General features: G+C 33.1%; 42 protein-coding genes and 1 rRNA gene (1 of these 43 only partly in view). 10 read left to right on the plus strand and 33 right to left on the minus strand.

Annotated features, from left to right (window positions below; all coding sequences use genetic code 11):
• Positions 1-271, plus strand: partial view of an HAD family hydrolase gene (locus AB9Q04_RS03695; protein WP_410024030.1) — the 3' portion only. It extends 389 nt beyond the left edge of the window; only the last 271 of its 660 coding nucleotides appear in the window; its start codon lies beyond the left edge, outside the window; its stop codon occupies positions 269-271.
• 104 nt (positions 272-375) lie between these two features.
• Here AB9Q04_RS03695 and AB9Q04_RS03700 read toward each other — a convergent pair whose 3' ends face one another.
• The 15 genes from AB9Q04_RS03700 to AB9Q04_RS03770 all read right to left on the minus strand — a co-directional run bounded on the left by AB9Q04_RS03700 (position 376) and on the right by AB9Q04_RS03770 (position 17,779).
• Positions 376-1,737 (minus strand): class II fumarate hydratase, encoded by a 1,362-nt coding sequence (locus AB9Q04_RS03700; protein ID WP_410024031.1) that lies wholly within the window; start codon positions 1,735-1,737, stop codon positions 376-378.
• 9 nt (positions 1,738-1,746) lie between these two features.
• Positions 1,747-3,159, minus strand: a complete 1,413-nt coding sequence (locus tag AB9Q04_RS03705) for an aspartate ammonia-lyase (RefSeq protein ID WP_410024032.1) — start codon at positions 3,157-3,159, stop codon at positions 1,747-1,749.
• Between the two features lie 132 nt (positions 3,160-3,291).
• Positions 3,292-4,269 (minus strand): metallophosphoesterase, encoded by a 978-nt coding sequence (locus AB9Q04_RS03710; RefSeq protein ID WP_410024033.1) that lies wholly within the window; start codon positions 4,267-4,269, stop codon positions 3,292-3,294.
• Positions 4,257-5,306, minus strand: coding sequence for an ABC transporter ATP-binding protein (locus AB9Q04_RS03715; RefSeq protein WP_410024034.1), 1,050 nt, complete (start codon positions 5,304-5,306; stop codon positions 4,257-4,259). The genes AB9Q04_RS03710 and AB9Q04_RS03715 overlap by 13 nt, the downstream gene beginning before the upstream one ends.
• The gene (locus AB9Q04_RS03720; RefSeq protein WP_410024035.1) at positions 5,306-6,097 is read right to left on the minus strand and encodes an ABC transporter permease; all 792 of its coding nucleotides are present in this window, start codon (positions 6,095-6,097) and stop codon (positions 5,306-5,308) included. The genes AB9Q04_RS03715 and AB9Q04_RS03720 overlap by 1 nt, the downstream gene beginning before the upstream one ends.
• Positions 6,097-6,948 (minus strand): ABC transporter permease, encoded by an 852-nt coding sequence (locus AB9Q04_RS03725; protein WP_410024036.1) that lies wholly within the window; start codon positions 6,946-6,948, stop codon positions 6,097-6,099. Before AB9Q04_RS03725 ends, AB9Q04_RS03720 begins: the two co-directional genes overlap by 1 nt.
• Positions 6,949-6,963: 15 nt before the next feature.
• Positions 6,964-8,082: an ABC transporter substrate-binding protein gene (locus AB9Q04_RS03730; protein ID WP_410024037.1), complete on the minus strand. Its 1,119-nt coding sequence runs from the start codon at positions 8,080-8,082 to the stop codon at positions 6,964-6,966.
• Positions 8,083-8,279: 197 nt separating this feature from the next.
• Complete coding sequence (locus tag AB9Q04_RS03735; protein WP_410024038.1) at positions 8,280-8,924, minus strand: hypothetical protein; 645 nt, start codon at positions 8,922-8,924, stop codon at positions 8,280-8,282.
• Positions 8,914-10,251, minus strand: a complete 1,338-nt coding sequence (locus AB9Q04_RS03740; RefSeq protein WP_410024039.1) for an MATE family efflux transporter — start codon at positions 10,249-10,251, stop codon at positions 8,914-8,916. Before AB9Q04_RS03740 ends, AB9Q04_RS03735 begins: the two co-directional genes overlap by 11 nt.
• Positions 10,238-11,116: a metallophosphoesterase family protein gene (locus AB9Q04_RS03745; protein ID WP_410024040.1), complete on the minus strand. Its 879-nt coding sequence runs from the start codon at positions 11,114-11,116 to the stop codon at positions 10,238-10,240. Before AB9Q04_RS03745 ends, AB9Q04_RS03740 begins: the two co-directional genes overlap by 14 nt.
• Before the next feature lies 1 nt (position 11,117).
• Entirely contained in the window at positions 11,118-12,023 is a 906-nt protein-coding gene (locus AB9Q04_RS03750; protein ID WP_410024041.1) for a carbohydrate ABC transporter permease, read from the minus strand.
• Positions 12,024-12,094: 71 nt separating this feature from the next.
• Positions 12,095-13,870 (minus strand): extracellular solute-binding protein, encoded by a 1,776-nt coding sequence (locus AB9Q04_RS03755; protein ID WP_410024042.1) that lies wholly within the window; start codon positions 13,868-13,870, stop codon positions 12,095-12,097.
• Positions 13,871-13,881: 11 nt separating this feature from the next.
• A complete protein-coding gene (locus tag AB9Q04_RS03760) occupies positions 13,882-14,880 on the minus strand; it encodes an ABC transporter permease (protein ID WP_410024043.1) in 999 nt (332 codons plus the stop codon).
• Positions 14,825-16,063 (minus strand): ABC transporter ATP-binding protein, encoded by a 1,239-nt coding sequence (locus tag AB9Q04_RS03765; protein ID WP_463049194.1) that lies wholly within the window; start codon positions 16,061-16,063, stop codon positions 14,825-14,827. The genes AB9Q04_RS03760 and AB9Q04_RS03765 overlap by 56 nt, the downstream gene beginning before the upstream one ends.
• Before the next feature lie 375 nt (positions 16,064-16,438).
• Positions 16,439-17,779 (minus strand): MATE family efflux transporter, encoded by a 1,341-nt coding sequence (locus AB9Q04_RS03770; protein WP_410024044.1) that lies wholly within the window; start codon positions 17,777-17,779, stop codon positions 16,439-16,441.
• A gap of 78 nt (positions 17,780-17,857) precedes the next feature.
• Between AB9Q04_RS03770 and AB9Q04_RS03775 the strand changes: the two genes are divergently transcribed.
• Complete coding sequence (locus AB9Q04_RS03775; protein WP_410024045.1) at positions 17,858-18,469, plus strand: sugar O-acetyltransferase; 612 nt, start codon at positions 17,858-17,860, stop codon at positions 18,467-18,469.
• 295 nt (positions 18,470-18,764) lie between these two features.
• Here the strand turns inward: AB9Q04_RS03775 and sdaAA are convergent, their stop codons facing one another.
• The 9 genes from sdaAA to AB9Q04_RS03820 form a co-directional block, all read right to left on the minus strand.
• Positions 18,765-19,643, minus strand: a complete 879-nt coding sequence (gene sdaAA, locus AB9Q04_RS03780) for an L-serine ammonia-lyase, iron-sulfur-dependent, subunit alpha (RefSeq protein WP_410024047.1) — start codon at positions 19,641-19,643, stop codon at positions 18,765-18,767.
• A gap of 9 nt (positions 19,644-19,652) precedes the next feature.
• Positions 19,653-20,315, minus strand: a complete 663-nt coding sequence (gene sdaAB, locus AB9Q04_RS03785; protein ID WP_410024048.1) for an L-serine ammonia-lyase, iron-sulfur-dependent subunit beta — start codon at positions 20,313-20,315, stop codon at positions 19,653-19,655.
• Positions 20,316-20,401: 86 nt separating this feature from the next.
• Positions 20,402-21,634 carry a dicarboxylate/amino acid:cation symporter gene (locus tag AB9Q04_RS03790; protein ID WP_410024049.1) on the minus strand — a complete coding sequence of 411 codons (1,233 nt, stop codon included), beginning with the start codon at positions 21,632-21,634 and terminating at the stop codon, positions 20,402-20,404.
• Positions 21,635-21,873: 239 nt separating this feature from the next.
• On the minus strand, positions 21,874-22,494 hold the full coding sequence (locus tag AB9Q04_RS03795) for a superoxide dismutase (RefSeq protein WP_410024050.1): 621 nt from the start codon (positions 22,492-22,494) through the stop codon (positions 21,874-21,876).
• Positions 22,495-22,612: 118 nt separating this feature from the next.
• Positions 22,613-23,338, minus strand: coding sequence for a TlpA family protein disulfide reductase (locus tag AB9Q04_RS03800; RefSeq protein WP_410024051.1), 726 nt, complete (start codon positions 23,336-23,338; stop codon positions 22,613-22,615).
• Positions 23,322-24,185, minus strand: a complete 864-nt coding sequence (locus AB9Q04_RS03805; RefSeq protein ID WP_410024052.1) for a 4Fe-4S binding protein — start codon at positions 24,183-24,185, stop codon at positions 23,322-23,324. The genes AB9Q04_RS03800 and AB9Q04_RS03805 overlap by 17 nt, the downstream gene beginning before the upstream one ends.
• Positions 24,178-24,324 (minus strand): CD1871A family CXXC motif-containing protein, encoded by a 147-nt coding sequence (locus tag AB9Q04_RS03810; protein WP_410024053.1) that lies wholly within the window; start codon positions 24,322-24,324, stop codon positions 24,178-24,180. The genes AB9Q04_RS03805 and AB9Q04_RS03810 overlap by 8 nt, the downstream gene beginning before the upstream one ends.
• Before the next feature lie 36 nt (positions 24,325-24,360).
• Entirely contained in the window at positions 24,361-25,476 is a 1,116-nt protein-coding gene (locus AB9Q04_RS03815; RefSeq protein WP_410024054.1) for a sensor histidine kinase, read from the minus strand.
• A complete protein-coding gene (locus AB9Q04_RS03820; RefSeq protein WP_410024055.1) occupies positions 25,466-26,137 on the minus strand; it encodes a response regulator transcription factor in 672 nt (223 codons plus the stop codon). The genes AB9Q04_RS03815 and AB9Q04_RS03820 overlap by 11 nt, the downstream gene beginning before the upstream one ends.
• Positions 26,138-26,509: 372 nt before the next feature.
• On the opposite strand from AB9Q04_RS03820, the gene AB9Q04_RS03825 reads away from it, so the two are divergent.
• Together AB9Q04_RS03825 and AB9Q04_RS03830 are read left to right on the plus strand one after the other, a co-directional pair.
• The gene (locus AB9Q04_RS03825; RefSeq protein WP_410024056.1) at positions 26,510-27,646 is read left to right on the plus strand and encodes a YkvI family membrane protein; all 1,137 of its coding nucleotides are present in this window, start codon (positions 26,510-26,512) and stop codon (positions 27,644-27,646) included.
• A 20-nt stretch (positions 27,647-27,666) separates the two neighbouring features.
• Positions 27,667-29,022 (plus strand): aspartate aminotransferase family protein, encoded by a 1,356-nt coding sequence (locus tag AB9Q04_RS03830; RefSeq protein ID WP_410024057.1) that lies wholly within the window; start codon positions 27,667-27,669, stop codon positions 29,020-29,022.
• Positions 29,023-29,146: 124 nt separating this feature from the next.
• Here AB9Q04_RS03830 and AB9Q04_RS03835 read toward each other — a convergent pair whose 3' ends face one another.
• The 7 genes from AB9Q04_RS03835 to AB9Q04_RS03865 all read right to left on the minus strand — a co-directional run bounded on the left by AB9Q04_RS03835 (position 29,147) and on the right by AB9Q04_RS03865 (position 36,240).
• Positions 29,147-29,866, minus strand: a complete 720-nt coding sequence (locus tag AB9Q04_RS03835) for a TIGR03915 family putative DNA repair protein (RefSeq protein ID WP_410024058.1) — start codon at positions 29,864-29,866, stop codon at positions 29,147-29,149.
• A 2-nt stretch (positions 29,867-29,868) separates the two neighbouring features.
• A complete protein-coding gene (locus AB9Q04_RS03840) occupies positions 29,869-31,110 on the minus strand; it encodes a putative DNA modification/repair radical SAM protein (protein WP_410024059.1) in 1,242 nt (413 codons plus the stop codon).
• 157 nt (positions 31,111-31,267) lie between these two features.
• Positions 31,268-32,038, minus strand: a complete 771-nt coding sequence (locus AB9Q04_RS03845; protein WP_410024060.1) for a sugar phosphate isomerase/epimerase family protein — start codon at positions 32,036-32,038, stop codon at positions 31,268-31,270.
• A gap of 1 nt (position 32,039) precedes the next feature.
• Complete coding sequence (locus AB9Q04_RS03850) at positions 32,040-33,122, minus strand: ABC transporter ATP-binding protein (protein WP_410024061.1); 1,083 nt, start codon at positions 33,120-33,122, stop codon at positions 32,040-32,042.
• Positions 33,123-33,941: a carbohydrate ABC transporter permease gene (locus tag AB9Q04_RS03855; RefSeq protein WP_410024063.1), complete on the minus strand. Its 819-nt coding sequence runs from the start codon at positions 33,939-33,941 to the stop codon at positions 33,123-33,125. It lies immediately after the preceding gene.
• On the minus strand, positions 33,931-34,803 hold the full coding sequence (locus AB9Q04_RS03860) for a carbohydrate ABC transporter permease (protein WP_410024064.1): 873 nt from the start codon (positions 34,801-34,803) through the stop codon (positions 33,931-33,933). The genes AB9Q04_RS03855 and AB9Q04_RS03860 overlap by 11 nt, the downstream gene beginning before the upstream one ends.
• Before the next feature lie 3 nt (positions 34,804-34,806).
• Positions 34,807-36,240: an ABC transporter substrate-binding protein gene (locus AB9Q04_RS03865; RefSeq protein ID WP_410024065.1), complete on the minus strand. Its 1,434-nt coding sequence runs from the start codon at positions 36,238-36,240 to the stop codon at positions 34,807-34,809.
• 266 nt (positions 36,241-36,506) lie between these two features.
• On the opposite strand from AB9Q04_RS03865, the gene AB9Q04_RS03870 reads away from it, so the two are divergent.
• The 6 genes from AB9Q04_RS03870 to AB9Q04_RS03895 all read left to right on the plus strand — a co-directional run bounded on the left by AB9Q04_RS03870 (position 36,507) and on the right by AB9Q04_RS03895 (position 39,594).
• A complete protein-coding gene (locus AB9Q04_RS03870; protein WP_410024066.1) occupies positions 36,507-37,058 on the plus strand; it encodes a hypothetical protein in 552 nt (183 codons plus the stop codon).
• Between the two features lie 47 nt (positions 37,059-37,105).
• Positions 37,106-37,468, plus strand: a complete 363-nt coding sequence (locus AB9Q04_RS03875) for a hypothetical protein (RefSeq protein ID WP_410024067.1) — start codon at positions 37,106-37,108, stop codon at positions 37,466-37,468.
• A gap of 21 nt (positions 37,469-37,489) precedes the next feature.
• On the plus strand, positions 37,490-37,720 hold the full coding sequence (locus tag AB9Q04_RS03880; RefSeq protein WP_410024068.1) for a hypothetical protein: 231 nt from the start codon (positions 37,490-37,492) through the stop codon (positions 37,718-37,720).
• Between the two features lie 63 nt (positions 37,721-37,783).
• Complete coding sequence (locus AB9Q04_RS03885; protein WP_410024069.1) at positions 37,784-38,494, plus strand: hypothetical protein; 711 nt, start codon at positions 37,784-37,786, stop codon at positions 38,492-38,494.
• A 193-nt stretch (positions 38,495-38,687) separates the two neighbouring features.
• Complete coding sequence (locus AB9Q04_RS03890) at positions 38,688-39,326, plus strand: hypothetical protein (RefSeq protein ID WP_410024070.1); 639 nt, start codon at positions 38,688-38,690, stop codon at positions 39,324-39,326.
• The gene (locus AB9Q04_RS03895) at positions 39,310-39,594 is read left to right on the plus strand and encodes a hypothetical protein (RefSeq protein WP_410024071.1); all 285 of its coding nucleotides are present in this window, start codon (positions 39,310-39,312) and stop codon (positions 39,592-39,594) included. Before AB9Q04_RS03890 ends, AB9Q04_RS03895 begins: the two co-directional genes overlap by 17 nt.
• Before the next feature lie 115 nt (positions 39,595-39,709).
• Here AB9Q04_RS03895 and AB9Q04_RS03900 read toward each other — a convergent pair whose 3' ends face one another.
• A complete protein-coding gene (locus AB9Q04_RS03900) occupies positions 39,710-40,357 on the minus strand; it encodes a hypothetical protein (protein WP_410024072.1) in 648 nt (215 codons plus the stop codon).
• A gap of 702 nt (positions 40,358-41,059) precedes the next feature.
• Positions 41,060-41,176 (minus strand): 5S ribosomal RNA (gene rrf, locus AB9Q04_RS03905).
• Positions 41,177-41,339 lie beyond the last annotated feature (163 nt).

A 41,339-nucleotide genomic window follows, 5' to 3' on the forward strand; every position in this document is an offset into this window, starting at 1 on the left:
CTTTTTAACCACACCTGATTTGACTGACTTCAAAAAATCAGACAAAGAATATTGGCAATACGCTATCGATCAGTTTGGAGTAGATGCAAGCGAAGTTATTTTATATGATGATGCCCTATACGCAATAAAGGCTGCAAATAACCTAGGCATTAATACCTGCGGAGTAAAAGATTTTCCATATAATGAAAATGAATGGGAAGATATAAAAGAAAATGCTAGCTTATACCTAGATGGTATTTGGGAAATAGATGCTGATAATCTGCTAGGATAAATAAAATTAAAAGATACCGGGTATTCGGTATCTTTTTTTTAATATTAATATAATTTTTAAACTTATCTTTTAGTAAGAGCATGGTTGAATAATAAAGATACATTCTAAACCATTTTAGAAGGGTCAATCAAGCTATCAAATTCATCTTCATCTAAAAACCCTAATTGCCCATTAGCTTCTTTTAAAGTAAGCCCCTTATCAAAGGCATATTTTGCAAGTTCACTGGCCTTATCATAGCCGATTTTTGGGGATAAGGCTGTAACAAGCATCAGAGAATTTTCTAGATTTTTTTCTATATTTTCTTTATTTACTCCTAGTCCTTCCAGTAAATTTTTATTAAAACTTCTTAAAGACTTGGCTAATAAATTTATAGATTGGTCCATATTATAAATTATTAGTGGCATGTAGGTATTTAACTGTAATTGTCCTTGGCTGTTAGCCATGGAAATTGCAAAATCATTGGCCATTACTTGGATACAAACCATGGTTAGTGACTCAATCTGAGTTGGATTAACCTTGCCCGGCATAATAGATGATCCAGGCTCATTAGCCGGAATATTAAGCTCGTTTATCCCACTTCTTGGTCCACAAGATAAAAATCTTATGTCATTTGCAATTTTATATAGGTCTGTCGCTAAGGTTTTGATATCTCCGTGGCTAGCTACTAGGATTGATTTACTAGATAATTGATAAAACATATTAGTATCAGCAATAAATTCTGTATCAAGTAAATTTGATAATTCCAAAGCTACATTTTCTCCAAATTTATTAGATGCATTTAATCCAGTCCCTACCGCAGTCCCGCCAATGGCTAGCTTTCTTAAGGAATTGCTAGTATTTTTTAATATATTATAATCATGTTCTAGCATTGCTCTCCAAGCAGAAATTTCTTGGGATTGTCTTATAGGGGTTGCATCTTGCAAGTGGGTACGCCCTGTTTTTATAATGTCAAATTCATCTTCTTTTTTGCATAAAGTTTCAATAGTTTCCTCTATGGCTGGGAATAAATTCTCTGTAATATTTAAAAAACTTGCTACATGCATGGCTGTTGGAAAAACATCATTGGATGACTGGCTCATGTTTACATGATCGTTTGGGTGGATGATATCTTCCCCTGCCTTTTTGTTGGCTATGTGAGCAATTACCTCATTTACATTCATATTTGTTTGGGTACCAGAACCTGTTTGCCACACAGTCAATGGGAACTGGTCATCATAATTGCCTAGTAAGATTTGATTGCAAGCATAGTTGATTAAATCTTTTTTCTTATCAGTAAGTTTGCCCTCATCATTATTTACCTTGGCTGCAGCCTTTTTGACATTTACTAGGGCCATTAATAATGATTTTGGTATGGTCTCACTTTCTTTCGGGAAATTTTCAATAGATCTTTGGGTTTGGGCACCCCATAGGGCATTAATTGGTACTTCAATTTCTCCTAGGGAATCTTTTTCAATTCTATTTTTCATTATTACCTCTTAAATTAAATCTTTTTCACCTAGTATTCCGGGTTCTATCATCTTTTTTAAGTCTAAAATATTATCTAATTCATCATCTGATAAAAGATTTTCATCTAGGACTATATCTCTTATATTTTCACCAGTTTTTAGGGCTCTTTTAGCAATCTTAGATGATCTCTCATAGCCTATATGAGGGGCAAGGGCCGTTACTAGTCCAACACTTTTTTCCACTTGATCCTTTAATTTTTCCTTATTAGCAATTATATTATCAATACAATTTACTCTTAGAGTATAGATAGCCCCCTTTAAAGTTTTTAAGGATTCAAATAATTTGTAAAAAATTACAGGTTCAAAGGCATTTAACTCTAGTTGTCCTGCCTCAACTGCCATGGTCACAGTAACATCATTGCCTATAACTAAAAAGGCAACTTGGTTTACCACTTCTGGGATGACAGGATTTACCTTGCCTGGCATTATAGATGATCCAGCTTGTTTGGCAGGTAATTTTATATCAAAAATCCCAGCTTGAGGACCAGAACTCATTAATCTTAAATCATTAGAAATTTTTGAAAGACTAGCTGCAAAGGTTTTTAAAACAGATGAGGCAAAAAGAATAGCGTCTAGATTTTGAGTACCATCCACCAAGTCCTCACTTTGTTTTAAATTAAGGCCAGTAACTTCAGCCAATACATCAACTACTTCATCCACATACTTCTTATCTGCATTTAAACTAGTCCCAATAGCAGTCCCACCTAGGTTTACAAAATATAAGTCCTCTACTACTCCTTCAAATCTTTTTACATCGCGGGATAGTACTTTGGCATAAGCGGCAAATTCTTGGCCTAGACTCATAGGGATAGCATCTTGTAATTGGGTCCTGCCCATTTTGTAGACATCTGAAAATTCGTCAGCTTTTTTGTTTAAAGAATCTATAAGTTGCTTAGTTTCTGCTATTAACTCTTTAAAATATCTAATTAAAGCAATTTTCCCGCTAGTAGGTATAACATCGTTGGTTGATTGGCCCTTATTTACATGGTCATTTGGATGAATTATCTTATATTCACCAAGCTTACCTCCAAGGCTTACTTCCGCTATGTTTGCAATAACTTCATTGGCATTCATATTAAAAGAAGTTCCAGCCCCACCTTGGATAGGGTCTACTATAAAGCTTTCTCGATTTTGACCAGCAAGAAGTTTTTGACTAGCTTTTACAATTGCATCAGCCTCTTTGTCTGATAAAAGCCCAATTTTCCCATTTTCTATAGCGCAGGCTTTTTTTACCTCAAGGATGGCATCTATAAATTTTTCATCCATGCCAAGGCCACTTATATTAAAATTCTCAAAAGCCCTTTGGCTATTAGCCCCATATAAGGCATTTTTTTCTATATTAATCTCACCTAGAGAATCATGTTCTATCCTATAATCAGTCATACTGAATACCTCCATAGGATAATTATATAATATAGGCCCAATCTTACAAGCAAGTGAGAAGAAGGTTTTTATTTAAAAAATAACAAAGAAAAAGAGCTGAGATAATATCACTCAACCCCTTTTTTAAAACACTTAAATTTTTTCAAAAAATATAATTTCCGTAGATATTTGATCGCTCTTAGCATCTAGATTTATTACCCTAGCACCCTTTTTGTTTCCATAAGAATTATATCCGCTTGATTGTCCATAAACTAAATGGATACCTTTGTAGATACTATCAAAGCTATTATCATGGTCATGACCAACAAACATTCCCCATGCATTTGATTTTAAGATTTCAGTAAAAAATCCACTGTTTAGTTCAGGAGAACAAACCCCGTATTCTGGTATAATCTTATTTTTAAGATCGGACGTAGGTTTACCATCTAAATCTTGACTTTTTTCCAACCACTCTAGATTTTGGGCAATGGATTCTTTAAATTCTCCAGAAATTATATTTTCACTTGCCTGCCAATATTCAGGTAAGGGTATATGTTGGAAAATTAAATCACTCTTGCTGCTTCCAGTGTGCCCATATTTTTTATTAACTTCATTAAACCATGATATCTGATCATGATTTATCCAAGCATAATAGCTATACTCAGGTTTTTCATAGTCACCCGAATCTATCATAAAAATTAGATTTTTAATATCATCATCTGCATCTTTTATTTCTATGACATAATTTTCTCTATCATTAATTAAGTAAATTTCATTTTTTTCTGCATGACAATTTAATTTTTCATCACACATGTTTCTTAAGTCATCTCGGCTTATCTGATCTTCGCTATCATGGTTACCAAATGTAATTGCTACTGGATATGCCAACTCATTTAAAAAATTTATAAAATATTCAAAACTTTCTTCTGGATTATTTACACCATATTTTTTTGAAGAATCAATAATGTCACCGCTGTATACAACTAAGTCAGGGCTTTCTTTATCAAGCGTTCTTTTAATATTTTCATAAGTTTTCTTATCATTATCATTAGAATTGACACCCGCCAAATGTAAATCGGTGAATTGAATTATTTTAAATTTATTATCTTGATTATATTTTAAGCTTGCCATTTATTACCCGCTTTGCTACTGGTAGTTTTTCCAACTAAAATTAGTTCGTCTTTATAAAGATAAATTTTAATGTTTTCTCCATCTTTGATTTTATTAGAAGTTTTATTTAACTGATCTGCTATTAGATGAGTTCCATTTACATCTAAATAGTATCTAATAATAGACCCATTCATAGATGATCTTAAAATTTTTGCATCAAACTCATAAAAAGGAGTATTAGTATCATAAATTTTTGTCATTATTGTCTCAGGTCTTATAGCAATTAAGTTATCTAATTCTAGTCTATCACCACTAATTCTTTCAAATTCTTCAGGCGTTAATAGGTTATGGTTGCCTACAAATCCTGCTACAAAGTTTGTGCTTGGAGATTCATAAATATCTATTGGTGAACCTTCTTGAACAACTTTACCTTTTTCCATTACAAAAATTTTCTCACTCATAACCATAGCTTCCTCTTGATCGTGAGTTACTAGAATTACTGTTATTTTTAATTCCTCTTGAAGTTCTTTAATAAGTTCTCTAAGTTCCACCCTAATTTTAGCATCTAGAGCTGATAGAGGTTCATCAAGAAATAAGGCTTTGGGCTCAGTCACTAAAGCTCTTGCAAGGGCAACCCTTTGTTGTTGTCCCCCTGATAGATTTTGAGGATAAGCATCTTCTTTACCTGCTAAACCAACCCTTTTAATCATTTCCCTAGACTTTTGTTTGGATGCTTCTTTATCATCACCTCTAATATCTAAACCAAAAGCTACATTCTCTAAAACAGTTAGATTAGGAAAAAGAGCATAATTTTGAAAAACCATACCTACATTTCTATCTTTTGTAGGTAAATTTGTAACATTTACCCCGTCTATATATATTTCGCCACCTTGGATATCTTCTAGTCCTGCAATAGACCTTAAAAGAGTAGATTTTCCTGATCCTGATGCCCCAAGTAGAGTATTTAAGGTTCCTTCCTCCATTCGGCAGCTTAAATCTGGAATTACTAAATTTTTACCATAGGCTTTTTTTAAGTTTTTAACTTCAATAAATGCCATTATACATTTTCCCCTTTTTTTCTTGTAACTTTATCAGATAAGTTTAAACCTATAATTGTCATTATTGTTACTATTACGAAGTAGCTTACTACAATTGCAGATGTATAATATCCATTTCTATTCATATTTTGCCTTAAGAACATCTGGATATTCGAAAATGAACCACCAACCAACAGGTTTAAAATACCAAATTCACCAAATAAGGTTGCAAATCTAAATAAAGAAGATGCAACAATTCCACTGGTTATATTTGGCAGAATTACCTTAAAAAATGATCTTGTCTTTGATGCACCTAAAATCTCTGATGATTCCATAAGAGTTCTAGCATTTATTGCTTTAAGGGAATTTCTCGTACCTATTTGAATCATAGGAAGGCCTCCTACTATGTAAGATCCTATTACAAATATAAGCATAGGAATTCCAGTTGATGAATAAGCACTCATCAAACTCATGGCAGAAATAATAGCTGGCACTGAAAAACTGAGTAAAACTAACATGTCTAATACCCATAAATATTTTTGGTAATATACGTATAATAAAAATACCGTTGGTACAACTAGTATTAAGGATCCTAATGTACCTATTGCTGCTAGGAATATTGTTCTTAGCATCGCGTTTACAAAGTTCTGGTCTGCAAATAATTCTTTATACCAATCTAGGGTAAGTGCTTTTGGCAAAACAGTAAAGGTCCACTCTGAAGAGAATGAATATAAAAATGTTCCTAGTAGAGGTATTAAAAGGAATAATAAAAGTATTGCAATTAATATCCTATCAATAAATTTTCTTCCCATTATGCCATTCTCCTAGTTCTTTGGGTGATTTTATTTCCTATAACCATATTAATTACTAATATTATTCCAAGTACAACAGATAAAGCTGATCCCACCTCTGGTAGGGCAAATATATCCCCAGATATAGTGTTTGCTATATTTATAGAAATCATATTTACACTTGAGCCTGTAAGAGCAATCGCTGTGTCATAGGTACCTATAGCATTTACAAACATTAGTACCAAAACATTTATGAAGCTAGGCATTAGAATTGGCAATCCTACCTTCTTCCAAAACTGAGCATTTGTAGCTCCTAAAACTGCTGCAGCTTCTCTCCAATTTTTATCAATTATATCGTAAACTGGCATGAGAAGAGTGATTCCTAAAGGGATTTGAAAGTATACAAATGCAATCAAAAGCCCTTTTATAGAGTACACACTAAAGTTATCCCAAAATCCCCAACCTAGATTTTGATCAAGAATTCTTAAAATACCAGCATTGCCTAGTAAAATAATTAAACCAAAAGCTAGAGGAACCCCAACATAGTTTGCAGTTAAGTTAGCCAGTGATAAAAACCAGTTTTTAAGCCTTGGAAAGTTAAAATATATTATAAATGTTGCAATTACAGTTATTAGTAAACCTAATAAACTTGAGTAAATAGAAAGTAAAATAGAGTTTTTAAACCCACTTATATATTGTCTTTCAGAAAATATCCTAGCATAGTTTCCTAAAGTAAAAGTTCCTGTAGAGTGGTCTGTAAAGCTTAGCTTTATCATAACTATTAGCGGATATATTAATATAGCTACAATTATCAAGGCAAAGATAGCTGCGATTACATAAAAGAAAGCTAGATCTTTGTTATTCTTTTTCATAGATACTCAATCATCCTACATCTTACTGATTACATTTTCTTGCCACATATTACCTAGATTTGGAAGCACTTCATTCCATGCATCGTGATCTTCTATTGGATAAACATTAGCATTTTCATATTCGCTATCAGGTAGTAGGGCAGCTTTTGCATCTTCATCAAGTTTTACATTTTCTCTAATTGGACGAGCATGGCCACGAGCAAGGTTATTTTGTCCTGCATCAGATAGAATATATTCTCTAGCTAGAGCTGCAGCATGGGGTCTTTTTGAATATGCGTTTAGTATTGTTGTATAACCAGACATTGTCGCACCATCTTGAGGGATTACTACTTTAAATCTATCTGATCCTAGCTCATCTTGGGCTGAAAGAGCGTTAAAGTCCCACATTGGAACCACAGCATGCTCTCCGGCTTGTAGTGTTGCTGTAGTAGACCCTTGTACATTTAGTTTTCCTTTTTCAGCTAATTTAGCAAAATAATCTAAACCTGGTTGTAAGTTTGTTTCATCCCCGCCGTAGGCAATAGCAGCTGATAAAAGAGCAAATTGATCTTGGTTACCACTCGATACATCCCCAATTGTTACTGCATAATTTCCTTCTAAAACTTCTTTCCAGCTTGTTGGTACTTCTCCTCCTGTAGCATCTGTATCTACAATAAAGGCCATTGTCCCTGTATAAGAAAGTAACCAGTATCCTTCTTTTTCTGGATCTTTTGCCCAGTCAGGAATCTCATCATAGTATGAAGTTTTGTATGGAAGTAATAATCCTCTATTTTTTGCTTCTGGACCAAAAGCTATACCAACATCACCGATGTCTGCCGATGCATTATCTTTTTCATTTTCAAATATAGCAAGCTCTTCTGCAGATGACATATCTGTATCCACATGTTTGATGCCATATTCACTATCTAAATCAGCCCAAGTTTCTTTCCAGTTTGCCCAAGAATCAGGCATACCAACCGAGTTTACCTCACCTTCTTCTTTAGCCTTTGCTGTAATTTCTTCAACAGACATTGAATTTAAATCTAGCTTTGCTTGTTCATTACCAGAATTATTAGCTTCACCACCACAAGCAGTCAGTGATAAGCCTAGCATACCAATTGTAAATAAATAAGATATTTTTTTTGTAATTTTCATATTAACTCCTTTAATTATATATATTTAAGTTTATCAAGTAGATGTAAACTCCCTGACAAAAGAAGGTAAAATAAAACTTAAGGAAAGTGTTTTCGTAAATTAATATTTAAAAAATATTTTACAAAGTTGGCATTTTGTAAATGTATTATAAAATTGATTAATAAAAAATTACTAGACGTATTGTCTAGTAATTTTTATTATTTTAAGTTGAAAAGTAAGTGAGTAATAGATTCTTTTCCTATGATTTTTTTATAAAATCTATAGGATAATTCTATGGCTATACCAGGTAAAAGTAGGACCAATAAGAGGCTTGAGATTTTATATAAGATTATAGCAATAGCTGCTAGAAAGGCATTTAAGACTAAAAAATCAATGGTATTTACTACTACAAGCGAGATAGAGTTTCTAATCACCTCTTTAAATCTCATCTCCTTATAATTTGCCATTATATAAAAACTAATGCCCATAGTATTTATAAGCACAAAGGCAAAGATTATATTTAAATAGAACATCCCTGTAAATAAAGGGTTAATTGATGTGGAAAAGTAAAATAAATCTATGGCTAAAATTAATATTAAACTTACATATAAGAGGCTAATTTTTATGTATTTAAGGGAGTAGCTTATTATATTTTCCTTAAAAAACTTAAATACTTTTATCTTTTCCTTGTATCTTTCACCGTCTATCTTTTTTACCAAATCAAAAAACATTACATGGCCCCCGGCAAAGGTTAAAAACCCTAAACCCATGACCATAGTAACTACAAATACTATGGAATAAGTCAAAAAATAATATATTTTTTCAAAAATTACGGAAATTACATTTCTTAATTTAGTATCCATCATCCACCTCATTTATTCTCATCCACTTACCAGATTTAAATCTTATGGTAAATAAAAGTCTTCTTAAAACTTCATCTAGGATAAATATTATCCAAACTGCCCTAAGCCCCATCCCCAGTTTACTTACAAATAGGTAAGAAAAAGGAATTACTAAGGCATAGGTCGTGATTATTCCGACTATTACTGGGAATTTTACATCTTTTAGTACATTTAAAGAATTTACCAAAATCTCATTTGCCACTCTCATAGGATCTAAAAGGATTTGGAAAAATAATAATTGGCTAACTATTGATGTAATTTCTGGATCTTTAGTAAAAATACCTACCAAAAATCTGCCAAAAAGGGCTAAAATCAAGTTTACCCCTGCCGCAATTAGACTTATCCTATTTGCATTTATGACTCCAAAATTTTTTATTTTTTGAAAATCCTTGTTTCTATAAAAATTACCAATAACAAGGTTGCTAGAAACACCTGCTGCCACCCCAATAGAAAATATAAAAGAGGTTATAGTTTGTGTATAAATTTTAGAACTTACAGCAATTGTTCCAAGGGAGGCAATTATTGCAGTAATTATTGTTTGGCTAAAATTATAGGATATCTGCTCCATAGCCGAAGGTATACCTAAAGACAATATTTCTTTTTTTAGGGGAATCTTTCTAAAACCACCTTTAAAATCAAATATTTCTGCTATATTTTTCTTTAAAGTAAAAAGGGTTAAAAGCATACCCAAAAGCCTAGAAACTAGAGTTGCAAGTGCAATATAGGATATGCCCCCTAGGTTAAAAATTACTATAAGAGAGTTTCCTAAAATCACTAAAAGAGTGTTAATTACAGAAACTTTTACTGCTACTTTTACAAAACCAAAGGCACGCAGAGCCCCTAGCATTAGCGAAGTCATAGCTAAAAATATAATTGAAACCGACACTATCCTTATATATATAGAAGTTTCATCTAAAAGTTCCCTTGGAGTTTGCATTAACATCAAAAGATCTCTATTAAATAAAAATACGGCTATAACTATTAAAATTGCTATAATCACATTTAAAATTATTGACTCTTTTAAAATCGATTTTACATAAGCTATCCTAGATTTTTCTGCATTTTGAATAATTAAAATACTTGCTCCAAGGACTACAATATTTGTAATCATAGCAAATATATTTAATAATTGGTCAGATATACCTATTGCCGCTACCATTTGATCGTTAAAAAGAGAGAATAAAAATACATTAAAATTTCCTATTAAGGTTAGGAAAATTTGCTCCACTAATAAGGGCCAAAACAGATCTTTATATTCTTTTGTAAAAAGTTTCTTATTTGTCTGCATCAATCTTAATATTTCTAATTTTTATTTCAAAGGGATCTTTTGTAATTTCAATAACTGTAGCTCCTTTTGGAAGATCTCCATAGGCTTGGTAGCCTGATGAATTTGCATAGGCTAAGTGGATGCCATGTAGGGTACTATCAAAATTATTTTCGTGGTCATGGCCTACTATCATCCCCCAAGTTTCACCATTTAAAAGCATATTTGCAAACAAGCCTGTATTTATTTTTGGAGCTGAGATCTCTTCGTTGGTTTCTTCCTGGACTCCTGATAAGATATTTTCCTTGCTTTGCCAATATTCTGGTACAGGAATATGTTGGAAAATTATATTGCGTTTTATACCATCATTTTTCTTATACTTAGCAGATGTTTTTCTAAACCACTCTACTTGTTCTGGTAAAACCCATTCATAGGTTCCAAAGCCTAATCTATCATCAGCACCAGAGTCAATAAAGTATAGATATAAAAGATCATCTCCATTTTCACTTAGAGGGATTAGATAATTTTCCTTATCATCTATGATAAAGCTATCTATTTTTTCTGGTTTGTTTGTGATTATTTTATCATAGATTTCTCTTAATTCTGAGCGTGTAATGCCTTCTTCGCTATCGTGGTTACCAAAGGTTATGGCAAGGGGTATATCGTATTTATTAAAATATTCCATTACAATTTGAAAAACTTTATCAGAATTCTTTACCCCGTCTGACCACATAATATCCCCTGTATGAACTATCAAATCTGGTTTTTCTTTTGTAAGAATATTATCAATCAAATTAAAAGTTCTGATATCATCTTCGTGGTGAGGTAGATTTCCAAAATGTGTATCGGTAAATTGTACTATCTTAAAAGTATTATTTTTAAATTCCATACTATTCCTTTACTGAACCTATAGTAATACCTTGGACAAAATATTTTTGTATGAAAGGATACATGATTACTATTGGCAAGATAACTACAATAATAGTTGCCATTTGTAGAGAGTCTCCTGTTACTTGGATCCTGTCAAGCTGTTGGTAGGCTGCTCCTGCATTTTTTGCTAAAATATCTGCTAGTCCCTGTTGGCGGGTTAGCATATCTTGTAAAATTGTTGCAAGCGGTTTTAACTTTTGATTTCTAACGTAAAAACTTCCTGCAAACCAGTCATTCCAGTGGCCTACTGCTGTAAAAAGAGTAACTGTAGCCAGTGTTGGCTTACTCATCGGTAGTACCATATCGGTAAAGATTCTAAATTCTTTCATCCCGTCTATTCTTGCAGCTTCTACAAGACTCATTGGCACTTGAGAAAAGGCAGATCTTAAAAGCAAAATATTTGTGACACTATATAAACCTGGCACAATATAAACCCAAATTGTATTGGTAAGGCCTAGTTGGCTTAAAACTAAATAATAAGGGATAGTTCCCCCACTAAATAGCATGGTGAAAAATATAAAAAATGTAATTTTCCCCCTACCTGGTAAATCTGGGATAGTAAGGGCCCAAGCTGCCATAGACATTAAAAATACACCGAGAACTGTACCAAGGACAGTTCTAAAAATAGAAATAAAAAATCCATTTATTAAATTGTCTTGCTTAAAAACTTCTTTAAAGTTTTCTAGGGTAAATTCTCTAGGAAAAAATGCTATACCTCCACGGGCCGCGTCTTGGCCTGAGTTGAAAGCTAGAGCTAAAATGTGCAAAAATGGCAAAATAATAGCAAGGGCCATTATTATTAAAATAATATAAAAAATAACTTGTGACCATCTACTAGTTTGGATGGCCTTATTTGATTTTTCCATAATCCTCCCTAAATAAAAACTCCTCCGAGAAAATTTAGTTTATCCTCGGAGAAGGATTTTTACTTAAAATATTAATAGAATATTGTATCTCCATCTTTTTCTTTTTGTTCTAAGAACTTGCAGAAACCTTCGATGTCAGCATCTTGTAATCTTTGACGAGCTTGGTCTAGGATTGCCTCTGCTTCTTCTTCACTAGTCGCGTAGTAAGCTTTAACTATTGCATCATCCCAGTCTTCTAGAGCTTGAGTAAGATTTCCATCTTCGCCTTCAAATTCGTATAGGTAAGCTTTTGGATATAGACCATCTATTACTTCTTTATCTTCAAATTTTTTATCAAAATTGTATTCTTCAAGAAGTTTTGCTGCCCCACTTGCTTCTTCTCCTCTCACACTATCTCCCCAAGATTCTTCACCAAAGTCTCCTAGATTGTCCATATCTGTGTAAGCAAAGTGTTCACCCCAGAATGCTCTAACGCCTCTGAAACCTTCTTTGATAGCTTCATCTGGGTTTTCATCTTGAAGTTTTACTAATTCTTTTTTAGGAACTGGTTTACCATCTACCATATCATAGTGCTTACCTTCTAAGCCGTAGAAATATAGTAGTTTTCCTTCTTCAGAAGCCATCCAGTCAGCAAATTTTACAACTTCTTCAGGATTTTCTGTTGTAGCTGGAACTGCCCAACCTGTGTATCCAGATTTGTATGGTTTTACCATATTGTCTGATCCATCTACTCTTTTTATATCACCTAATGGCATCCATTCTCCATTGGCAATTTCTGGTCTATAGTTATGAGAGTCAGATACGATAGCAAATGATTTATTTTGGATACCTTCTTGGGCACGAGTTTCTTCCATTGTATAGAATTCTGGGTGCATTAGCCCTTCTTCTAACCATTTACGAACTTTTGCAACTCTTTTTTCACCATAATCTGTCATAGATTCGTGTTTTACAGTATCTCCGTCTTTGGCAAATTTTTGTTCGCCTTCACCTTGCCACATTAAATCTCTATAAGGTCTTGGTCTTTCAGAACCACCCCATGATGTTGGACCTAGTGGAGTTACAGGGTTTCCGTTATTGTCTTTGTAATCACCCTTGGCAATTTTATCTAATAATTCTTCTAATTGATCGCTTGTTTTTATATCATCAGTTTTTACACCAAGATCTTCTGCAATATCACGTCTAATAAACATATTTCCAAATAATTTACGTCCTGGGTCTGCAGGATTTCTATTAATTGACATATGAACTAGATATGTTGCACCATCTTGGTCATCTCTCATCATAATATTTTCTTTTGTATCTGTTGGTAAATATCCTTCTTCGAAATATTTTCCATAGATTTTGCTTTCTTTTAAAGGCTCAGAGATATCAGCAAACATGCCTTCATTACTTGCTTTAAGTAGTAATGGAAATTCTGGTCTACCTGAGTTATCTAGGTAAAATGCAACTGCATCTGGAAGATCTCCTGATGATAGACCTGCTGCAAGAGCTTCATAAGAATCTTCATTTGATACTGATTCAATTGTTAATGTGATTCCTGTTTTATCTTTGATGTATTGAGCAATTTCTGGGCTCATAGTTCCTTCACCAGTATCTCCAGCTGATTCAAAAACTAAAAGTCTAATTTCTCTATCAGCAATCCATGAATCTGGTTTGTCAGTATTATCTTCTGCAGTCTTATTACCATCTTTTTTATCAGCATCTTCTGTTTTATTGTCTGCTGATTGAGTTGTTTCTGTCTTATTATCAGTTGTGGTAGTTGTTTCATTGTTATTTCCACAAGCTGTTAGGGCAACTAAGCTCATTGCCATTAGCATAGCCTTGCTAAAAGATTTTTTAATATTCATATTTTCTCCTCTTACCATAAAGAATTTTCGCCGTATTTATCGGCTGCTTTGTTAACTGCAACAGTAAGTCCAAGTCCTACTAGACCTTGGATAAGACCAACTGCTGTTGCTGGGCCATAACGAGCTTTTTCAAGCCCAGTTTTTACAACATAAGTATCAATTATTTCTGACACTTGGTAGTTACCTGGATTTTGCATCAAGTATACTTGGTCAAATCCAGCTGATAATATGCCACCTAGGGAGATGATAAATAAAATCATAATTGTTTTTGAAATCCCTGGTAGGGTGACATGACGGGTTTGCTTTAGTCTATTAGCTCCATCTATGGCTGCAGCTTCATAAAGAGATGGAGATATACCCATAATAGCTGCATAATAGATAATCGAATCCCAACCTACATTTTTCCATAAATAAGTTCCAAAGACTGCTGGATAGAAAAATTCATTTTCCATCATAAAAAACCTAGATCCATCACTGGCCCCTATATCTCTTAAAAGATTATTAATCAAACCCGTATTTGGGGCAAAAAGTTTATTTAACATACCAATTACAACTACCCATGAAATAAAATATGGTAAATAAGTGATAGATTGAAAAATAGATCTGTGTTTTGTATTTGATATTTCGTTAAATATTAATGCTAATATTATAGGGAACGGTAGGTAAATAAATAGTTTTATAGCTGATATTATAAGAGTATTTCTAATGTAAATAGGTGTTTGCCTATCAGCAAAAAACTCTTTAAAATATTGAAGGCCTACCCAACCAGTCCCATACATGCCGGAGTTAAAGGAAAATTTTCTAAAGGCTAGGATATTTCCTGTCATTGGCCAATAAGAAAATATTATAAAAAATAATATGGCTGGGGCAAGCATTAGATAGAAAGTTTTATACTTGGCCATTTTTTGCCACAAAGTTTTTTTAACCGGTTTAAAAAATGGGTCATAGCCATCGTTATTGTTTGGATGGTTGGTAAATGTGTGCTGAGCTATCGATGCTGTCTGACTCATCTGATCTCTCATATTGGAGTTCGGATTTTCCACTTACATCCCCCCTTTCTTTAACAACATTCTGATAATTTTTCTCATCATCAAGGACTATGCGCTCTGTAGTATCTTTATCAAAAAAGTTTGCAAAATCAAGGTCAAAGGCTAGGGTTAAATCTTGGTTTCTGCTAAATTCATCAAGTGTATTTACTTTAGCAATGATATTTTGATCGTCTACTAAAAAGTGGATTAAAGTTTCAGATCCCAGCATTTCCGCTAGGCGCACCTTGGTAGAAAATGGCACATAACGATTATTATCCTTATCCAAATCACCAGCTAAAATTATATTTTCTGGACGGATACCAAAAATTAAGTCTTTGTTCATATAGCCTTTAAGGGCTAATTGATTAAGGATACTTTCATTTAATTTTATAAGCCCATCTCGTGTTTTAAGGCCATTTTCTGTTAGGGTAACTGGGATAAAGTTCATGGCAGGAGAACCCATAAAACCTGCTACAAAGATATTATTTGGATATAAGTAAATATCTTTTGGTGTAGAAACTTGTTGGATGACCCCATCACGCATTAAAACAATCCTATCAGCCATGGTCATAGCTTCTACCTGGTCGTGGGTTACATAAATTGTAGTGTTACCAAATTCTTTTGAAATATTAGAGATTTCCGACCTAGTTTGTACTCTTAGTTTTGCATCAAGATTTGATAGAGGCTCATCCATTAAGAAAACTTTTGGGTTTCTTGAAATAGCTCGGCCTAGGGCTACCCTTTGGCGTTGGCCCCCAGATAATTCTTTTGGCAGCCTATCTAAGTATTCAGTTAATCCTATGATATCTGCTGTTCTTTTAACTGTTTTATCTATCTCACTTTGATTTTTATTTTGCATTTTTAGACCAAAACCCATATTTTCTGCCACAGTCATATGGGGATATAGGGCATAGTTTTGAAAAACCATTGCTATATCACGGTCTTTTGGGTGCACATCATTCATTAATTTATCCTCAAAATAAAGCTGTCCTGAAGTAATATCTTCAAGGCCCGCTATCATTCTAAGAGTGGTTGATTTTCCACACCCACTTGGTCCAACAAGCACGATAAATTCTCCATCTTTTATATCAAGATTAAAGTCTTTAACCACGTGTTGGCCTTCTATATAATCTTTGTAGATATGCGCAAGTTTTATATTGCTCATATATGCTCCTTCTAGTTATAATTGTAAAAATTTTGCTGGAAATTATTTAAATTTAACCATAATAAATATGCTCGCCAAAAACCAGCATTCATTTATAAATATAAGGTAGGTGTATTAAGAAAATATAAAACAAATGTAAAATCGCGTATTTATAAAGGTGTTTTAAAATTCGCATTTATTTGCATAATACTTTTTTATTTGTAAAAGTAGTTAATAAAACTTTAATAATTTGCTTGGTTTTGTAAAAGTTAAGTAAAATATTTGTAAAGAAATTTTTAGAATATTTGATAAAAGAAAAACCCAGCAAACACTGAAATTTGCCGGGTTAAAGCTATTTATTAAAAATTTATTTATAACTTATATTAAGTTATAGGACTAGTAGAGGTCTCTTTTTATTTTTCTTAGGATTAACCCCATATTAAAAGTTCCTTTTAAGATAGAAGTAAAGGTCATAGCAATCCATACTCCTGCTACCCCAAAAATTGGCATAAAAAGTTTAGAAAAAGGGATTCTTAGAGTATTAAAAATAATTGCAATTGTTGCAGGAGTTTTAGTATCTCCCATCCCATTAAAGGCACCATTTAGGCCAATTTCTACAGCCATAAATATTTGAGAAACTGATAAAATTGCAAGGTATAGGGCTCCAAGTTTTATAGTTTCTGGATCTTTTGGTACAAAAATCTTAATTAATGGATACCTAAAAATATAAAGGACAACCATAGAAATCGCCCCAATTACAAAGACAATTTGAAAAGACCTTCTAATAACTTTTCTAACCCTTTCAAAAAGCTTAGCCCCATAGTTTTGCCCCACCATGGCTGCAATTCCTATTTGTAAACCCTCCGTTGTATTCCAGGTTATAGATTCTAGCTGGCTACCAACAGAATAAGCTGCGACAGCTGCTTCACCAAAGCCTGCCATAAATTTATTTAAAATCATACTGACAACTGCCATATAAACATTCATAAGAGCTGCCGGAGTCCCTAATCTAAAAATTTGACTCATCCAATTTCTCTTATAATCAAAATGATTTATAGAGTTTTTAAGCAATTGATTTTTACTTAAAATTACAATCACAAAAATAATAGTAACAATTACTTGAGCTAAAACAGTAGCAAGTGCAGCTCCGCGCACTTCTAATCGGGGAAAGGGTCCAAGGCCAAAAATTAAAAGTGGATCTAGGATAATATTTGCCACAAGCCCTATAGAGTTTATTAAAAATGGTGTAAGCGAATTTCCAAGTGACTGGAAACTTTGGGATAAGACTGGATTTATAAAGAAAAATATAATTCCAAGGGCTAAAATATAGATATACTCTCGAGCATCAGTACTAGCAATCTCAGATAAATTAAAAAAGCTTACATAGATATTGCCAAAAATAAGCAAAAGCCCCATATAAATAAATCCTAAAATAAAGGTTAAAATATAGCCATTGTTTAAAATTCTTATGGTCTCATCAGCATTATCCCTACCAAAAGCTTGAGAAGCTAAAACCCCCATACCAATTTTTGGCACCAAAGTGATCGCATTAGCAATCCAAATTAAAAATCCTGCAAGACCAACTCCTGCCAAGGCATTTGAACCCAAGCGCCCAATAAAAAACATATCCACAAAACCATAGGTAATCTGGATAAGGACAGTCAGGGCTAGGGGTAAGGATAATTTTAAAAGAGACTTGGTAATATCTCCCTTAGTTAAATTAACATTTTGATTCATAACTTTCTCCTTTGATGGTAATACTTTACAACTTAATATTTATATTGTCATTGAAATTAGCTAGGGTATGGTTGTCATATGAAAACTCAAAAGCAAAGGATGATAGAAGGCAAGCTTTACATGGGTGATGAAGAACTTCGCCAAGATATGTATCAAGCCCGCCGTAAAATGCAAGATTTTAACAATTCCATAACAACCGAAGAAATTAGAGCTAAGGCTAAAAATATTTTTGGAAAGTTTGGTAAAGATTCTATGGTAACTCCCCCATTTAGATTTGACTATGGTTACAATATTTATATTGGCGAGCATTCATATCTAAACTTTAACGTCTCAATCCTCGATTGTGCGCCAGTTTACATAGGGGATAATGTACTAATCGGACCAGATTGTGCATTTTTAACACCAAATCACCCAAAAGATCCAGAAATCAGGAGAACCTTTATAGAATATGCCGAGCCAATCAAAATAGAAAATGACGTGTGGGTAGGAGGAAAAGTTCCAGTAATTGGAGGAGTAACAATAGGAGAAGGCTCAATAATAGGAGCAGGGTCTGTAGTAGTAAAAGATATACCAAAAGGAGTAATAGCAGCAGGCAATCCTTGTAAGGTTATTAGAAACATAGATGAAGGTGATGCTAGTTATTGGCAAGGGAAATATGGGGAGTATATAGAAGAGATGGGCGATAAATAGGCCTTTTTCATACTACTACTGTCGCAAAAAATTTATTATATGGTTTTGATTTAAGGGGCTAAGGTATTATGATACCTAAGGTCCCTTTTTACATTTTGGTAATTTTATTATTTTATATAATTTTTCTACGTTTTATAAGGTCTGACTCTACGATAGGTTTCTCGACTACGCTCAAGATTAAAATGAAGTATTTTCGTTATATTTTACTTTCTTAGATATTAATTATTAACTAAAGATTCCCTAACACCAAAGGTATTAGGGAAAATTTCAAAGTCTTTTTTTATTTGTTTTTTATCTAGTTTGTTCCATCAATATATTTTTCACGAAGTCTAAGTGCTGATGGGCATACTGCTATACCGCCTTCTCCTGTTTCACGAAGACCTGATGGTAGGCTATCTCCTACTCTCTTCATTGCATCTACTGCTTCATCAAAGGTTACAAATACTTTTACCCCTGCCATTGCCATATCTGCACTTGCTAGGGCATTCATAACTCCATTTGCATTTCTTATATTACATGGGAATTCTACCATACCACCTATTGGGTCACAAATAAGACCCATTACATTTAGTAGGGCGCATATTGCCGCGTTTTCTTGGATTTCTATATCATAGCCTCTTAGGTAGCAAACTGCTGCTGCTGCCATTGCAGATGCTGATCCTGTTTCTGCTTGGCAGCCACCTTCTGCTCCTGCAAAGGTTGCATTATCAAAGATTACTTGGCCCATTTGGGTTGCTACTAACATAGCTTCCATTAATTTTCTATCATCAAAGCCATATTTGTGGTACATGGTCATTAGTGTTGCTGGTAGGATTCCTGATGATCCTGCTGTTGGAGCTGCAACAATTTGTCCCATGGCTGCGTTTACTTCACTTGTAGAAAGTGCCATTGCCATAGCTTTTGCTGCGGTATCTCCTAAAACTGTATCTCCACTTAAAAAATAATCATTCATCACTTTCGCATTTCCGCCTGTCATACCTGTTACTGAAACTACTGGTACTTCAAGGGCTGCATGAGATGAATTTTTCATAACATCTAGGGTTCTTTGTAGTCTATCAAAGATCTCTTCTTCGCTCCTGCCTGTGTTTTCTATCTCATCTTTAACAGATAATTCCCAAAGGCTTGCATTTTCTTTTTTGCATCTTTCTTTTAATAATTCAAATTTAGTTATCATATCCTTATCCTAATCTATATATTTAATAAAGGTAAAGTCTTTACCATTTTTAATTTTTTCAAGGGCTTCTGGTATAAGTGGCTCATCTAGTTGGCAAACTAGCATTACATCATCGCCATCTTTTATTGTTTTCATCTCGTGGATATTGTAACCATTGCTATATAAAATACTTGAAACAAAGGCTATAACTCCTTTTTGCTCACCATATGCCATAAATAATGTAGGTCTTTGAGCATAGTATTCTATAGGATTACTATAGATTTTATTAATTACAATAGCTCCCCCACCTATTGATGATCCTTGGATATCAATTGGAGTTCTGCCATCAGGGTATTTAAATACCATCCTTACAGTATTTGGATGAACTTCACCTAGGTCTGTTTCTATAAACTTATAGCTAAGACCTGCTTCATCTGCATACTCAAAGGCATTTATTATTCTATCATCTTCTGGGCCATAGCCTAAAACTCCACCAACTAGGGCTCTGTTTGTACCATGGCCTTTATAAGTTTTTGCAAATGATCCATGTAAATAAAATTCTACTTCATTAAAACCTGGATCTACCATTTTTCTTGCTACATTTGCAATTTTTGCAGCTCCTGCTGTATGCGAAGAGCTTGGGCCTACCATAACTGGCCCTATAATATCAAATATTGAAGCATTTACTGCCATAATTACTCCTTATCTTTTTTAATAATATAAGCTAGCACAATTATATTATGCTAGCTTGGTTTAGCTTTTGCAAAGGTTATCTTTTATTATTTTGGGTTTTTTATAACTGGGATTGGTTTCCAGTTTTTGTTTTTTAATATTCTCTTATTATAAATTTTATCAACTGCATTTGCTATAGCCACATCTCCTGAGACATTTGCTGCTGTTCCAAATGAGTCTTGGGTCAAATAAAGAGATATTAGTAGTCCTGCCATAGCTGATTCTGGCGCTATACCTACCATCGGTAAAAATGGCAAAGCACTCATTACTGCTCCACCTGGCGCTCCAGGAGCTGCTACCATTGCAATACCTAAAGTCACAATCAATTTTATAATGATATCAAATGAGTGTGGCAAATTATACATATAAAGAATGGTAAATACACAACCTATTAAGGTTATCATAGAGCCTGGCAGATGGACTGTTGCTCCAAGCGGTACAACAAAGTCTGCTATTTCTCTACTAACTCCATTATTTGCCGCACATTGTAAGTTTACTGGAATTGTTGCCGCTGATGATTGGGTACCTACTGCTGTCATATATCCTTTTACTTCATTTTTTAGCATAGCAAAAGGGTTTTTACCTGTATAGCTTCCTGAAATCACAAACATAAATGTAACGTATATCAAGTGTAGGATGATAAGACATATAAATATCTTCCAGAATATTCCTAAAACAGCTTTTACTGATCCTAGGTAGCTCATCTCTGCAAAATTACCAAATATAAAAAATGGTAAGATTGGTATAATCGCTACTTCTAAGACTTTTACAATGATTGCATTAAACTCAGATACAGCCTTATATAAAACATCTCCACTATTATTTCCCTTTAGCCAAGAAATAGAAATTCCCATCATAAAGGCAAATATTAGTGCACTTGTTACATCAAAAAACGGTGTAAGTGGCACTGTAAAATATGGCTCTAATTTGTCTGCATTTGAAGATACTATTGCATCTATTTGCTCACTACTGATAAATTTCGGAAAAATATTACTTGCCATTATGTAAGATAGGCTACCTGCTATAAGTGTTGATAGGTAGGAAATCAAAACTGTAATACCTAAAAGCTTCCCTGCTCCCTCACCCAAATCAGAAATCCCCTTTGTAACAAAGGCTAAAATCATCAATGGAATAATAAAGGATAAAAACGAACCAAAAATCTTTGAAAACGTAACTGCTACTCTAATAATACCAACAGGTAAATTTGATCCTGCAAGGACCCCTAAGGCAATTGCAATAAGTAATTTTGGTATAAGACCAATGCTTTTAATACGCCCCATAAATTTCTCCTAATAAATATATTTAATATAATTAAATTATATTAGAATATATCATATCACTTTTACGTGCAAAAGGAAATACGTTTTCAAAGTTTTTATTTATCTTATCATAGATTTAAGTATTTTCCAAATATTTTTTCATCTTTTAACATCAGTGTAATACTATGATAAATTTATACCAAATTAAAGTATAAAAAAACTACTGTCATCACCAGTAGTTTTCTAGTTATAAGACTTGATTATTTGCAAGTACCGCCTTTTTGGAATCTTTCTTCAATAACATCCCAGTTTACTACTTTCCACCATTCTTCTAGGTATTTTGGTCTAGCATTTTGGTAGTCTAAGTAGTAGGCGTGTTCCCAAACATCATTGCCTAGGATAGCTTGTTTACCTTCTAGGATTGGGTTATCTTGGTTTTTTGTAGAAATTACTTCTAGTTCTCCATCATTTAGAACTAACCATGCCCAACCTGATCCAAATTGGCCCTTTCCTGCTGCTTCAAATTCTTTTTTGAAATTTTCAAAGGATCCGAATTTCTTATCGATTGCTTCTTTTAATTCTCCAACCGGTTCACTTGATCCACCTGGCTTCATTGTATTCCAAAATAGGTTGTGGTTTAAAACTCCACCAAGGTTGTTGATGAGTTTTTGTTTTTTATCAGCATCATCTGTAATTTCATCGATTGCTTTTAGTAGGCATTTTGGACATTTCTTTTCTTCATAGCCTGTTCCTTCTAAAAGTTCGTTTGCCGTATTCACATAAGCTTGGTGGTGCTTATCGTGGTGGAAGGTCATTGTTTCTTTTGAGATAACTGGTTCTAGTGCATCATATTCATATGGTAAATCCATTAATTCTAACATTAATTGCCTCCTAATGGGATTATTTCTAAATTTTATTTATGGCTTGGCTGCCATGTGCTTTTATTATACCCGATAACGATAATTGTTATCAACTGTTATGAAAGTAAAAAAGCACCCCTTAGGATGCTTTTGATGACTCCATGGCCATTTTTATATTTTCTTTTAATTTCGCTTGTTGATCTTTTTCTACTAGGGTTCCTTCAATTGGATCACCTATTATATTTCCGTTTTTATCTACTACTATGGTTGTTGGATATACGAAAATATTTTCTAGGTAATTTTTCATTTCACCCTCATAGTCTACGGATAGAGCCTTGTAAGTTGGTTTTTTATCTTTTATTATTCTCTCGTAGGCTTCTTTGGTAGATTCATCGTAGTTTACATCTGTACACATGGATATAAAGTCTACACCATCTTCTTTCTTAAGCTCATCTGCAAGGTCGTTTACTTCATCCATTTCCTCAATACATGCTGAACAACCTGTAAACCATAGGTTTATTACTGTTGCATCATTTTTTGCTATATCTTCGTTAGAATATGGATTGCCGTCTTGGTCTTTGGCTGTGAAGTTTGGAAGAGTTTTTTTGTCAGCCATTTTTGACAGATCAGTTTCTTGTTTGGTTTCAACTTTTTCAGCTTCTTTTGCCATTTCTTTATCGTCTTTGACTTTTTTCTTATCATCAGCTTTTTCTTCATTTTTTGCATCATCCTTACTTGTAGCAGGCATTTCAGCTTGGCTTTCATTTTTTGTTTGCTCATTAGCTGCTTTTTGCTCATTGTTTTGACAGGCTACTAGGGCAAGGCCTAGCATAATAATTGTATAAATATTATTTGCTTTTCTCATTTTCGCTCCTTTGTATAAAAGAGGAAGATATGGCTTTGGTCGGACAAGCTTTTGTACATTCATGACACCTTATGCACTCTAAGTGGCTAGAATTTTTTCTAATATCTACATCCATTTTGCATACTTTTTCGCATTTACCACAATCGATACATTTATTTTTATTCACATCCATTTGATAAAAAGAGTATTTATTAAAGAATGAGTAAAACGCACCCAGTGGGCAAATCCATTTACAAAATGGTCTATAAAATAAAATTGATAATATTATTGTCACAATAAGAATCCCAAGCTTAAGGTTAAACAGACTTCCTAAAGCTAACCTTAGTGAAGGATTTTTAATCGCAAGAGGTATGGCTCCCTCGATTATTCCTTGGGGACAGATATATTTGCAAAAATATGGAGGAATCACTTCATATCTATCACCCATTACAAAGGCCAGGGCTATGATTAGTGAAAACAATATTATATATTTCATATATCTTAGGGGTTTTAATTTTTTTGTGGAGAATTTTTTGCTAGGGATTTTATGGAGTAAGTCCCCAAACCAACCCATGGGACAAAAGAACCCACAGATCAGGCGGCCAACCATTACTCCAAAAAATGCCATCATACCAAAAACGTAATATGAAAACTTGTACTTTTTTGACCCCATAACTGCTTGCATGGACCCTATAGGACATGATCCTGCCGCTCCCGGGCAGGAATAGCAATTAAGTCCTGGCAAGCACAATTTTTTTGTAGAACCACTATAAATTTTGCCCTTAAAAAAGTTTGGTATATGGAAATTGTAGGCCAAGGCTGTTAGGACTTGGATGGTGTTTCTTTTAATATTTTTTATCCTAGCCAATGTCTATACACTCCAAACATAGGTTGATTGCCTTGGTAAATACGCTATTTACTTCACCCCTATAAGCCCCATATACCACAAAACTTATAGAAAGTATTAGTAACATTCCGCTAATTAATTTTTTGTCCTTTTCTATCATATCTTTACCTCGTAAACAATGATAGCAAATAAAATATTAATTTTCTTTTAAGAATGAAATAATAAATTTACTTCCTTGGGGTTTATTATCTAAAACTCTTATTTTAGCCCCTAAAGCATCTACAATTTCTTTTGAAAGAGCCAGTCCTATACCAAATCCCTCACCTGATCTCGAATTATCTGCCTGGTAAAATAGATCAAACACTCTTTCTTTTTGCTCATCAGTCATACCTATACCGGTATCTGATATTTCTATAATAGTATTATTTTTTTCTTCTTTGGTAATAATATCTATAGACCCGCCTTGCCTATTATATTTGATAGAGTTTTCTATAATATTAAATAAAAGTCTTTGTAAAAGGGCATCGTCAGTATTGATACATAAATCTTCATCTTTTATGAAATTTACCGCTATGTCTTTATTAGCAATCTTATCTTCTAAATCAAATAAAATCTCTTCTATCAAAGTTCCAACGCAAACCTTGCTTATGTTTGGCTCTTGATTTTTTGAAAACAACAATACCGATTCTATTAAACTTTTAAGCTTATCTATATTTTGGTCAATCTTTTCTAAAAAAGCTGCATCGTCTGGGCTGATATTTTTTCTTTTATATACATCTACTTGAGCTTTCATAACTGCAACAGGGGTTCTTAGCTCATGGGCCACATTAGCTGAAAAATCTTTTTGTTTTTTGTAATCTCTATATATTCTTGCCATAAGCTGGTTAAAGCTTGTTGATAGATCAACTATTTCACTAGACCCATCCTCTATTAAAAGTTTTTCAGAAAAAGTTTCTGGTTTATTTATATCGATTTTGGCAATATTTTTTTGCAAGCTTTTAAGGGGTTCTAAGATTTTTGAAATTATTAGAGCAAAAATTAAAGATCCTATTATAATTACAATTCCTGTTACAACAAATGTATATATCCTGAAATCTGTTGTTGATTGCAAATAAGCATTATTTACCGTTACTACTACCGAATTACTATAAGATGGCATGTACTTTTCAATTTGCTTTAGCATCTGTTCGGTCATCTGGATTTGCTTTTGGTTAATCATATAGTTTGTTATGCTAATCATGGCTATAAAAATAATTACAACAGCACTTATTAGCTTAAAAACTATGGACTTATAAAATTTATCAGTTTTCATAAATCCTATAGCCCTTGCCAATCACATTTTGAATTTTATTTTCGCCGCTAATTTCTTTGATTTTTTTTCTTAGAGATGACATATGAACTCTAACTGAGTTTGAGAAACTATCAGCATTGGAATCCCAAACATGGTCGATAAGCTCTTCACTAGATACAAAACGTTCTTTATTTAAGAATAAATATTCCAAAATCCCAGTTTCTTTATGAGTTAGATTTATTTTTTCATCTCCCACAAAAGCTTCACGGGTCATGGTGTCAAACTTCATATTGCCAGCTTCTAGAATTGTTGATTCTGTTATAGATTTACGACGTAAGAGGGCACGCATACGGGCATCAAGTTCCTTTAAATCAAAGGGTTTTACCATATAATCATTGGCCCCAAAATCAAGGCCCCTTACCCTATCATCTATATCAGAACGAGCGGTAAGCATAATAATATTTACTTCTTGGTTAAATTTTCTAATCTCATCTAAAACTTCAAAACCATCTTTTTTGGGTAGGTTTATATCAAGGATGATAATGTCATAATTTTCTATATAGGCCATATCAATAGCTTCTTCTCCATCACTAGCCTTATCAACGGCATAACCGTACATGGCTAGGCCTTCTTCTAATAAATTTAATAAATCTAAATCATCTTCTACAACTAAAACACGCATATTTACCTCCATTTTATTTTGATTATAGCATAAGGGTAGGTTAAATTTAGGTAAAGATGCTATTAAAAGTAAATCCTTATAAATAATTATTGATTTTTTTGAAATATTATTTGACTTTATTCTTGTAAAGGGTTATAATTCCTTTTAAATAAAAAAATTCAAAGAGGTAACAAAAATGTTTGTTTTAAATCACAACCTAGTTCTAATTATTAATATTATTGTATAAAGGCTAATTTTACTGGTTATTTTCATTAAAAATAATTAACAAAATTGGTCCTATTAGCGATTTTAAAAATAAGAATGGGACCTCTTTGAAGCTCTCATTCTATCTAGAATGAGAGCTTTTTTTATGATAATTCAGGAGGAAAGAATATGGATAGTAAAAAGGTATTTGAATCATCAAATAGTAATGAAAAAGTAAGTTTTAGAAATGTTATGAGGGTTGCAGGAGCAGTCATCGCTTTTTTGATAGGGTCTGGTTTTGCATCTGGTCAGGAAGTTTTTCAGTTTTTAACAGTTTATGGATATAGGGGGATAATCGGATCATTGGTTGCCATGTTTGTCTGCTCTTGTGTATCTGGAATTTTGATGTCCTTTGGTTACAGAACAAGAAATAAGGAAAATACTAGTCCATATTTCCATTACTTAGGTAAATACTTTGGTAAATTTATGACCTATTACACACCCTTTTTTGCATTTTTAATCACAATAGTAATGATTTCAGGGACAGGGGCTACATTAAACCAATATTTTGGTTTAGATCCTAAAATAGGGACAATAGCAATGACTATTTTAATAACAATTATTGCCCTACTTGGTTTGACAAGAGTTGTAGATGTAATCTCTTTGATAGGGCCTTTTCTTATAGTATTTACCTTATCAATAGCATTTTATACTTTAGCAACAAATCCCGGCAATTTTTCATCTGCCGACCAAGCTTTAAAAAATATGGATAACTTGCCTTATGGGGCTGGTAACTCTAGGTCTTATTGGGTTTTAGCGTCAGTATTATTTGTAGCCTACAATATAGTAGCAGGAGTTCCTTTTATGGCCGAACTTGGTTCAAAAGAAGTTACTAGTAACAAAGAAGCTTGGATAGGCGGAATAGCTGCAGGAGTTGGACTTATATCGGCGGCCTTTGCTCTAAATTTAGCTATGCTAGGCCATGTCGAAGAATTGGTTGATGCAGAAGTGCCAGTTATAACATTGGCGCAAAAAATGGGTCCTTGGGTTAGTTTTATATTTGTAATTATTTTATTAGCAGGCATATTTTCAACATCAGTACCTATGCTTTTGACAGTTACAAATTCCCTTACAAAAGAGGATACAAAAAAATCCACAAAAAATATCTTGATAGTTGTTGTAGCCTTCCTAGCTCTAGTAGGTGGCCAGCTTCCTTTTGGTAGACTAGTTGGTTTAGTATATCCATTTACAGGATATTTTGGTATAGCAATGATAGTTTTATTTATAGTAAAAGAGTTTAAAGAAAGAAAAGCAGATAATTTATAAAATAAAAAGGAGATAATAGTATGCAAGAGTTAAGAAACAATGAAAAATCTAAAGAAATGGTAAAGAAAGCTGATAAGGTATATGCTAGTGCAGGTCAAATACGCTATTTTGACCTATGTTTAGACTCAGCGAAGGGAGCTATATTAAAAGACCTTGATGGTAATGAATATATAGACCTTTTAGCAACTGCTTCTGCAATGAACGTGGGCCATTCCCACCCAAAAGTTTTAGCAGCTATGAAAGAACAAATGGAACATTTACTTCACTACACCCCTGCCTACTTCTATAATCCAAAGGTTGAAGAATTGGCCAGAAAATTAGTCGAATCCACTCCAGGAGATTTTGAAAAAAGAGTTATATTTGGTAACTCTGGGTCTGATTCCAATGATGCAATGATGAAATTTTCAAGAGCCTACACTGGCAGACAAACAATAGTATCTTTTACTGGATCCTACCACGGATCTACCTACGGCTCCATGACCCTATCAGCAGTGAGTTTAAATATGAGAAGAAAAATGACTCCCCTAGTAGCAGGAGTAGAATATATCCCTTTTCCAAATAGCTATGACAGAAGAGAAGATGAGAGTGAACAAGACCTAGTAAATAGGTATTGGTCATATTTTGAAGATGCATTAAATACTTATTTACCTATCGATGAAATAGCTGGAGTAATAATAGAGCCAATCCAAGGTGATGGTGGATTTTTAAAGGCGCCTAAAGCCTATATGGATAAGTTATATCAATTTACCAGAGAAAATAATATAGTATTTGCAGTAGATGAAATAAACCAAGGCCTTGCTAGGTCTGGAAAAATGTGGTCAATAGAACACTTTGGTATAGAACCAGATATCCTAACAACTGCAAAATCCCTAGCATCCGGTATGCCACTTTCTGCCATAGTTGGTAGAAAAGAAATAATGGATAGCTTAGAGGCACCAGCCCATGTATTTACAACATCAGGAAACCCAGTTTGTTGTGCAGCTGCCCTAGCAAGTTTTGCTGTAATAGAAGAAGAAAATCTTGTAGAAAAATCTAGAAAAGATGGAGAATATGTCAAAGAGCGCTTTGAAAAAATGCAAGAAAAATACCCAGTAATAGGTGATGTAAGAATATATGGGTTAAATGGTGGGATTGAACTTGTAAAGGATAAGAAAACTAAGGAGCCTGATACAGAAAGTGCTTCAAAGCTAATAACCTACTTAAAAAATAATGATGTATTAATGATAACAGTAAAGGGAAATGTATTAAGGTTCCAACCACCACTAGTAATAACAAGAGAAGAAATAGATAAGGCCTTGGATACAATAGAAAGAGGGTTTTCAGAGCTAGAAAAAGGAAACTTAAAGCTAGAAGATGATAAAAAAATAGGTTGGTAAAAGAAAAAGTAAAATGAAATACTTCCCATAAAAAGGACTAGGTTGTGGTTAACCTAGTCTTTTTTGAGCCTTTGGCAAAATATAATCTAAGATTAAGCTTATATCGCAAATTCCCTATACTATTTTAATTTTTCTCAGGCAAGTACTTCCAATATTTTTTTGGCTTATTTGCTTGCATTAGTTTTTTATTTTTACGTTCTTCTATGCCAATAGCATCATAGAATCCTCTCCAAGCATCTTTAAAAATTGCTTCTTTTTCACTATCTACTGCATCCATTTCAATGATTTCTATCTCTTCATAATTTCCGTGTTTACACAGGCTTGCTTTATTGCGGGTCTTATCGTAGATAATAAATTTTTCAGCGGGCATTCTTTTAAAAAAATGTTGAGTTATATGGAGTAAAATATCATTTTCTGGAGTAATTTCTGCAAGTAAGTATCCATCTTGTATTTCCCTAAATCTAGTAAAGCCCTTATAAGCATGGGTTTCGTGGTTAAAGCTTTTTACAATCGACCTAAAGGCTACCGCAGCTTTTTTAGCAGATCCTAAATATGCATTGCCATATACTAGGCAGCTTTTTATGGTAATAGCTAGAATTTCTTCTTTCCTAGGATGGTTTGATTTAAAAACTTTAAAAGCATCTTCAAAAAAATCTTCTCCTATATTTTCCCTAACCCCTGTAATAACTCGCTGAGCCTTTACTATATCAGTTTTTATCATCTCACTTTCCAAAAAATTTACCTGATCAGTCTTAGTTTTTATCTCACACTTGCCAATCTCTTGGTATTTTTTAAATATAACTGTAAAAAGTCCATCAAAACTTCCGTCATAGTAATAAATCATTCTTAAATCCCATCAAACATAGATAATTGCTTGTAACCGCTATGATTTGGGGCACCCATTAAAGTTTTTAGTTCATTTTTACTTTTAAACCTAAGTCCCCTATAAACTCCGTTTACAGTTATAAAGTGTTGGGCTCTTTTTGTTGAAATTTTTAAGGCCCTTAGGCTATCATAACTAAGTTTTCTAAATTGGCGGGCTTCTATTATACGATTTGCATAGGTTCTACCAAAACCAGGCACTCTCATCAAATCATAGTAAGAGGCGGTATTTATTTCTAGGGGGAACCTTTCGATATTATTAATAGCCCAATTGCTCTTTGGATCTATTGACAAATCAAAGTTGGCATCTTTATTAGTTAGCAAGTCATCTGCCTTAAATTTGTATCCACGCATCAAAAAGTCGGCTTGATAAAGCCTATGTTCCCTTAAAAGTGGTGTTTTATCTATCCCTTCTGTAAATTTTGATTTTACTACTGGGACAAAACCTGAATAGTATACACGTTTTAGAGCATAATTATGGTATAGTTTTTCACTAGTTTTTATTATCTCAAGGTCTGATTCTCGCCCTGCCCCAATTATCATTTGGGTGGTTTGTCCTGCTGGCAAAAATTTAGGAGTATGGTTAAATTTTTTCCTATCCTCGCCATAAACCATCATTTCATTTTTTACCTTGCCCATGGGTCTAGTAATATCAGCAATTTTTTTCTCAGGTGCTAAAAGTGATAGAGCTTTTTGGGTGGGTAATTCTATATTTATAGACATGCGGTCAACCAAAAGCCCCATTCTTTTTACCAAATCTTCGTTGGCACCAGGGATAGCTTTCATATGAATGTATCCATTGAAATTGTATTTATACCTTAAAAGCTCTGCAACCTTAACCAATCTCTCCATAGTATAGTCTGGGTTTTTTATAATACCAGATGATAAAAAAAGACCCTCTATATAGTTTCTGCGGTAAAAGTTCATAGTCAGCTCTGCCACTTCATCTGGAGTGAAGGTCGCTCTTTTGCTGTCATTTTCCCTACGATTTATGCAATATTCACAATTATATATGCAGTTATTGGTCATAAGTATTTTTAAAAGGGAAATACACCTACCATCCTCAGAATAAGAATGACATATGCCACCCATTGACCCATTGCCCAAACCCTTATTTTTATTTTTTCTATTAGATCCGCTAGATGAGCAAGATACATCATACTTGGCTGCATCCGCAAGAATCTCCAATTTCTCTCTAATATCCATTGTAGTTCCTTTAAATTTTTAACTAGTGGAAGTTCTCGTGTGGTAAAACTTATTATACCATTTAGGTCACTTATTGTCTATAAGGATCTTTTAATAAGTAAATTAAAAAACGAGCTCATATAAGCTCGTTTCTTAAAGAGATTTTTCTTTATGGTGATCATTTTAAGTATTCAAGCAGTTGCTTAATATCTTCCACAACTATATCTTCTTTGCCTTCATAAGTTGCATTGTACTCAAGAACTATATCTGCATCTGGTGTATATTTTTTGTATAAATTTACAAAATCTTTTAATTCATCGTAATCTTCCGATACACTTAAATGTTGATCATGAAGTCCGTCATTTGTATGGATATGGTAGGAAACAATTTTTTCTGAAAGTTTTTCAATTATATTTTCTAAATTCCAACCATTGGCTTTTACATGACCAATATCTATTAGTGCATTTTCTTCCCTAATTCTTAGAGTTTGTATAAATTCTTCTTCATCAAATAGCGAATTTTTTCTTACTCCTGCATTTTCTATTACTAATGGTGTTTGAGACCAGCCCTTAATTTCATCCAAGTTTTCAAAGGCATTTTTTATCATTTCTTCTTTGTCCTCTATAGTTTTATTGTTGGTATGGAAAACTATATATTTGGGATTAAGTAATTTGTCAAATTCTAATGATTGCTTATAAAGTTCAATAGTTCTATTATACAAGTCGCTTCCTTTAGGAGCACTGTGGTCTGTTTCTAAATATGGTCCATGAAAAGTGATAGAATATTCTTTTAACTTTTCTATATTACCATTAACTTCGCTAACGAAATCTTCTGAATTATTGAAAATAAATAATTCAATTCCTACTTGATCTTTATCAAAATGATCTAGGATTTTTGTTACATTCATGACACTTTCTGGTTTGTACATATTTGTGCTTATATAAATCATCTTATCTCCTTGTAATGTTTTCCTGACTATCATAGTCAAATAGATTAATAGATTTTTCTGGAAAAGCTATATTTATTTCATCTCCCGCTCTTATTGAGTGATTCTCTGTTGTAAGACATGCAGTTGCATCAGCCAAGTCAAAATAATAAGCAGTTATGGAACCTAGGTTTTCAAGATATTTTACCTTAACTCTTAAACTGTTCTCTGTGTCAGATTCTACTAATTTTATGTTTTCTGGTCTAATTCCTAGGTAATATTTTTTATTAGGAGTTGTATCAATTGATGGTAACAATTCTTCTTTTACTTTAATTCTACGTTCTTGATCAAAAATTAAATCTCCCCCATCGAAAGATACTAGGAATACATTCATTGGAGGCGAACCAATAAATTTAGCAGTAAATACATTAGACGGATTGTTATAAATTTCGTCTGGACTACCAACCATCTGAATTTTACCAGCATTCATTAAAACAATTTTTTGAGCAACTGTCATCGCTTCAACTTGATCGTGGGTTACATACACAAAGGTCATATTAAAGTTATCATGAAGTCTGACTAATTCACGACGTGCTTGAAGCCTAAGTTGAGCATCTAAGTTTGAAAGTGGTTCATCCAATAAAAGATAGGATGAGTTTTTAGCAACTGCACGTGCTAGAGCCACCCTTTGTCTTTGCCCACCGGATAATTGATTTGGTTTTCTATCGCTATATTCTTCTAGAGCTAGCATATCCAAAACATTTTTTAACCTACGTTCAATTTCACTTTTATCAACTTTATTAGCTTTTAGACCATAAGTTATATTTTCTTTTACAGTCATATGAGGATAAAGGGCATAATTTTGAAAAACCATGGAAACGTCGCGATCACCAGGAGCTACATCATTAACTACTCTATCATTCATGATTAATTTCCCGCCTGAAATTTCTTCAAGACCTGCAATCATTCTTAGAGTAGTTGATTTTCCACAACCTGATGGACCAAGTAATATTACTCTTTCACCTGGTTCTACTTTTAGATTTAGATGGGGTATTACTACATTGTCCCCATATCTTTTTTCTACATTATCAAATATAATTTCTTTCATCTATTTTACTCCTGAACTTGCATAGGTTCCTATAATATATCTTTGGAAAATTAGATATAGAACAATTGGTAAACTCATAGTAATAACTGACACTGCCATTGCAATAGGAAAATCAGTTCCTCCTTCTGCAGACATAAACATTTGTAAAGCAAGTGGCAGAGTAAAATTATCACGTGATTTTAAAATCAAGGTTGGCCATACAAATTCATTCCACGAATTTATATAAAACATTATGCCAGATGATACTACCGCTGGAGATACAATAGGAAAAACTATATCTTTCATAATATGAAAATCGGATATATTATCCATTTTTGCAGCTTCTATTAATGATTTTGGGATGGTTCTCATAGCCTGTCTTATTAGAAATATACCTGCTACATCAGCAAACTGAGGTAAAGCTACCCCTATTAATTTATCAGCTAATCCAAGTTTTGAGATCATTAGATAATTTGGAACCATTGTTACTGTAAATGGTATAAACATTGTCATAAGCATTAGAAAATAGATAATATTTTTACCTTTAAAGTCAAAATAAACTAGACCATATGCTGCTAGTACGCTAGTTACAAGTTTAAAAATAGTAACTGTTGTTGAAATAAAAAATGAATTGCCTATTATTTTTTTTATTGGAAGTCTTTCAGCTACATATTTAAATGAATCTAATGTAGGATTTTCTGGGATAATGCCCATAATGTTATTTGCACTTTCTTGCATAGTTTTAAAAGAATTTGAAATTGCAAAAACTATTGGGAATATCATGAGTATTACGAAAATTAATAAAATTAGATGAGTTAACCATTCATTTTTAGTTTTCATAATATACTCCTTTTTCTATATATTTATATTCCAAGAATAATAAAACAGCAAAAATAAGCATAGTTATCATAGATAAAGCCGAACTTACTCCTGTTCTATAATACACAAAAGCCTCATGATATGATTGGTAAATCAAATTTGATGAAGCATAGTTTGGCCCCCCTTGAGTAACCACTTTTATCGGCGTAAATATATATTGTAGTCCTTGAACAATTGATGTAATTAGGACATAAATACCTGTTGCTGATGACATTGGTATTACAATGTCAGTAAATAATTTAAAATTACTAATTCCTTCTAGTTTTGCAGCCTCTATTACTGAAGTGTCTACTCCCAATATTCCTCCCAAAAGAACAATATAGTTATATCCAAAACTCTTCCACGAAGCTATTAATGATAGCCCTGCTATCACCCAACCATCAGTTTTTGACCAATTTGGCATAGCAAGTCCTATCTTTTTAAGAATGATTGCCACAGGTCCTGCTACTGGGTTTAGAATCCAGACAAAAAGTATTGAACCTATAACTAGTGACAATATAGAAGGCAGAAAGAATGCTTTTTTATAGAAATTTTGCAATTTACTAATCATAAAACGGGATATAAAGGCTAATATATAGGGAATGACAAAATTCATCAAAAGCATAATAATTATATAAATAAATGTATTTATAAAAATTTTTCGTAAAATTGGATCACTTAATACAAGTGTATAATTAGATAAACCTACAAATTGCTTTGTAGGTTTAATCATATTCCAATCGAAAAAACTTAAATACAAGGTATATAGAAATGGTGCGAAGACAAATACTGCAAAAGCAAGTAATGCCGGAAGCATTAATATATATGGTTTAAGTTTTTTCATTTTTTACTCCATTATGCGGTTAATTTCCTCTTGAGCTTGGGTCATAGCATCTTTTGCTGATTGTTGACCGCCGAATATTTTATCTCTCATGTCAAGAAGCATTTGTTCAGCTTGTAGTCCTGCATCACCTGGGAATGAAGCCCATGGTGCTACATATGGCATTTGTTCTATAGCTGGTTTCATGAGTTCATTTTCAGCTAAGAAATCTTTAAGTCCATTTGGATCTTCATCAACACCTTTTCTTGGAGGAACATATCCAGTTCCTTCAGTCCAAGCTGCCATTGATTCTACGCTATAAAGGAACTTTTCAAATTCCCATGCAGCTGCAATCTGTTTTGGATCTTTTGCTGTGATTGCAAGCATTGATCCTCCTGCAGGTAACTTTCTTTCTTTATCTCCAAATGTTGGTGAAAGTGTTGTTTCTACTTTAAATTGAGCACCCTTTTCTACTGCAGCTCTTTTCGCTATTGTTGTGTAGTACAAAGCTATTTCTCCATTAGTAAAGGCTTGAAGTCCTTCATCAAATCCAAGATGAGCTGCTGATTTATCTTCATTTAGCATATCAGCCATAAGTTGCATAGCTTCAAAGCCTTCTTCTGTTGCAAAAACTGCTTTTGGTTGGCCATCAACTAATTCAATCATTTTTCCACCATTTGATTCAATCATTGCTTGTTGAGCCCAGAAGTCAGCTGGTTCTTGCTCATAGAAACCATATTTTCCAGTTTTTTCAGTCACTATTTTTGCATATTCTCTAATTTCTTCCCAAGTTTGTGGAGTTTTGTCGCCTAGGCCAGCTTCTTGCATTAAATCTCTATTTATATATAATACAGGGTTTGATAGAGAGTATGGAATGCCTACTTGGTCTCCATTGTTGTTTACAGCTAGATCAAGAACGTTAGGTAAGAAATTTTCTGTTAAGAAGTCTTTGTCATCTGGTGCGTATTGATCGATTGCATCTTGTGGTGACACATACTCAAAGTTATTTGAGAAGTATTCAAGAAAAGCCCAACCAACTTGGACAATATCAGGTGTCTTACCAGCTGCTTGCTCAGCTTGTAAATTTTGCATTAGCCCTTTATACATATCTGGGTTAAATCTAGCTACTACTTGGATATCATCATGTTCTTCATTGAATTTGTTTACTAGTTCTTCAACAGTTGTTCCACCTTGAGTTTCGGCGTTTACATGCCAGTACTCAATTGTAGTTACCTCTCCGTTATTTTCTTTAGTAGTTTCAGATGTTTCTTTATTATCTTCAGTAGCTACTTCACTTGATTCTTTATTATCTGTATTATCTGTATTATTATTTTCTACAGTTTGAGTTGTTGAATCAGAAGCGTTATCATTTGTGGTGGTTTGATTATTACCACAAGCACTAAAACTTGCTAGCATAAGTATACTTAGAGCAAGATTTGATAATTTTTTTATATTGACCACATTTTTCTCCTTTATCAATTATTATGTGTACATTTTAATTATTATTTATAAATTTAGTTTCAAATCAATGTAAAATACTTGTAAAATATTTGTGCGTTAATAATAAACATAAAATAGAAAAATAAATGATAGAAATTAACTACTTTTGCATTTTTTAACCATCATAAAACTTTACCTTGAAAAATTACTAGTTAACTTTCTTTGCAAAGCGGATATATCTTCTGTAATAATAGGTTGATAGTGCTTATCATTTGAAGGAGAAGGGTATGCTTTTACAAAAATTTAGAAATGTAGTTTTTGCTTCAATTATCGTTGCTAGCTTGGCTTCTTACGCGAATCAAGGTGCTAATGATAATTCTATGCAAGTATCTAGTAAAAATCAGCAAAAAATAGAAGAATCTCAAAGTGGAAATGTTACAGAAAATCAAGATGAAAGTGATAAAAGCAATATAAGTGGTGTTAATCTTACTGAAGATGGTACTTATATTGCAAGCTTTGATACAGGTAAAGAAGGTAGTGAGAAATATCAGGATTACAAACTTAAAATCCAAGATGACACTCTAACTGTAGATGGTCCTTTGCAATTTATAGCAAGTGGTGGATCTGATGATGATATTAAAAGTCTAGATGAGCAAAAAAATGTATTTACAATTGACCAAAGTACTTCATTCCAAGTCCAAGATACTTACACCCAAGAAAATCACAGCCAAGAAGAATTCCAGCAAATTTTTGAGGAAACTAAGGGCAAACAAATTGCCCTTTTCGTGGAAGTACCTAATGGAAAGGCAATAGTGGTAAATCTGTGTTACAAATCATAGTATAGATTTTATATAAATAATTTGAAGGATATTTTAAGGAGGATTTTATGAAATTTAGGAAAATGAAAAGTACAATGCTAGCGGCACTTATGTTTACAAGTTTTACCGCTTGTGCAAATAATGAAAATCCCGCAGATACAAATTCCCCAGAAAATCAAGCCCAGCAACAAGCTGAAAGTACAGAAGAAGATACTCAAAACACTGATCAAAATCCAGAAGAAATTACTGATAATGAAGAAAGTTCTAATGAAAATACAGAAATAAATATCCCAGAAGCTGTAAATCTAACTGATGATGGATCTTATACTACAAGTCTAATCCCTGGCAGAGAAGGCGAAAGAGAAGCAGACGGATCTTGGGCAAATGTTTACGACATGGAAATTCAAGGGGATTATTTAATTGTAAAGTGATCTTTGGACTATGCTGAGCCTATGCGATCTGAAGAAGGAACAATCCCTATTGACAATCAAATAAGCGTATTTAAAATCAACGACAATTCTAACTTTTTCTCAAGAATTGGCCGTACAGACATAAGTGAGCATAGCCCAGAGGATTTTATAAAATATTACAATGAAAACAAGGATGAACAAGAGTCCCTTTTTATAGAAGTAAGAGAAGGGATTTTATATGAATTGATGATGGTTTCTGGTGAACAAAATTAAAAATTATCAATTTTAGATTTATTTTTCCTAAAAAAAGGGTAAAATAAGTTAAGGAGGATTAAAATGAAAATTAATACTTTTAACAAAACACTACTTGCAGCTTTCATGGCCGTTAGCCTTGCCGCATGTACAAACTCAGGAACTCCTGAATCAAGTGCAGCTGAAAATAAAGCCGTAAGCACAGAAGCAAGTAAAGAAAATAAAGATATAATTGAAGAATCAATAACAGAAGATAGCGAAAATAACAAAGCTGCAGAAGAAAATGAATCTGTTGGCAAAAGTGAAGAAAAAGACTCACAAAATGCAGATAAAGAGGAAGAAAAAGATTCAACAATTGATGTAAAAAAAGAAGAAGAAGCCCAAGCATCAAATGAAGAGCAAAGCCAAGAAAATAATGACATCAAATACGAAGAGCGTGATGGACTTTATTTCTCTAGTCTAGCATCTTCAAAAAATGGAGAACGTGACGAAGAATTCAATTCTCCATATCTTGCAAATCTAAAAATTGAAGGTGACACATTAACTGTTGATGGAACTATCGATTATTTGGTAAATCCAGAAGATTTTGAAAGTGCTGAAAAATATGAAAATGCATCTTACAATTTCAAGCTTAGCGATGATGTAACCCTTCAAGCTGTTGGTGGACTTGCAGAACCAGAATACTTCTCAAAAGAAGAATTCGTTGAATATTACCAAAAAGTTAAAGATTCAGGTTTAGCATTAAAAATCGAAGTAAAAGATGGAGTTGTAACAACAGTTTCATTTGCTTCATAAAATAAGCTCTTAAAGGTGATGTAGAAATACATCGCCTTTTTCTATGCCTATTTTAGTGAAAATTAAAATCATTGCTTTAAAAAAAATTAATCCGGGTATAGAAATAATAAGTTTATATATTAAAGTATATAGATTATAATTAACATATTACTTTATCTTTTAATATTTCTATCAAAAATGAAAGGAGGAAAATATGAAAAACAAAATAAAGTTGGCCTTACTACTTTTATTATCCCTTAGCTTTTTAGGAGCATGTAACAATCAAGATACATCTTCAAAGCCAGACATAAAAAATGAATCGACTGTCTCAGAAGCCGAAAATGAAGTAACTGATAAAAAGGAAAAAATTACTGAAAATAAAGAATCCAATCAAGTTTCCAAAGATAAAGAAAAAGAAGAAGTTGATAATAAAGACTTAAAAACTTCGGAAGAAAATCAAGATGAAGAAAATGATAAAAATCAGTTAGATCAAGCATCCATAGATAAAGACGACTTATTCGAAGAAATCAAAAACGAAAATATTAAAGTAATAAAAGTTCATATGCAGACAAATATAGAAGATACCTATCCAAATAGAACAGAAAATGCAAGCTTTATTGCAGAGCCAGTTTATGATGAAAATCAAAAAATTATAAAGGGTGATACTAAAAAAGAATTGAGCAATGGTTACCTACAAGAAATAAAATTTGTTGAAAATGATGATAGCCGTGCCATGATTTTAGAAAGACTACCCGGAGAAGAAGAAACAAGTGTTTCAGATGTCGAAATTGAATCCTATGACATAAAACCAGACTCACCGCCTAGTTCAAGCTATAATGGATATGAAAGATGACCTAGAAGTTAGCGAGGAGGCTGATGCTTACAAATTAAATCTTAAGGATAAGACTCTGGGTGTAATTAAATATGTCCAAGAAGAATATATAATTAATGTAAGTAATCTTGAGCAAAATCAGATTGAAAAAACTGTGGAAGTTGAAATAGATAAAGAGGCTAAGCTACTTAAAAAATGTGCCCTAAGCCTTAAACCAAAAGTTAAAGAATTAGAAGGCAACAAGCTTACAGCAGAAACAACCCTAAGTGACCATGAATTAGGAAATTAAAACAAAAAAGAGTCCCAAAAAGGGACTCTTTTTTAAATTATCCACCAAGGATAAAAGCAAAAGCAAATTGATAACCAGCTCTAGTTGCAAGATTTATAGAATTAACATGAGAAAACTAACTAGTATATATAACTGTAATGTCAGTATTTTCTTTGTTTGCCAGTACAGCTAGATTATTGATTAAAATTGGAGTAACTTCTTTGTATTTAGGAGAAAAATCAAACTTCTCAACACCAATATCCCACAAATATTTTGAATTTCGACTTTCCCCAGCAATAGCAATCAGCTTTTCACCATCATAATAGGATAAGACCAGCTTATCATCGGATGTCCTCTCATCAAACGAAAAGGCAAATTTAACTAAACTCTCAAATTTATTATAATCCTTTTTATCAATTCTTTTAAATTTATAATCACTTTCAAGTTTTTTAAAATTAGACCTAGAAGCCATGATAGGCCCCATATTTTTTAAAGACATGTCATACTTTTTTAAAATATTTTGTAGTTTAAAAATATTGTCCATCTCCATAAACCAAGCAGCTGGGAAATCAAAATAAGTTTCTTCTAATTCATCCAATAAACTTTTATCAGAAGAACGAACCAATAAAGAATTACCCACACAATTAATAGCAAGCTTATCCTGGTTGCAATACAAAAAATCAGTATTAGCTTCATTATAAGTAAAGTGATTTTTCCCATCTAATAAGTCTTCAATATTATTGTCAAAATCATTTTCTAATTGCCTTGCTAAATTTAAATCCATATAAGTCCCCTATATTTTCTGACTGCAAAAGACTATAATCTCCTACCATTTTATATTATTAATAAAAATTAATTATACTTTAATTATCGTACACATTTTAAAAAAATAATCCAGGCAAGCTTGGCTTATCTGGATTATCTTTGTTTTATTTTGATAACACAAAAATTTGAAGTTTAAGCACATCGTACCATGAATCCTTTGATTCTGTACATCTTATAAAACGAAAGAATTTGCGAATGCAAATTGATTTAATGTAAGGTATATGCATTTATACTAAAACAAACTTAGTTAAATGACTAAGTTTCTCGCTAAGCTTGACCATACCATGGAAAATCCTCCATGAACCTGACAGACCTGCTACCGACTACCATCGGCGTTGTTAGGCTTAACTTCTGTATTCGGTATTATACATAAACACCCTTTATTACGGGTGTTTATGCCGAAAACGAAGCGCGTTGCACAGAAGAGCTTATGAAAGAAGCAAGTTTTCGTGACATTAGTAAGTATTAAAAAAGACCTAGTCCATAGACCAAGTCTTAATTATTCAGCAGCTTCCTACTCTACCGGGCTTAAATATGCCTTGATTTGGCATATTTGCCCCGAAAAGTAGCGCGAGAGCGCGGATAAGCTTTCGTAGAAGGCGACTTTTCGTGTCAGGTGTAAGTACAAAAAAAGACCTAGTCTATTGACTAAGTCTTAATTATTTAGCAACTTCCTACTCTACCGGGAGGTCGCCCTCCGAGTACCATCGGCGTTAGTAAGCTTAACTTCTGTGTTCGGTATGGGAACAGGTGTATCCTTACTGCCATCGTCACTATATTTCTTGGTCTAACCCATAAACTTGCGTTTTGCTGGTAGGTCAGATGTCGCGAAACAGAAATCTCTGATTTCGTCTTGTAGCCGACCCTATCAGCTTAAAGTTTGAGTTGGTGTTTATGAACCTTTAAATAGCAGACAATATTTCCAGTCAAGATTAAAAGTA

Origin of the sequence: Anaerococcus groningensis (assembly GCF_046365465.1) — a bacterium.
GTDB classification, from domain to species: domain Bacteria; phylum Bacillota; class Clostridia; order Tissierellales; family Peptoniphilaceae; genus Anaerococcus; species Anaerococcus groningensis.

Coding starts and splice junctions, on each gene's coding strand:
- AB9Q04_RS03700 (WP_410024031.1), bottom strand. CDS start 1,737: ATGAAAAATAGAATTGAAAAAGATTCCCTAGGAGAAATTGAAGTACCA.
- AB9Q04_RS03705 (WP_410024032.1), bottom strand. CDS start 3,159: ATGACTGATTATAGGATAGAACATGATTCTCTAGGTGAGATTAATATA.
- AB9Q04_RS03710 (WP_410024033.1), bottom strand. CDS start 4,269: ATGGCAAGCTTAAAATATAATCAAGATAATAAATTTAAAATAATTCAA.
- AB9Q04_RS03715 (WP_410024034.1), bottom strand. CDS start 5,306: ATGGCATTTATTGAAGTTAAAAACTTAAAAAAAGCCTATGGTAAAAAT.
- AB9Q04_RS03720 (WP_410024035.1), bottom strand. CDS start 6,097: ATGGGAAGAAAATTTATTGATAGGATATTAATTGCAATACTTTTATTA.
- AB9Q04_RS03725 (WP_410024036.1), bottom strand. CDS start 6,948: ATGAAAAAGAATAACAAAGATCTAGCTTTCTTTTATGTAATCGCAGCT.
- AB9Q04_RS03730 (WP_410024037.1), bottom strand. CDS start 8,082: ATGAAAATTACAAAAAAAATATCTTATTTATTTACAATTGGTATGCTA.
- AB9Q04_RS03735 (WP_410024038.1), bottom strand. CDS start 8,924: ATGGATACTAAATTAAGAAATGTAATTTCCGTAATTTTTGAAAAAATA.
- AB9Q04_RS03740 (WP_410024039.1), bottom strand. CDS start 10,251: ATGCAGACAAATAAGAAACTTTTTACAAAAGAATATAAAGATCTGTTT.
- AB9Q04_RS03745 (WP_410024040.1), bottom strand. CDS start 11,116: ATGGAATTTAAAAATAATACTTTTAAGATAGTACAATTTACCGATACA.
- AB9Q04_RS03750 (WP_410024041.1), bottom strand. CDS start 12,023: ATGGAAAAATCAAATAAGGCCATCCAAACTAGTAGATGGTCACAAGTT.
- AB9Q04_RS03755 (WP_410024042.1), bottom strand. CDS start 13,870: ATGAATATTAAAAAATCTTTTAGCAAGGCTATGCTAATGGCAATGAGC.
- AB9Q04_RS03760 (WP_410024043.1), bottom strand. CDS start 14,880: ATGAGTCAGACAGCATCGATAGCTCAGCACACATTTACCAACCATCCA.
- AB9Q04_RS03765 (WP_463049194.1), bottom strand. CDS start 16,063: ATGAGCAATATAAAACTTGCGCATATCTACAAAGATTATATAGAAGGC.
- AB9Q04_RS03770 (WP_410024044.1), bottom strand. CDS start 17,779: ATGAATCAAAATGTTAATTTAACTAAGGGAGATATTACCAAGTCTCTT.
- AB9Q04_RS03775 (WP_410024045.1), top strand. CDS start 17,858: ATGAAAACTCAAAAGCAAAGGATGATAGAAGGCAAGCTTTACATGGGT.
- sdaAA (WP_410024047.1), bottom strand. CDS start 19,643: ATGATAACTAAATTTGAATTATTAAAAGAAAGATGCAAAAAAGAAAAT.
- sdaAB (WP_410024048.1), bottom strand. CDS start 20,315: ATGGCAGTAAATGCTTCAATATTTGATATTATAGGGCCAGTTATGGTA.
- AB9Q04_RS03790 (WP_410024049.1), bottom strand. CDS start 21,634: ATGGGGCGTATTAAAAGCATTGGTCTTATACCAAAATTACTTATTGCA.
- AB9Q04_RS03795 (WP_410024050.1), bottom strand. CDS start 22,494: ATGTTAGAATTAATGGATTTACCATATGAATATGATGCACTAGAACCA.
- AB9Q04_RS03800 (WP_410024051.1), bottom strand. CDS start 23,338: ATGAGAAAAGCAAATAATATTTATACAATTATTATGCTAGGCCTTGCC.
- AB9Q04_RS03810 (WP_410024053.1), bottom strand. CDS start 24,324: ATGATAGAAAAGGACAAAAAATTAATTAGCGGAATGTTACTAATACTT.
- AB9Q04_RS03815 (WP_410024054.1), bottom strand. CDS start 25,476: ATGAAAACTGATAAATTTTATAAGTCCATAGTTTTTAAGCTAATAAGT.
- AB9Q04_RS03820 (WP_410024055.1), bottom strand. CDS start 26,137: ATGCGTGTTTTAGTTGTAGAAGATGATTTAGATTTATTAAATTTATTA.
- AB9Q04_RS03825 (WP_410024056.1), top strand. CDS start 26,510: ATGGATAGTAAAAAGGTATTTGAATCATCAAATAGTAATGAAAAAGTA.
- AB9Q04_RS03830 (WP_410024057.1), top strand. CDS start 27,667: ATGCAAGAGTTAAGAAACAATGAAAAATCTAAAGAAATGGTAAAGAAA.
- AB9Q04_RS03835 (WP_410024058.1), bottom strand. CDS start 29,866: ATGATTTATTACTATGACGGAAGTTTTGATGGACTTTTTACAGTTATA.
- AB9Q04_RS03840 (WP_410024059.1), bottom strand. CDS start 31,110: ATGGATATTAGAGAGAAATTGGAGATTCTTGCGGATGCAGCCAAGTAT.
- AB9Q04_RS03845 (WP_410024060.1), bottom strand. CDS start 32,038: ATGATTTATATAAGCACAAATATGTACAAACCAGAAAGTGTCATGAAT.
- AB9Q04_RS03850 (WP_410024061.1), bottom strand. CDS start 33,122: ATGAAAGAAATTATATTTGATAATGTAGAAAAAAGATATGGGGACAAT.
- AB9Q04_RS03855 (WP_410024063.1), bottom strand. CDS start 33,941: ATGAAAACTAAAAATGAATGGTTAACTCATCTAATTTTATTAATTTTC.
- AB9Q04_RS03860 (WP_410024064.1), bottom strand. CDS start 34,803: ATGAAAAAACTTAAACCATATATATTAATGCTTCCGGCATTACTTGCT.
- AB9Q04_RS03870 (WP_410024066.1), top strand. CDS start 36,507: ATGCTTTTACAAAAATTTAGAAATGTAGTTTTTGCTTCAATTATCGTT.
- AB9Q04_RS03875 (WP_410024067.1), top strand. CDS start 37,106: ATGAAATTTAGGAAAATGAAAAGTACAATGCTAGCGGCACTTATGTTT.
- AB9Q04_RS03880 (WP_410024068.1), top strand. CDS start 37,490: ATGCGATCTGAAGAAGGAACAATCCCTATTGACAATCAAATAAGCGTA.
- AB9Q04_RS03885 (WP_410024069.1), top strand. CDS start 37,784: ATGAAAATTAATACTTTTAACAAAACACTACTTGCAGCTTTCATGGCC.
- AB9Q04_RS03890 (WP_410024070.1), top strand. CDS start 38,688: ATGAAAAACAAAATAAAGTTGGCCTTACTACTTTTATTATCCCTTAGC.
- AB9Q04_RS03895 (WP_410024071.1), top strand. CDS start 39,310: ATGGATATGAAAGATGACCTAGAAGTTAGCGAGGAGGCTGATGCTTAC.
- AB9Q04_RS03900 (WP_410024072.1), bottom strand. CDS start 40,357: ATGGATTTAAATTTAGCAAGGCAATTAGAAAATGATTTTGACAATAAT.